Consider the following 55487-nt stretch of genomic DNA (forward strand, 5'->3'; position numbering starts at 1 on the left):
GTTGAAGCATAAATTGACTGTGCCAATATCATTCCTCTGCAGGAATCATACTGTTCGGTCACTCAGTTCATTGATAAATCTTTCGACTTAACTTTTTCACGAGTGCCCACACAGATTGCATGGTCAAATTGTTAAAGAACAAACTTAACTAGGAAGCTAATACAATTCAGTATCGCACTCCATCATTAAGTGGACGGTCATTCTAGCGAATTAAGTTAACGTGTCAAACACTTTTTAAAACTTAATTTTCACTGGACTTTCATCCTACCGAAGGCTTGCAAACTTCTTATAAGAAGAAGGCGCTATCCGTATCGGTGAGGCGGCATTATAGGGGGTCATTTGACATTGGCAAGGGAAAATATAAAAATAAACACCAAGTGACCGAATAGCAACCATATAACGACTTTTAGGCTACTTTAACAACAATAGCCTACAGAGATCATTACCTCCGTCTTTTACACGACGGTAAGAGTCAATTTCTACTGTGTGATAGTATTGATCATAATTGATCGTGTTACAGCAAAATAATGTAGGACGGTATAGCACACAAAGCGAAGGGCTCACCAAGTCTTCATACTCTAAATATGGTCTGATTAAACTTGCTGATTTCGTTTCTAAATGATCTGTATATTCTGAATATATACACGGACAGGTGGATATTTCCGCTCAATATTATGAATGGTTTCAATTGTTGGCCATTGGAAATAATATGTCAGGATATTCAGGAAAAAAAAAGCCGAGTCTAAGACTCGGCTTTTTTAATTTAACGCGCTTTTGCTTATTCAGCAGCAGCTTCTTCCTGTGCTTCAGGACGATCTACAAGCTCGATGAAAGCCATTGGGGCTTTATCGCCAGTACGGAAACCGCATTTCATAATGCGAGTGTAACCACCTGGACGCTTAGTGAAGCGTGGACCTAATTCGTTAAATAGTTTCGCTACCACTTCGTTATCACGAGTGCGTGCGAATGCAAGACGACGGTTAGCAACACTGTCTGTCTTAGCTAGGGTAATCAATGGCTCAATTACGCGACGTAGCTCTTTTGCTTTTGGCAAGGTAGTCTTGATAATTTCGTGACGTACCAGAGAGCTAGCCATGTTGCTGAACATCGCTTTACGATGACTGCTGTTGCGGTTGAGTTGACGACCACTCTTACGATGGCGCATGACCTAATCCTTCTAACTAGATATCAGTAACTATTAATCTTCAGCGATTGATGCTGGCGGCCAGTTTTCAAGGCGCATGCCCAGAGAAAGACCACGCGATGCCAGCACGTCTTTGATTTCAGTCAAAGACTTCTTACCAAGGTTTGGCGTTTTAAGAAGCTCAACCTCAGTACGCTGAACAAGATCACCGATGTAATGGATCGCTTCTGCTTTCAAACAGTTAGCAGAGCGAACAGTTAGTTCAAGATCGTCTACAGGACGCAGTAGGATCGGATCGAACTCTGGCTTCTCTTCTTTCTCTTCAGGAACTCGTACATCACGAAGATCTACGAATGCATCCAGTTGTTCAGCAAGAATAGTTGCTGCACGACGGATAGCTTCCTCAGGATCAAGCGTACCGTTAGTTTCCATATCTATCACAAGCTTATCAAGATCAGTACGCTGTTCAACACGTGCTGCCTCTACGGCGTATGAGATACGGTCCACAGGGCTGTAAGTTGCATCAACTAACAGACGACCAATTGGACGCTCGTCTTCTTCAGTGTGAATTCGAGCAGAAGCCGGTACATAGCCACGACCACGTTCTACCTTGATGCGCATGCTAATTTCAGCATTGTCATCAGTTAGGTGGCAGATTACGTGCTCTGGGTTCGCAATCTCAACATCACCATCATGGGTGATGTCACCTGCAACAACAGGGCCTGCACCAGATTTGTTCAGAGTAAGGATAACTTCATCTTTACCCTCAACCTTAACGGCTAGACCTTTAAGGTTTAAAAGGATTTCGAGAACATCTTCCTGAACTCCCTCTTTGGTGCTGTACTCATGTAACACACCGTCGATTTCAACTTCACTTACAGCACAACCTGGCATTGAAGATAATAAAATGCGACGAAGAGCGTTACCTAGAGTGTGGCCAAAACCACGCTCTAGTGGCTCTAGAGTTACTTTTGCATGCGTCGAGCTAACTTGTTCGATATCAACAAGACGCGGCTTAAGAAATTCTGTTACAGAACCCTGCATTGTGTCCTCTCTTAACTATAGCCTTACTTAGAGTAAAGCTCGACGATCAGGTGTTCGTTGATGTCGGCAGACAAATCAGAACGTTCTGGAAGACGTTTGAACGTACCTTCCAGTTTGCTGCTGTCTACTTCGACCCAAGTCGGTAGTTCACGCTGAGTAGCAACTTCAAGAGCTGCTTTAATGCGTGCTTGGTTCTTAGCTTTCTCACGAATGCTAACAACGTCGTTTGCCGCTACCTTGAAAGAAGGAACGTTTACGACTGTACCGTTAACTAGGATCGCTTTGTGGCTTACCAACTGACGTGATTCAGCGCGTGTAGCACCAAAACCCATGCGGTAAACAACATTATCAAGACGACCTTCAAGAAGCTGAAGCAGGTTTTCACCTGTGTTGCCTTTAAGGCGTGCAGCTGCTTTATAGTAGTTACGGAATTGTTTTTCTAATACGCCATATGTACGACGAACTTTCTGCTTCTCACGAAGCTGAACACCGTAGTCAGACAGACGACCACGACGAGCACCATGTTGGCCCGGCGCGTTATCAATTTTACACTTGGTATCAATCGCACGTACGCCTGACTTAAGGAATAAGTCAGTGCCTTCGCGACGGCTAAGCTTCAGCTTAGGACCCAAATATCTTGCCATGTTCTTTCTCCAATATTCCTAGAAACGTTATACGCGACGTTTCTTAGGTGGACGACAACCGTTATGAGGGATCGGAGTCGCATCAACAATGTTAGTGATACGGAAACCCGCTGCATTTAATGCACGGATTGTAGACTCACGACCAGGACCAGGTCCCTTAACCATAACTTCCAGGTTCTTAACGCCATATTCTTTGGCCATTTCACCACAACGCTCAGCAGCAACCTGTGCAGCGAACGGAGTAGATTTACGAGAACCGCGGAAACCTGAACCACCTGCAGTAGCCCAAGAAAGAGCATTACCTTGACGGTCTGTAATGGTTACGATTGTGTTATTAAAAGAAGCATGGATGTGCGCTACGCCATCAGCTACTTGCTTGCGTACGCGCTTACGAGCGCGAGTTGGTTGCTTTGCCATTGTACTCTACCTTATCCGATTATTTTTTGATCGGCTTGCGCGGACCTTTACGGGTACGTGCGTTGGTTTTAGTACGCTGTCCACGTAGAGGTAGACTGCGACGGTGACGGATTCCACGGTAACAACCAAGGTCCATAAGACGCTTGATGTTCATAGAAACTTCACGACGTAGATCACCTTCTACTGTGTATTTAGCTACACCATCACGCAGTAGATCGATCTGTTCTTCAGATAATTCGCTGATCTTAACATCTTCAGCAATACCCGCTTCAGCTAAAACAGCCTTCGAACGAGTTTTACCAATTCCGTAAATCGCAGTAAGTGCGATTACAGAGTGTTTCTGATCAGGAATGTTAATGCCTGCAATACGGGCCACTATTCACTCCTAGTACTTTACAAGAATAACCACTGCAGAGCCCGTTTAGGATACGCAGTGGTGGTACAATTCTTTTGCACACACAAAAGATTGGTTGGCTAATTTAGCCAACCTACCTTCAATTTGCAAGAAATATTTCTGCTAATTAGCCTTGGCGCTGTTTATGCTTAGGCTCAACGCAAATTACACGCACAACACCGTTGCGCTTGATAACTTTGCAGTTGCGGCAGATTTTCTTAACGGAAGCACGAACTTTCATTGCTAAACTCCGTAAATGGATGATCTTAACGGCCATAGCCTTTAAGATTAGCCTTTTTCAATACTGACTCATATTGTTGAGACATCATATGTGTCTGAACTTGAGCCATGAAGTCCATGATTACAACGACTACGATAAGTAGTGATGTACCGCCAAAATAGAAGCGGACATTCCATGCAATCATCATGAACTCGGGGATCAGACAAATAAAGGTAATATACAACGCACCCGCTAGGGTTAAACGTGTCATCACTTTATCAATATACTTCGAGGTCTGTTCACCCGGGCGAATACCAGGTACGAATGCACCAGACTTCTTCAAGTTATCAGCTGTCTCGCGAGGGTTAAACACCAACGCGGTATAGAAGAAACAGAAGAAAATAATCGCAGTCGCATAAAGCATTACATAAAGCGGCTGACCTGGGCTTAGTGCAAGTGAAATATCACTTAACCAACCTAGGTTTTCGTTCTGACCAAACCACTGAGCCAGTGTGCCTGGAAACAGAATAATGCTTGATGCAAAAATCGCTGGAATTACCCCTGCCATATTAATTTTCAATGGCAAGTGAGTGCTTTGCGCGGCAAAAACACGACGGCCTTGCTGACGCTTGGCATAGTTAACGACGATACGACGCTGACCACGCTCCATAAACACTACGAAATAAATCACAGCGAAAGAAATTACTGCAATTAACAGTAGAAGAAGTACGTGCAATTCACCTTGACGTGCTTGCTCTACGGTCTGTCCAATAGCCGGTGGCAAACCTGCAACGATACCAGTGAAAATAATCACCGATATACCATTACCAATGCCGCGTTCTGTAATTTGCTCACCTAACCACATTAAGAACATGGTACCAGTAACCAAACTCACAACTGCAACAAAGTAGAATCCAAGGCCCGGATTAATGACCAGGCCAGGGATCATACTTGGTAACCCCGTCGCAATACCAATTGCTTGGAAGGTTGCCAAAACAAGCGTGCCGTAGCGAGTGTACTGGCTGATCTTACGACGACCAGATTCACCCTCTTTCTTCAATTCGGCCAAGGCCGGATGAACTACCGTTAGCAGTTGGACAATAATAGAAGCCGAAATATACGGCATAATGCCCAACGCTAAGATAGAAGCACGCTCAAGTGCACCACCAGAGAACATGTTAAACAGTTCAATGACGGTACCCTTTTGCTGTTCGAACAGATCGGCAAGTACAGCAGCGTCAATACCAGGAATAGGCACAAAAGAGCCTGCTCGGAAAATCAAGATAGCACCTAATACGAATAAAAGGCGAGTCTTAAGCTCTGCTAGGCCACCTTGTGCGCTACGAAAATCTTGTCCTGGTTGTTTAGCCATCTGTACCTCATCCTCGAGTTAATTATTCCTCGATTTTACCGCCGGCAGCTTCGATTGCAGCTTTAGCGCCTTTAGTCACGCGAAGACCTTTAACTGTCACTGAACGTGCAATTTCACCAGAAAGAACAATTTTTACAAATTTAATGTTCTTAGTGATAATGTTTGCATCTTTCAATGTAGCTAGATCAATCACGTCACCTTCAAGTTTCGCTAGTTCTGCTAGACGAACTTCAGCTGTTACCAAGCTCTTACGAGAAGTAAAACCGAATTTTGGTAGACGCTGTTTCAAAGGCATTTGACCGCCTTCAAAGCCTGGACGCACAGAACCACCTGAACGTGATTTCTGACCTTTGTGACCACGGCCACAAGTTTTGCCCAGACCAGAACCGATACCACGACCTACGCGCTTCGCAGAAGGCTTAGAACCCGCAGCCGGTGATAGAGTATTCAAACGCATTCTGATTACTCCTCAATTTTAACCATGTAGTGAACTTTGTTGATCATGCCGCGTACGCAGGCAGTATCTTCAAGCTCAACAGTGTGGTTGATACGACGAAGGCCTAAGCCACGCAAAGATGCTTTATGCTTCGGTAAACGACCGATAGAGCTCTTTGTCTGTGTTACTTTAATTGTCTTAGCCATGTCTATCACTCCAGAATTTCTTTAACAGAAAGACCACGCTTCGCAGCGATCATTTCTGGAGAGTTCATACCACTCAAACCATCAATTGTTGCGCGAACAACGTTGATTGGGTTTGTAGAACCGTATGCTTTAGCTAGTACGTTACGGATACCCGCAACCTCTAGCACTGCACGCATAGCACCACCGGCGATGATACCTGTACCTTCTGATGCAGGTTGCATATACACTTTAGAACCAGTGTGGCGACCTTTAACAGCGTGGTGTAGAGTACCGTCGTTAAGCGCGACAGTAACCATGTTACGGCGTGCTTTTTCCATTGATTTTTGGATTGCAGCAGGTACTTCACGTGCCTTACCGTAACCAAAACCGATGCGACCGTTACCGTCACCAACTACTGTTAGTGCAGTAAAGCTGAAAATGCGTCCGCCTTTAACCGTCTTTGATACACGGTTAACAGCGATCAGCTTTTCATGCAAATCTGATTGTGTTTTTTCGTTAGCCATCTTCCGCCTACCTTAGAATTTCAGACCAGCTTCACGAGCAGCTTCTGCTAGTGCAGCTACACGGCCGTGGTATTGGAAACCAGAACGATCGAATGCAACGCTAGAGACGCCTTTTTCAATCGCGCGCTCAGCAATAGCTTTACCTACAGCTGAAGCAGCGTCTTTGTTACCGGTGCTCTTAACTTGCTCACGGATCGCTTTTTCTACGGTAGAAGCTGAAGCGATAACCTCAGAGCCATTCGGGGCGATTACCTGAGCATACACGTGACGTGGAGTACGGTGTATAACCAGACGAGTCGCGCCAAGTTCAGCAATCTTACGACGTGCACGGGTCGCACGACGGATACGAGAAACTTTCTTATCCATAGTGTTACCTTACTTCTTCTTAGCTTCTTTAGTACGCACGACTTCGTCGGCGTAACGAACACCTTTGCCTTTATAAGGCTCAGGGCTACGGTAAGCGCGAATTTCAGCCGCTACCTGACCAACAATCTGCTTATCGGTACCCGTAAGTACGATTTCAGTTTGTGAAGGACATTCAGCTTTCATACCGGCTGGCAATTCATGCGCAACTGGATGCGAGAAGCCCAAAGTAAGGTTAACAGTGCTACCAGCAACGTTCGCACGGTAACCGACACCTTTAAGGGTTAGCTTCTTAGTAAAGCCTTCAGTAACACCAACAACCATGTTGTTAACTAGTGCACGAGCAGTACCTGCTTGTGCCCAAGCGTTAGCAACACCTTCGCGTGGACCGAAAGTAAGTGTGTTTTCTTCCTGAGAAAAAACTACTGCCGGGTTAAAAGTGCGAACTAGTTCGCCCTTAGGACCTTTAACAGTAACTTCCTGGCCGTTGAGTTTAACTTCTACGCCGGCAGGAATAACTACAGGTGCTTTTGCAACACGAGACATGTCCTACTCCTATTAAGCTACGTAGCAGATAATCTCACCGCCAAGGCCGGCTTTACGAGCAGCACGGTCGGTCATAAGACCCTTGGAAGTGGAAACAACAGCAATACCCAAACCACCCATCACTGATGGTAACGCACCTTTTTTCTTGTAGATGCGCAGACCTGGACGTGATACACGTTGGATTTGCTCGATAACTGGGTTAGCTTCGAAGTACTTAAGAGTAACTTCTAGCTCAGGCTTAACTTCACCAGTAACAGTGTAGTCAGCCACAAAACCTTCTTCTTTCAAAAGAGTTGCAATAGCAACTTTCAGTTTAGAAGATGGCATTTTAACAGCAACTTTTTTCGCTGCCTGACCGTTACGAAGACGGGTCAGCATATCCGAGATCGGATCTTGCATGCTCATAAGTCAATACTCCGTGATTCTAAATTGGCAGCTGATTACCAGCTAGCCTTACGCAGACCCGGAATCTCGCCTTTCATGCAAGCTTCACGAACCTTGATACGGCTAAGACCAAACTTACGTAGGTAGCCGTGTGGACGTCCAGTCTGGTTACAGCGGTTACGCTGACGAGACGAACTAGAATCGCGTGGTAGAGACTGAAGCTTAAGCACTGCATTCCAGCGATCTTCTTCAGACGCATTCACGTCACTAATAATAGCTTTTAGCGCCGAACGCTTTTCAGCGAACTTAGCTACAAGCTTGGCACGTTTAACTTCACGCGCCTTCATTGATTCTTTAGCCATTAGTAACCCTTACTTTTACTTACGGAATGGGAAGTTAAAAGCAGATAACAGAGCTTGAGCTTCTTCATCAGAACTAGCAGAAGTTGTAATCGTGATATCAAGACCACGGATACGATCTACTTTATCGTAATCGATTTCTGGGAAGATGATCTGCTCACGAACGCCCATGCTATAGTTACCACGACCGTCAAATGATTTCGGGTTTAGACCACGGAAATCACGGATACGAGGAACAGCAATTGAAATTAGACGCTCGAAGAAATCCCACATGCGTTCGCCACGTAGAGTTACTTTACAGCCAATAGGGTAGCCCTCTCGGATCTTAAAGCCAGCAACAGACTTACGAGCTTTAGTGATTAGCGGCTTCTGACCTGCAATAGCAGTCATGTCAGCAGCAGCATTCTCTAAAAGCTTCTTGTCGTTGATCGCTTCACCCACACCCATGTTCAGTGTGATTTTTTCGATCCTTGGGACTTGCATGATACTCTTGTATTCGAACTTGTCAGCAAGCTCTTTTACAACAGTCTCTTTGTAGTAATCATGCAGTTTCGCCATAGTACTACTCCAAACTTACTTAATAGTTACGCTATTAGACTTAAAGAAACGAACTTTTTTGTCGTCTTCAAATCGGAAGCCTACACGGTCTGCTTTACCGGTTTCAGCATTGAAGATTGCAACGTTAGAAACATCAATAGCTGCTTCTTGTTCAACGATGCCACCTTGTACACCCATTGCCGGTACAGGCTTCTGGTGTTTTTTAACAAGGTTAATACCTTCAACGATAACTTTACCGGTTGCTAGAACCTTAGTTACTTTACCTTTCTTACCTTTATCTTTACCGGTAAGAACGATAACTTCGTCGTTGCGACGGATTTTAGCTGCCATTTTAGTTACTCCTTACAGCACTTCAGGCGCTAGTGAAACGATTTTCATGAATTTCGCATTGCGAAGTTCACGCGTCACTGGGCCAAAAATACGAGTACCGATTGGTTGCTCTGTAGTATCGTTCAACAATACACAAGCATTACGGTCGAAGCGAATGACAGAGCCGTCCGGGCGACGAACGCCTTTACGGGTGCGTACAACCACCGCCTTCAGAACATCACCTTTTTTAACTTTACCGCGAGGAATTGCTTCTTTCACAGTAATCTTGATGATATCACCGATGTGTGCGTAACGGCGGTGAGAACCACCCAGAACCTTAATACACATTACGCGACGAGCGCCGGAGTTATCGGCTGCGTCAAGCGTACTTTGCATTTGGATCATGTTAGTGCTCCGCTTATTTTAAACATCTAGACCCATCGCGGGTCGGAATGCCTTTACTTCAAAGGCGGCGAATAATAACACCATTTTCGACCGATGGGTAGACAAAAAATAAACGACCCTAAATTTATTCAGGGCCGCTTGATCATTTCGTTGTCAAATTCGCTTAAATGCGAGCTTTTTCAACGACGCGTACCAGAGTCCAAGACTTAGTCTTAGACAGTGGACGACATTCACGAACTTCAACTGTGTCGCCTAGGCCACATTCGTTGTTTTCATCGTGTGCATGAAGCTTAGTCGTACGTTTGATGAACTTACCATAAATCGGATGTTTCACCATGCGTTCGATAGCAACAACGATAGACTTGTCCATCTTGTCACTAACTACACGACCGAGCTGAATACGGGTTTCTTCGCTCATTATGCGCCAGCCTTTTCAGTCAGAACGGTTTTAACACGTGCGATATCACGGCGTACAGCTTTCAGATTGTGAGTCTGCTGTAACTGACCAGTTGCAGCTTGCATACGCAAGTTGAACTGTTCACGTAGTAGGCCCACAAGTTCAGCATTCAGTTCTTCAACGCTTTTTGCGCGTAGATCTACAGCGTTCATCACATTACCGCCTTAATTACAAATGTTGTCTTGATAGGTAGCTTACGTGCAGCAAGTTCAAATGCGTCACGTGCTAGTGCTTCAGGAACACCATCCATTTCATAAAGAACTTTACCTGGTTGGATTTGGGCTACCCAGTACTCAACGTTACCTTTACCCTTACCCTGACGAACTTCCAACGGCTTGCTTGTAATAGGCTTGTCGGGGAAAACTCGAATCCAGATTTGGCCTTGACGTTTAACATGACGAGTCATAGCACGACGTGCAGCTTCAATTTGGCGTGCAGTCAAACGACCACGGCCAACAGCTTTAAGACCAAAAGTACCGAAGCTTACATCAGTACCGTTCGCTAGACCGCGGTTACGACCTTTAAAAGTCTTGCGGAATTTAGTGCGTTTAGGTTGCAGCATCAATAAACTCCTTATTTACGGCCTTTGCGTTGCTTCTTAGGCTTGTCAGCCTTTGGCTCTGCAACTGGCATACCGCCTAGAACTTCACCTTTGAAGATCCAAACTTTAACGCCGATTACACCGTATTGGGTGTGAGCCGAAGAAGTTGCGTAATCAATGTCAGCACGAAGAGTGTGTAGAGGTACACGACCTTCACGGTACCACTCAGAACGTGCGATTTCAGCGCCGCCTAAACGACCACCTACTTGAACTTTGATACCCTTAGCGCCAAGACGCATTGCGTTCTGAACTGCACGCTTCATAGCGCGACGGAACATAACGCGACGCTCTAGCTGAGACGAAATGCTGTCTGCAACCAGTTGACCGTCTAACTCAGGCTTACGTACTTCTGCGATGTTGATCTGAGCTGGAACACCAGCGATCTTAGACACGCGAGCGCGTAGCTTTTCAACGTCTTCACCTTTCTTACCGATAACGATGCCTGGACGAGCAGTGTGAATAGTCACACGGATGCTCTTAGCAGGACGCTCGATAACGATACGTGATAAAGACGCTTTTTTCAGTTCTTTAGTAAGAAACTGACGTACCTTGAAGTCGCCGTCTAGGTTGTCAGCGAACTCTTGGCTATTAGCAAACCAAGTGGTATTCCAAGGCTTAACGATGCCTAGACGAATACCATTAGGATGTACTTTCTGACCCATTGCTTTCTCTCCTAGTCTCTTAGCGGTCTGCTACAACAACAGTGATGTGGCTAGAACGCTTCAAGATGCGATCGGCACGGCCTTTAGCACGAGGCATAATACGCTTCATGGTAGGACCTTCGTCAACGAAGATTTTAGCAACATTAAGATCATCAATGTCTGCGCCTTCGTTGTGTTCTGCGTTAGCGATAGCTGAATCTAGAACTTTCTTGATTAGTTCAGCAGCTTTTTTGTTGCTGAACTGAAGAATTTCTAGAGCTTGAGCAACTGGCTTACCGCGCAGTTGATCTGCAACCAAACGAGCTTTCTGCGGCGAAATGCGAGCAAAGCGATGTTTAGCGATAGCTTCCATTACCTACTCCTTAGCGCTTCTTAGCTTTCTTATCTGCAGCATGGCCGCGATAAGTACGTGTTGGTGCAAATTCGCCTAGCTTGTGACCGATCATTTCTTCAGAAACGAAAACAGGAACGTGCTGACGACCATTATGGACAGCGATGGTCAAATTGATCATCTGTGGGATGATCATTGAGCGACGGGACCAAGTCTTAACAGGCTTCTTGTCTCCGCTTTCCACCGCTTTCTCTACCTTCTTCAGCAAGTGCAGGTCAATGAAAGGACCTTTCTTGAGAGAACGTGGCATGGCTTATCCTCTGATAATTATTACTTATTACGACGACGTACGATGTACTTGTCGGTACGTTTGTTCTTACGAGTTTTGTAACCCTTCGTAGGAACACCCCAAGGTGTAACTGGGTGACGGCCACCAGATGTACGACCTTCACCACCACCGTGTGGGTGGTCAACTGGGTTCATTACAACACCACGTACAGTTGGACGAACACCGCGCCAGCGTGAAGCACCAGCTTTACCTAGCTCACGTAGCATGTGTTCTGCGTTACCAACTTCACCTAGGGTCGCACGACCTTCAGAAAGAACCTTACGCATTTCACCAGAACGCAGACGTAGAGTCACATATGTGCCTGAACGTGCAATGATCTGAGCGTATGCACCAGCTGAACGAGCCAGCTGAGCACCTTTACCAGGCTTAAGCTCAACACAGTGTACAGTTGAACCTACTGGGATGTTGCGCATTGGTAACGTGTTACCAACTTTGATCGCAGCATCAGCGCCAGACTGGATTGGATCACCAGCTTGGATGCCTTTTGGTGCAATGATGTAACGGCGTTCACCGTCAGCGTAAAGCACTAGCGCGATGTTCGCACTACGGTTTGGATCATATTCCAAACGCTCAACTTTCGCTGGGATACCATCTTTAGTACGTTTAAAGTCGATCATACGGTAGTGTTGCTTGTTACCACCACCGATGTGACGTACTGTGATACGACCGTTATTGTTACGACCACCAGACTTAGATTTTTTCTCTAGTAGTGGTGCGTACGGCTTACCCTTATGCAGGTCAGAGTTAACCACTTTAACTACGTGGCGACGACCCGGGGAAGTCGGCTTACATTTAACAATAGCCATTCTTCTTTGCTCCTAGCCTTACTCTGCACTACCAGCGAAGTCGATGTCTTGACCTTCTTTCAAGATAACATACGCTTTTTTCCAGTCATTACGACGGCCTTCACGTGCACCTTGACGTTTGGTCTTACCCTTAGCAACAAGAGTATTTACAGACTTAACTTCAACCTCGAACAGTTTTTCAACTGCCGCTTTGATCTCTTTCTTCGTTGCATTAATTGCTACTTTGAACACGATTGTATTCGCGTTTTCAGCAGCAGTCGTTGCTTTTTCAGAAATGTGCGGAGCACGGAGAACTTTTAAAATACGCTCTTCAGTGATCATGCTAGCATCTCCTCAACTTGTTTAACTGCTGCTGCAGTCATCACGATTTTGTCGAAAGCGATCAAGCTAACTGGGTCGATTGTCGCTGCATCACGAACGTCTACCTTGTAAAGGTTACGTGCTGCAAGGAATAGATTCTCATCTAATTCGCCAGTTACGATTAGAACATCAGTCAGATCAAGCTCTTTAAGCTTTGCTGCTAGTTCTTTTGTTTTTGGTGCTTCTACAGAGAAATTATCAACAACGATTAGACGCTCTTGACGAACTAGCTCAGAAAGAATGCTCTTCATAGCACCGCGGTACATTTTTTTGTTAACTTTCTGGCTGTGGTCCTGTGGACGAGCTGCGAAAGTTACACCACCTGTGCGCCATAGCGGACTACGAATAGTACCTGCACGTGCACGGCCTGTACCTTTCTGGCGCCATGGTTTAGCACCACCGCCAGAAACGTCAGAACGAGTTTTCTGAGCACGAGTACCTTGACGAGCACCTGCTGCATAAGCAACAACCACTTGATGTACTAGAGCTTCATTGAAATCACGTCCAAAAGTAGTTTCGGAGACAGTGAGCGCATCAGCGCCTTTGACTACCAATTCCATTACTAACTCCTCGACCTTACGCTTTAACAGCTGGTTTAACGATCACGTTGCCACCTGTTGAGCCCGGTACCGCACCTTTAATAAGAAGCAGATTGCGCTCAGCGTCAACACGTACGATCTCTAGGTTTTGAGTCGTTACACGCTCAGCACCCATGTGACCAGCCATTTTCTTGCCTTTAAATACACGACCTGGAGTTTGACATTGGCCAATTGAACCCGGAGCGCGGTGAGACAAGGAGTTACCGTGGGTCATATCTTGAGTACGGAAGTTCCAACGCTTAATTGCGCCTTGGAAGCCCTTACCTTTAGATGTGCCAGTAACGTCTACTTTTTTAACTTCGTTGAACAGTTCAACATTTAGCTCAGCGCCAACTGCAAACTCTTCACCATTATCTAGACGGAATTCCCAAAGACCGCGACCAGCTTCAACACCCGCTTTTGCGAAGTGACCTGCTTCTGGCTTAGATACACGGTTAGCTTTCTTAGCACCAGTAGTGATCTGAATTGCATTGTAACCGTCAGTTTCAAGTGTTTTAACTTGAGTTACACGGTTAGCTTCAACTTCAACCACTGTTACTGGGATAGAAACGCCATCTTCGGTAAAGATGCGGGTCATGCCCACTTTACGACCGATTAGACCAATCATTTCTTATCTCCCCTTAACCTAGGCTGATCTGGACGTCAACGCCAGCAGCTAGATCTAGACGCATTAGAGCATCAACAGTTTTATCTGTAGGCTCAACGATGTCGATAAGACGCTTGTGAGTACGGATTTCGTACTGATCACGTGCATCTTTATTGACGTGTGGAGAAATAAGAACAGTGAAGCGCTCTTTGCGAGTCGGTAGTGGAATAGGACCACGAACCTGCGCGCCAGTACGCTTAGCTGTTTCAACGATTTCCGCAGTAGACTGGTCGATCAAACGGTGATCGAACGCCTTTAGGCGGATACGAATACGTTGGTTCTGCATGAGACAGAGCTCCAGTAAAATTTACACAAACAATATCGCCATTCACGCTCAGTTAAACGAGGGAATGTCGATTGATTTATGTGAAACCGTAGTACCCCTTTTGGGTACGTTGTCAGTCAATTTAATGACTGCGAACATAAGTCAGAGTATACATTACCAAGTCGTTTATGAGCGACTTCTTCCTCAACGCTTATTGGTTCACAACTATCTTTAACGAGACAGTGGCGTGCATTATACAGATCACACTTTTAAGCGCAAGCCTTGATCGATAAATAATCGTTCGAGTTACGAAAACCGATCTGATCTGAAAGGAAGTCCATCATTAGGCTTCCCTATCTTATTTCATCAATACGTTGTTAGGGTATCGACACTGAACTTGTACGCTGGCTTTAACCTGAAATTTGTGTCTGGCTATAATTCGCATTCCCTATTTTTTCAATCAGGTCTAGCTGGGTTTCAAACCAATCAGCATGCTCTTTTTCTTTTTGCTGGATATCCCGAAACAAGTCACAGGTAACGTAATCATGAACTTTTTCAGCATAAGCAATAGCATCATTTAGATCGAGCATCGCAGCCATCTCCAACGCTAAATCGCACTCCAGCATATCCTGGGGATCTTCACCAATATTGAGCTTGCCTAAATCGGGCAGATCCGGCAATCCACCTAACAACAGGATGCGTTTAATCAAGTGCTCGGCATGCTTCCTGTCATCTCGCGATTCATGCGATTCCTTGTTGGCAAGACGCGTTAAGCCCCATTCCTTATATATTCTTGCATGCAGGGCGTATTGGTTGATGGCGACTAATTCATTGGCCAGCACTTCGTTGAGGTATTTAATGATTTTCGGGTCGGTTTTCATGAGAAGGGGGATACTTTTTTTTCAGGTCTTTTAATAGTAGAACCAATTTCAAGAGTGTCAAAAGAGAGAGAGCCAAGATTGACTCGATTTTTGTCGCTTATGATAAATACCGGCTCGATGACCTTCTGGACCATACCGATACAGTTCCCGAATTTCGATCTCAAAGTGGGTCGATATCAGTCAGGTTCGAGCAATTAACTCCTTACTACACAGTACTAATTTACAGGCATAAAAAAAGGGAGCCCTTAGGCTCCCTTTCTGTGTCGTTCAATTATTGCAAATTAAGCAACGATTGTAGCAACAACACCAGCACCAACTGTACGGCCACCTTCACGGATAGCAAAACGTAGACCTTCGTCCATCGCGATAGGCGCGATTAGAGTAACAGTCATAGAGATGTTATCACCAGGCATTACCATTTCAACGCCTTCTGGCAGTTCAATAGTACCCGTTACGTCAGTTGTACGGAAGTAGAACTGTGGACGGTAACCTTTGAAGAAAGGAGTGTGACGACCGCCTTCATCTTTAGAAAGAACATAGATTTCTGAAGTGAAAGTAGTGTGTGGAGTGATTGAACCTGGCTTAGCAAGAACCTGACCACGTTCAACTTCGTCACGCTTAGTACCACGTAGAAGAACACCAACGTTCTCACCAGCACGGCCTTCGTCAAGAAGCTTACGGAACATCTCAACACCAGTACATGTAGTAGTGATAGTGTCTTTGATACCGATGATTGCAACTTCGTCACCTACGCGAACGATACCTTGCTCAACACGACCCGTTACAACAGTACCACGGCCCTGGATTGAGAATACATCTTCGATAGGAAGGATGAATGGTAGATCGATTGCACGCTCTGGCTCTGGGATGTAGTTATCTAGAGCTTCAGCTAGTTCAATGATCTTCTCTTCCCACTGAGCTTCACCGTTAAGTGCGCCTAGTGCAGAACCCATGATTACTGGGCAGTCATCACCTGGGAAATCGTACTCAGAAAGAAGTTCACGAACTTCCATTTCTACTAGTTCTAGTAGCTCTTCATCATCAACCATGTCACATTTGTTCATGAATACGATGATGTAAGGGATACCAACCTGACGACCAAGAAGGATGTGCTCACGCGTCTGAGGCATAGGGCCATCAGTTGCAGCAACAACTAGGATACCACCATCCATTTGAGCAGCACCTGTGATCATGTTTTTAACATAATCGGCGTGTCCTGGGCAGTCAACGTGTGCGTAGTGACGGCTTGGAGTATCGTACTCTACGTGAGAAGTAGAGATTGTGATACCGCGCTCGCGCTCTTCTGGAGCGTTATCGATAGATGCGAAATCTTTAGCAACACCGCCGTAAACTTTTGCAAGAGTAGTACAGATAGCTGCAGTTAGAGTTGTTTTACCGTGATCGACGTGGCCAATGGTACCAACGTTAACGTGCGGTTTTACGCGTTCAAATTTTTCTTTAGACACAATCGTGTTCCTTCCTAGTTAAGATACGCCCCCTACTAGGTTAGGGGACGCGTCCGAAGTTTGTATTTTAATGCGCCAACCGCAGTTGACGCAAATAATTCAATTATGTGCGCTCTGCGATGATGCCATCTGCAATGTTCTTAGGAACTTCAAAGTACTCATGAAATTCCATCGAGTAAGACGCACGGCCTTGAGTTGCAGAACGTAAGTCAGTTGCATAACCAAACATTGAAGACAGAGGGACCTTAGCATGAATGATTTTAAGGCCCGCGAGGCCATCATCCATACCTTCGATCATGCCGCGGCGACGGTTAAGATCGCCAACCACATCACCCATCCAGTCTTCAGGAGTCGTTACTTCAACTTTCATCATGGGTTCAAGAATAACAGGGTTTGCTTCTAGCGCACCTTTCCTGAATGCCATTGAACCTGCGATTTTAAACGCCATTTCGCTGGAGTCAACATCGTGATAAGAGCCATCGAACAGCGTCGCTTTCACGTCAAGAACAGGGTAGCCCGCAAGCACACCATTCTTCATTTGCTCTTCGATACCCTTAGATACTGAACCAATAAACTCTTTTGGTACAGCACCGCCGACGATTTCATCAACGAAGACGAAACCTTCACCAGGTTCAGACGGTTCAATCTTAAGCCAAACATGACCAAACTGACCACGGCCACCGGATTGACGTACAAACTTGCCTTCAACTTCTGTTTTACCACGAATAGTTTCGCGATAAGCAACCTGAGGTTTACCCACGTTACAGTCAACGCTGAATTCACGCTTCATACGGTCAACGATGATATCAAGGTGAAGTTCACCCATACCAGAAATTAACGTCTGGCCTGATTCATCATCGGTTTCCACTCGGAAAGATGGGTCTTCTGCCGCCAGCTTACTCAGCGCGACACCCATCTTTTCTTGATCAGCTTGCGATCTTGGCTCAACCGCGATCTGAATTACTGGCTCAGGAAACTCCATCCGCTCAAGAATAACTTTGTCATTCAGGTCGCACAGAGTATCACCAGTAGTTACGCTTTTAAGACCAATTGCCGCAGCGATATCACCGGCACGGATTTCTTTGATCTCTTCGCGTTTGTTCGCGTGCATCTGAACGATACGACCAAAACGCTCACGTTTCTCTTTCACAGAGTTGAAGACGGTATCACCAGTGTTTACAACACCTGAATAAACACGCATGAACGTCAATGTACCAACGAACGGGTCGGTTGCGATTTTAAACGCAAGTGCTGAGAAAGGTTCGTCATCGCTTGAATGACGCTCAACAGCATTACCTCGTTCGTCTTCACCTTTGATAGCTTTCACTTCGGTTGGTGAAGGGAGGTAATCGATAACTGCATCCAGTACTGCCTGAACACCTTTGTTCTTAAAAGCAGAACCACACGTTGCCAGCACGATTTCATTGTTCAGGGTACGATGACGAAGACCTGCCTTAATTTCTTCTTCAGACAGCTCACCTTCTTCAAGGTATTTATCCATTAGTTCTTCAGTAGCTTCTGCCGCTGACTCAACTAAGTTCATGCGCCATTCATCAGCAAGGTCTTGCAGCTCTGCTGGGATGTCTTCATGGGTGAAAGTCATACCTTGATCTTCTTCCGACCAATTAATGGTCTTCATTTTGATCAGGTCGATTACACCTTTAAATTCTTCTTCAGCACCAATGTTAAGCTGGATTGGCACTGGGTTCGCACCAAGACGGTTCTTAATCTGGTCAACAACCCGAAGGAAGTCTGCACCAGCACGGTCCATCTTGTTGACGAAAACCATACGCGGCACTTCATACTTATCAGCTTGACGCCATACGGTCTCAGACTGCGGCTCAACACCGGAAGCACCACAGAAAACTACAACAGCACCATCGAGTACGCGCAAAGAACGTTCAACTTCAATAGTGAAGTCAACGTGTCCCGGGGTATCAATAATGTTTACGCGATGCTCTGGAAACTGACCGTCCATACCACGCCAGAACGTAGTAGTCGCAGCGGATGTGATAGTGATACCACGCTCCTGCTCCTGCTCCATCCAGTCCATAGTAGCAGCGCCGTCGTGTACTTCACCGATCTTGTGAGATAGGCCTGTATAAAACAGGATACGCTCGGTAGTCGTTGTTTTACCGGCGTCGACGTGAGCACAGATACCGATATTACGGTAGCGCTCGATAGGCGTTTTACGAGCCACGGTTGTATCCTCTTACTAAGGTTAACCTTAGAGTATGGTTTAGACACAGCAGGAATCGCCTGCTGTGTCCATTTGCTATTACCAGCGGTAATGTGCGAACGCTTTGTTCGCGTCTGCCATACGGTGAACGTCTTCACGTTTCTTAACAGCAGTACCTTTGTTGTCAGCCGCATCAAGCATTTCGCCTGCTAGACGCTGAGCCATAGATTTTTCACCACGCTTACGCGCAGCATCAACTAACCAGCGCATAGCCAGTGCGTTGCGACGTACTGGACGTACTTCTACAGGCACCTGGTAAGTTGAACCACCCACACGGCGAGATTTAACTTCTACCGATGGACGTACATTTTCAAGAGCTTTTTCGAATACAGATAAACATTCTTCACCAGAACGCTCAGCCATAGTATCTAGTGCAGTGTAAACGATTTTTTCTGCAGTAGATTTCTTTCCGTCAACCATAAGGATGTTAACGAATTTTGCCAGCAGATCAGATCCGAACTTAGGATCTGAAAGAATTTTACGCTGACCGATTACGCGACGACGTGGCATGGATATATCTCCGTTGTCTTCTTCAGGTTATCCAAAACTTTTCAGTTTTTTCAAAATAATTTAAATGTTTGGCCTTACTTAACGGAATCCATTAAGACTTAGGACGCTTAACACCGTACTTAGAACGACCTTTCTTACGGTCGTTAACGCCTGCACAGTCAAGTGCACCACGAACGGTGTGGTAACGCACACCTGGTAAATCTTTAACACGACCACCACGGATAAGAACAACTGAGTGCTCCTGAAGGTTGTGACCTTCACCGCCGATGTATGAAGTAACTTCAAAGCCGTTAGTCAGACGAACACGACATACTTTACGTAGTGCGGAGTTCGGTTTTTTAGGTGTAGTAGTGTAAACACGAGTACATACACCACGCTTTTGCGGGCACGCTGCTAGCGCAGGCACGTTGCTTTTTACAACTTGCTTTACACGTGGCTTGCGAACCAGCTGGTTAATAGTTGCCATTAAATAGCTCCTGAAATATTACTTTCGTAAAATGTGAAAAATCTGCCTCCCAACAACAGGAGGACGCGAAATTTTAGGCGTCGCACAATAGGGTGTCAAGATGTATACAACGATCAATGATGTGATCATTTCTTAAACAATCATAAAAATTGACAGGCCATGCCGTATAAAGCGCGATTTCAGGCCCAATTCATCTGTGTTTCATGCTTGACGGAAAGCGATACAAAACCTTTGTAATCAATAACTTCAAAACAACAATCTACTTTTTCAATAATTCCTCGCGCCGAGAGATCTTCTTTCAGTAAATAAATTTTTACACCTGAATTTTTTATTGCCTCACACCAGAAATTTTCTCTTAATCCGGCGATTACTGCATCTTGGAGCAATAAAATCTCATCATCTTGGCTTATATAGCGTAGACAGCTTTGCAAAGACTGGGTATGAAAAGGGGATGTTGTGATGGTATGTAGCATGTCGCCCTCAGAAGCTTAGTATGCGTTGGCAATGTTGCAATTTTATCGTTATTTCGGCTTCATCCAGGACGGCCGCATCAATGATCAATTCTTCTTTTGCCATCCTCCGCTCCGCCATTGAGCGCCGACACACATAAATATTCTCAATATCGTATAAATCGAGCATTTTGAATGTTGCGATATAATCGCGGGATAGAATGGCGGCAGGCTGCTGCTTGTTCAGGAGCTGAAAAACCCCGTCGTCAAGAAAGAACAAATGTAAATCTTCACTGTAGGCTGATGTGGCCAATACCGCATCAAGACCTTCCCGACCACAGCTCTTACCATGCGGGGCACTTCGGAATACAAAGCCTAACGGTTTCATGTTGCTCTCTTAAAATAGGGCACTTAAAATTGAATCACACGATCAGCAGTCAGCAGCGCTTCCGCCAAACCGCCCAGTCCTGCCGATTCAAATCCTGCCGCCAGATTATTGCCCGGCAGCTGATTCTGTTCAGCCTCTTGCGCACTCACAATGCCACGACGCAATGCCGCTGCAACGCAGGTTTGCAACTCAATATTATGTTCTGCGGACAGCTGTTGCCAGGCGGCAACCAGATCAAATTCATCCGACGCGGGAGCTGTCAGCGCAGAACCATTATAAACACCGTCTTGATAAAAAAAGATCCGGGACAGTCGATGCCCCTGATCGATTACCGCCAGCGCAAATTGATAGGCTGAACGAGCCGATTGGCGGCCATATGCCGGACCATCAACCACCAAGACATAATTCAAGGTCATTTTTCGCCATCCTCAGTTTTTCGCTGACGAATATAGAGGTACACGGTGTGTTTGGAGATATTCAAGCGGTCAGCAACCCGATTAATGGCATCTTTAATATCGAAAATGCCCTTATCGTACAACTCCATCACAATTTGCCGGTTTTTGGCGTTGTTCGATACGCCTTTATCAGCATTAATTTCTTCAATCGTACGTTCGACAGTCTGATCCACCAACTCATCAACATCGCTGGCAAAGTTGACCGTTGAAGCCGCATGCTTCGCCTCATCGGTAGGCATGAAAGATTGCAGAATTTGTGAGAAAGGAGCATCGAGGTTGATGTTAATACACAACAAACCGATGATCCGCTTTTCACCGTTACGAATGGCAATGGTGATTGACTTCATCAAATCACCGCCTTTTGCCCGCGTGAAATAAGCACGAGAAAAATTACGTTCTGACCCTTCAATATCCCGTAACATCCGCAGCGCCAAATCGGTAATTGGCGATCCGACCTTACGCCCGGTATTTTCACCGTTGGCAATCTTGATTGCCGACGTATTCAGATCCGCTAATGAATGCAATACGATCTCACAAAACGGACCGATCAATGCCGCCAGGCCATCAACCACTGCTTCATAAGAGTGTAAAACAATATAGTCGTGCTCAGTGAAAGCGCGACTTTCAACCAAGTCACTTTCAATCATGACATCAGAACCAAAGTTATCTGTAGAGACCACTGTTCACATCTTCCTTGCAAATACCCATTACATTCATTATCAGCTCAACTTAGCGTCAATAGATAATCAATAGAATGGACATAAATTCAAACTTTGTTGCAAGTTTATCAGAATATCGATAAAAAAAGACCCGACACAAGCCGGGTCTTATCAAACTATTTGCAAAATTTATCTGTGATAAACACGTAAATTACTGCGTTTTAGCTTCCGCAGCGGGTTGTTCCGCTTTTACGATGTCTAGCAACTCAACTTCAAACACTAGCGTTGAGTTGGCAGGAATGCTTGGGTTGGCCTGAGATCCGTACGCCAGCTCTGGCGGGATAACAAACTTAAATTTAGAACCTACCGGCATTAACTGTACACCTTCTGTCCAGCCAGGGATCACTTGATTTAGCGGGAATGTCGCAGGCTGGTCACGCTTGTAAGAGCTATCAAACTCAGTACCGTCAGTCAGCATGCCTTTGTAGTGTACTTTGACCGTATCTGTTGCCGCGGGCTTTTCGCCTTCACCTTGCTTTTCGACTTGGTACAAAAGACCTGACTCAGTCTTTGCTACGCCGTCCTGCTTTTCAAATTCAGTCCGGAAGTCTTCGCCTGCTTTGAGGTTTTTGTCAGATTCCACTTTCGATTTTTCTGCTGCGATATCAGAAATACGCTTATCAAGCTCCTGCAGCGCCTGCTGTGTTTCTTCAGGCGTCATGCGGCTCTTGTTCGCAAAGACGTCACTCACGCCTGCTAGTACGTCATCACGGTTCAGTTCCAGGCCGAGCTCTTTTTGCTGGTCCAGGTTCGCCGCAAGGTATTGCGCAAGAGAGGCACCGATTGCATAAGCTGATTTTTGATCTTCAGAGGCAAACGCTTCTTTTGCTTGTTCAGCGGTTGCTGTATCTGCTGCTACCTGCTCTACTTTTGCAGGCTCAGCGGATTGTGTTTCCGCCGCTTTTTCATCTTGGCAGCCAACGGCCAGTAGGATTGTTGCAGCCAGAACAGACATCTTTAGAACAGGTTTCATGTATTTCTCCATCAGTCGATGAGGTAATGCCTCATTTTTTAGCTTTGCTTTCCACTGTAGGTGTGAAAAACATGCCATATCAATATACTACTACCAGTTTTATTAAGTAACTGCCTAACAATTGTGTTTGTTCAGTTATTTAATACGATTGATAGCATTCTTTACTTAGCAAAACAAACCGGAACCAGACCTTAATGCGTAAGATATTCCACAGAATTAGCATCATTTTGGTACTGATATTACTCAGTGGCTGTTTTTTTTCTGGTTCGGAAATCAAACGCTGGGTTTTAGCTCCTGAAGGCGCAACCAGTTTCAGCCTGAGCAGAGACGGACGATTTGCCCTTTTCAATTCAGCCCAACAAGGTATCGTGCTATGGGACCTACAGCAAAACAAAAGGTTAGCAGATTTTGGTTCTCAAGATCCACATCACAATACCGTCCTTTCCAGCACAATTTCTGACAACAACCGCTACGCTATTACCGCCACAGCACAGAACTTTGCGGTGTGGGATTTGGCCTGGGGGCAATCAGACGGTTTATGGTCCATTTCTGATGGCGTTATTCGCGATGTCGCTATTGCCAATAACGGTCAGCATATTGTCCTGGCGCTCTCTAACAGCAAAGCACTTTATATCGACTTGGGCACTGGACGTCGTCTAGAGTTCCTTGCACACAGAGAAAAAGTTAATTCTGTTGCTATTTCTGCCAACGGACAGTATGCCTTGTCTGGCGGCAATGATTATTTTGCGTATTTATGGGAAACCCGAACAGGCCAGATCATTTATCGTTTCGAACACACTTCCCGGATCAGCCGGGTCGCTCTGCAGCGTCATGGAAAATTGGCGCTAACGGCCGATGGGACCAATGATGTGTTTGTCTGGGATCTGACCAGCGGCAAGAAACAGGCAGAGCTTGCCGTACGCTTACGCCAACAGAATTTATCCAGCGCCCGTTTCTCCGAAGATGGAACACAGTTAGTCACAGGCACCCCTTCGCGACGCGTAGAGCTCTGGGATAGCGCGACGGGCAAGAATCTGGGACGCTGGGAAGCAGCCCCCCTACAAGATGCTAGACCACCGTCAGCAGTGGTGTATGATGTGGCCATTACAGCTTCCGGACAGGTGATCTCTGGTACCTCTGCGGGTATTGCCCAGGCTTGGACAACAGAATAAAACCAATCAGAGTCAGCTCTGGTTAGTATAACGTTTATTGGTATATAACCTCATGACTGATATTAAAAAACTACAGGCTCAGATTGATGAGCTGGAAATGAAGCAGGCTTTTCAGGAACAAACTATTGACGAGCTGAACCAGGCGTTAACCGATCAGCAATTCCAGTTTGACAAGATGCAGGTTCAGCTTAAATTCCTGGTTGGGAAGGTGAAAGGCTTTGAGACATCAAACATGGCCGAAGAATCTGAAGAAACCCCGCCACCGCATTATTGATCATCAGCAGAAGCGCGGTTCAAGCAACGAGGAATAAGGCTATCTTCTCGTAAACTGAATCTGATCCATAAAAACGGGAAGCCAAGGCTTCCCGTTTTTTATATGTTCTTAATTAAGACCCGCTCTTAACAAGCGTGCTTGTTAGTGAGAGCAGCCACAGCCGCCTTTTTCTTCGCCGCCGCAACAACCACCTTCTTCACCGTGGTCGTGATCATGGTCGTGGTCGCCGCAGCCACCGCCACCACAACAGCCGCCATCCTGATGGATGTGACCATGCTCGATCTCTTCTTCTGTCGCAGCACGCAATGCAACAACTTCCGCCGTGAACGTCAGCGTCTGACCGGCAAGCATGTGGTTACCGTCAACCACCACTTCATCGCCGTCGACTTCAGTGACTTCGACCGGGATTGGACCCTGATCAGTATCTGCCAGGAAACGCATCCCAACCGTAATTTCATCAACACCCTGGAATACGTCGGCTGGTACGCGCTGAACCATTTCCTCAACGTGCTCACCGTATGCATCTTCAGGAGCCACAGTCACTTCAAACTTGTCGCCGGCTTCACGACCTTCTAGCGCTTTCTCTAGGCCAACAATCAGATTGTTGTGACCGTGCAGATAATCAAGTGGTGCATCAGTAGTTGATTGATCGACTACGATGCCTTCTTCAGTTTTCACTTGATATGCCAAACTTACTACGATGTCTTTAACGACTTTCATGTTTACTCCGAAATTTGAGCCAGGTGTTGAGTTTGGTGTTAAGACGCTATAATACCTATCTTGGCACCATGATACTAGAGCCTGTTTATTCAGGTTTGAAAATGCCAATCACTTGCTGTTTTTTGTCTTTTCCATGCTGTTCGCTTTGCTCTACCGACTGGGGAAGACGACGGTCTGTATGCTGGCATTCAACACACTCGACGGTCTCAATATCATTTTCTCTCCACCAGCGTAAGGTGTCTTGTTTTTGACAAGCAGGACACTCCGCTCCAGCAATAAATCGTTTTTTCATAACCACTTCCATTTGCAAATCCAAACCACACAGTCTGAATTAATCCCAACCATTATGCCGATCACGCTCACCGCGCATCTCGCGATCAAAAATATCTTCCAGCTCTTTACGGGCCTCTTTCGACCGTGATGCCAGGTGAACATCTTCCGAGTGCTGTGGCAATAAATCCCGCAGCGCTGTAGTGTCAAGTTTACGGAAGTGTGCTTCTGCCCGTTTAGCTTTGTACGGGTGCATACCTAAAGATATGAGGGTTTGACGGCCTAAATCAAGCGCGCTGGCAAATGTTTCACGTGAAAAATTCTCGACCCCGAGGCTCAGTAACTGGTGTGCCTCGACCCGGCTCCGTGCACGCGCCAGCACTTTCAAGTTCGGAAAATAACGCTGGCACAGGGTGACGATCTCCATCACCTCGTCAGGTCCATCGGCGCAGATAATAATGGCTTCGGCTTTATCGGCCCCGGCCGCACGTAATAAATCCAGCTGTGTCGCATCGCCGTAATACACCTGGTAGCCGAATTTACGCAAAAACTGTATCTGGCTGGGATCCCGCTCCAGTACTGTCACCCTGATTTTATTGGCAAACAATAACCGCCCTACCACCTGGCCAAAACGACCGAAGCCGGTAATGATCACTCGCGGATCACGGTCAATAACATCGCTTTCCAGCGTCTCTGCGTCGGCTTTAAAAGTATGAATGAACCACTTCTTTTGCAGCAGCAGTATCAACGGAGTGGTCATCATGGAAATACTGACGACCACCAGAAGAAATGCGGTTAACGATTCACCCAGCAATCCATCCCCTTTCGCGGCGGTAAACAAGACAAACGCAAATTCACCGCCCTGGCTGAGTATTGCGGCCATCTGACTCCGTGACTTAGCTCGGATACCAAACAGTCGTGCCAGGCCATAAAGCAACAGTCCCTTGACGGTGACCAGCGCCACCACCGCCACTAAAATCAGCAGCGGAAATTCCAGTAACAAACCAAGGTTGACCGCCATCCCGACGGAAATAAAGAACAGCCCCAGCAACAAGCCCTTGAACGGTTCAATGGCAATTTCTAGCTCATGGCGATATTCACTCTCGGCCAGCAGCACACCTGCCAGGAATGTGCCCAGTGCCATTGACAGTCCGAGCGACTGCATCCCCAAACCAATGCCAATCACAAGCAGCAGGGCCGCAACATTAAACAGTTCGCGCACCCCGCTAAGAACCACCCAGCGAAACAACGGCCGTAGTAAATAGTGGCCGCCGACTAATAAGGCACCGATCCCACCGATCATCCAGGCAAAATCAAGCCAACTGCCGCCGCCGCCGCCAGCCAGCACCGGCAGGATAGCCAGCATAGGGATCACCGCGATATCCTGAAACAGCAATACCGCAAAACCGGATTGTCCGCTTTCACTGCCATCAAGATTTTGCTCTTCAATCACCCGCAATGCGATGGCCGTCGATGACAGCGCCAGCCCCATACCGACCACCAGCGCATCACGCCAGCTGATCTCAGGCAAAAACAGGCTGCCGGCCATGACAATCGCGGTGATCACAACGCTGGTCAGCACCACCTGACTACCGCCAAGACCGAGGATAGGCTTGCGCATCTGCCACAGTTTTTTGGGGTTTAGCTCTAAACCAATGAGAAACAACAGCAGCACAACACCAAACTCAGAAAAATGAAGGATGGCATCAACATCGGTGATCAGGCTCAGCCCCCACGGACCAATTGCGATTCCCGCCAGCAGGTAACCCAGAACCGATCCCAGGCCAAGGCGCTGGGCAATTGGCACCGCTACGACTGCCGCCGCAAGAAAAACCACACTGACGGATAACACATCATTCACCATTCGAATTCCCCTTATCCACGGTATAGGCATGTGTTCCTTGCTCGCTGTCAGCAAAAGGATCTGCCAACCAGGATCGGTAGGCCTGTGCATGTTGCTGACGTTCGCTAACGGGGATCCGCCGTGCCCAGTGCAGTACCAATGGCTCGATCCAGTTCATTTGGCACAAATCAGCGGTCAGCTCAAAGGGCTTAAGAATCTCAGCAATACTGCACCGGTTATAGCCATCCGGGGTATACGCCTCTGCCGCCCCTCCCGTTGTGACAACCGAACGCCAGTACTTACCTTTGGTAGATACCCCTTCGCCGTGGGCATAACCTTTGCTCAGTACCACATCAATCCATTCTTTGAGCAACGCCGGGCATGAATACATATAGAGGGGGTGTTGAAAAACGATGATGTCGTACTGTTCAATGAGTCGCTGCTCTTGCCCGACATCAATAAAAAAGTCAGGATAAGCACCATAAAGATCATGAATGGTAACATGAGGCAAGTCGGCAATACTTGCCAGCATCTCCCGGCTAGCAACCGATTCTTGCGGATCCGGGTGAGCAAATATTACCAGAATGTTAAGCTGGTCTTGTGTGGTCATATCTTTCCTTACCCCCTGCTTCCGGCGATCCTTTCAGGTATAACATTACCTTTATATACACATCATACATAATTGTTACTCGTGCAGATCGGATGAATCCAAATTCATAACCGCTTCTTTCTCATCATGCCGCATAATTACCACTGGGTTAGCAGTCATTGGCGGTTTGGTATAGACTGCCGCTCATTTCGTGCACTTTTTTTTGCGGAGCGGGCTACCCCCGACACTATCGATGATTACCTTTTCGGACATGCAACTTTTACGAGGCGGTAAAGTCCTTCTCGATAACGCCACTGCTACTATTCACCCCGGCGACAAAGTCGGGCTCGTTGGTAAGAACGGCTGTGGTAAATCTACCTTATTTGCTTTATTAAAAAATGAATTGAGTCTAGATGCCGGAAATTGCCAATTTCCGTCTAACTGGGAATTAGCATGGGTAGCACAGGAAACACCAGCACTTGAACGCAACGCCATTGAATATGTCATTGATGGCGACCGTGAATATCGTCAACTCGAACGTGATTTAGCAGCCGCAGAAGAGAGCAACGATGGAACGAAAGTCGCCGAACTTCATGGCAAGCTAGAGACCATTGGCGGCTACACGATCAATGCACGCGCCGCTGAATTGCTCGACGGTCTTGGTTTTTCCCAAGACCAAATGCAATGGCACCTAACCCAGTTTTCGGGTGGCTGGCGTATGCGTTTGAACCTGGCTCAAGCACTGTTATGCCGCTCCGATCTACTTCTGCTCGATGAACCGACTAACCACTTAGATCTCGATGCCGTTATGTGGCTGGAAAAATGGTTACAGAGCTACCGTGGTACCTTAGTACTGATTTCTCATGACCGCGACTTTCTTGATCCTGTGGTTAACCGCATCATTCATGTCGAGAACCAGACACTCAACAGCTACACCGGTAACTATTCATCGTTTGAAGTGCAACGCGCTGAAAAGTTAGTGCTGCAACAAGCGATGTATCAGAAACAGCAGAAGCAAGTTTCTCACATGCAATCGTATATTGACCGCTTCCGTTATAAAGCGAGCAAAGCACGCCAGGCACAAAGCCGAATTAAAGCACTCGACCGAATGGAAAAAGTGCTGCCAGCACAGCTTGATAACCCGTTTCTTTTTGAGTTCCGAGAGCCGCAAGCATTACCGAATCCGATCATGATGATGGATCAGGTAGCGGCGGGTTATAGCAATAATCTCATATTAGAAAAGATCCGCCTTAACCTGGTACCTGGTAGCCGGATTGGTTTGCTGGGTCGTAACGGGGCCGGTAAATCGACACTGATCAAGCTGTTATCTGGTGAGCTTCCAGCACAAGCCGGCGATTTAACCTACTCGCAAGGGGTGAAAATTGGTTACTTTGCCCAGCATCAGTTGGAAACATTGCGCCTTGACGATACGCCACTGCAGCATTTAGCACGGCTTGCCCCACAATCAACCGAGCAGCAGCTTCGCGATTACCTTGGTAGCTTTGGTTTCAACGGTGAAAAAGCCCTTGATAAAGTCGGGCCATTTTCTGGCGGCGAGAAAGCCCGATTAGTATTAGCACTGCTGGTATGGCAACGTCCTAACTTATTGTTGCTCGATGAACCGACTAACCACCTTGATTTGGATATGCGCCAGGCATTAACCTTTGCGCTGCAATCTTATGAAGGCGCCATGGTTATCGTGAGTCACGACCGTTATCTCTTAAGAGCAACGACGGATGACCTGTATCTGGTTCATGATCGTCAAGTTACCCCATTTGATGGCGACCTGACGGACTATCATAAATGGCTCGCCGAGCAGCAGCGTAATGAGCGTCGGGAGTTACAGGCCGCCAAACCTGACGTAACCAAAGAAAACAGCGCCGCATCACGTAAAGAACAAAAACGGCTGGAAGCAGAATTTCGCAAACAGACCGCGCCGTTGCGCAAGAAAATCACCAAGCTTGATCAGCAGATGGAAAAGCTGGGTGCTGATATTGCTGAGGCCGAAAACCAGCTCGCGGATCAGGCGATCTATGAAGCCGACAACAAGGCCCGGCTCCATGAGCAGCTAAGACGCCAGAGCGATGCTAAATCAGCGCTGGAAGAGGTCGAGATGGAGTGGATGGATCTGCAAGAGCAGGTGGAATCGATGGAGCAGGAATTTAACATTGGCGATCTTTAAGCCCGGCTATCTAACGCCATGACCTCGGAGTCATTACGCTTTTATCACCAGGATTTCTGGCAGTTCAGCCTGAGCCATTATGCTCAGGCTGGCGTCCAGTCAGCCTGTCTCTGCCTGCAAAATTGCTATCAGGGCAATGTTAACCTGGCCCTGCTGTTACACTGGCTCGACTGTCAGCATCAAAGCCTGTCGGACTATTGCCGACAACAACTCATCACCTGTCTAGGCCCCAGTGACAATCTACTGCAGCAGTATCGCACTATGCGTGATCAGTTAAAGCCACAACTGGGTGAAGCGGGATACAAGCAGCTACTGGCGTTCGAGCTGAAGCTGGAAAAAGGCCAGCAGCAGGCGCTTATCGCTCAGCTCAACCTCTGCATATTGCACTCTATGCCTCACCATGGCACCACCGATAACTTAAAAAGATATTGCAAACAGCTCGGTGCAAGCCAGTTATTCCCTCAGCTGACGGCAGTCACTCGCACCTAGGGCCAAGAACTGGAGTTTACCGCTCGATTCAGTCGCTATAAACTGGGGCCAGGCTTGCAGATACTGGCGAAAGTGTTAGAGAAAAGTCCAATAAATGATTTTCCCCTATAATGCCGGTGTAGTGCCAGACTAAAGTAACCAGCATAAGTTGAAAACATCACTTCAAACATGAGTGGAGCCATGATGCCTTTTAAGCCAGCGAACGGGCTGCGCAACGCCCATTTACAAACCCTGATCCCGCGATTCATCCGCCGCAAGCCTCTGTTTACCCCGGTGATTCAGCGCATTGAGACGCCTGACGGCGATTTCCTCGATCTGGCCTGGACAGCCCCTCCTGCTGAGCATCCCCGGAATAAACCGCTGATGATTCTGTTCCACGGCTTAGAAGGCAGTTTTAGCAGCCCCTATGCCAATGGCTTGCTCCATGCCGCCAGGCAACAAGGCTGGCTGGGGGTGATAATGCATTTTCGCGGTTGCAGCGGTGAGATCAACCGTCAGGCCCGCGGTTACCATTCGGGAGAAACCAGTGATGCCCGATTTTTTATTGACTGGCTGAAACAACAGTTCCCCGATGCCCCCTTATATGCTGTCGGGGTCTCGCTGGGCGGTAACATGCTGGTTAACTACCTGGCAGAAACAGGGGATGAATCTGGATTAACCGCTGCGCAGGTAATCTCCCCCCCGTTGGATTTAGAAGCTTGCTCAGAGCGAATCCAACAAGGTTTTTCCAGGATCTATCAACAGTACCTGCTTCACTCACTGAAAAGCACCTTAGCCAAGAAAATTATTGCCCTGCCTAATGCCATGCCCGTGGCAGCCGAGCAAGTACAGCATATTCAGTCATTGTGGCAATTTGACGATCAGGTTACAGCCCCCCTGCATGGCTTTAAAGATGCCGCAGACTACTACCAACAATGTAGCGGACTCAGTAAACTCCATCAGGTCAAAATTCCATTACGGATCATTCATGCGAAAGACGACCCTTTTATGACGCAGCGCGTTATTCCCCTGCAACCCTTGCCGGCGAATATTGACTATCACTTAACGGCAAATGGCGGTCATGTGGGATTTGTCTCCGGTTCCTGGCGCAATCCTGATTTCTGGTTGGAAAAGACGGTACCGGCATGGTTTAAGACGTTACCAGATCCCAGAGACTAGACTCGAGTCACGAATGTTGAGTACCGCTCTACAATCGATGAAATTAACAATATAATCAGCAGTCCAGTCAAGAACAGATGCAGTAACTATGATTATTCCCTGGCAAGATATCGACTCTGACACCCTAAATAATATGATTGAACACTTTGTGCTGCGCGAAGGCACTGACTACGGTGAGACCGAGCTCAACATGGAACACAAGGTGCAATATGTCCGAAAGCAGCTTGAATCCGGTGATGCGGTGATCGTCTTTTCTGAACTGCATGAATCTGTTGATATTAAACTCCGCAGAGATCTCAATTAGCGGATATCCTGCCCGCTTAAGGCCAACTTCTCCTTGACCCTGGCGCAACACCCTGTTAATAACTTTCATCGTAAACATTAACGACAGGGTATGTCATGTCTGCAAAACATCCGATTATTGCAGTAACAGGGTCTTCTGGTGCTGGCACCTCCACCACCTCAGAAGCATTTCGCAAAATGTTCAATATGATGAACTTCAATGCCGCCTTGCTGGAGGGAGACAGTTTCCATCGCTTCAGCCGTCCGGAAATGGATGTCGAAATTCGTAAAGCCAAAGAGCAAGGCCGCCATGTCAGTTATTTTGGCCCGCAAGCTAACGACTTCGCCCAACTTGAAGCCTTTTTCCGCCAGTATGGTGACGATGGCAGTGGTCAATTCCGTCGCTACCTGCATACTTTTGATGAAGCGGTTCCCTATAACCAGATGCCGGGATCCTTCACTCCCTGGCAGGAGCTGCCTGAAAATACGGATGTGCTCTTTTACGAAGGTTTACATGGCGGTGTTGTTGACGGTGAGATCAATGCTGCACAACATGTCGATTTGCTGATTGGGATGGTACCGATTGTCAATTTGGAATGGATTCAGAAGATCGTCCGCGACACACGTGACCGCGGCCATTCCCGAGAAGCTGTCATGGAGTCTATCGTCCGCTCGATGGACGATTACCTCAATTATATTACGCCGCAGTTTTCGCGCACCCATATCAACTTCCAGCGGGTGCCGACCATCGATACATCCAACCCATTCAGTGCCAAAGGCATTCCGAGTCTGGATGAAAGCTTTGTGGTCATTCGCTTTCGCGGCATTAAAAATGTCGATTTCCCCTATCTGCTCTCAATGATCCAGGGCTCGTTTATGTCAAGCCATAACACCCTGGTGGTACCGGGCGGGAAAATGAGCTTTGCGATGGAGTTGATCATGCGCCCGTTGATCCAGATGTTAATCGAAACCGGAAAGATCGGGTAAACCTGAGGCGAGTGGCGAGTAACGAGATGTGGGCTTCCCGTTACCCGACAGATATCTCCTGTGGTCCTGTGGTCCTGTGGTCCTGTGGTCCTGTGGTCCTGTGGTCCTGTGGTCCTGTGGTCCTGTGGTCCTGTGGTCCTGCAAGCAGGCTCTCCGAGCCATAGTTGGGGTCAAGTTGTGGTTCTTTCTCGAAACTCGAACCTAATGACTCGAAACTGTTTATTCGAAACTTAGCCCTTAACTATTTCATACGAATGCGTCATCTCTACCCCTTCGCCCAGCATCAGGCACACAGAGCAGTATTTCTGCAGTGAATCTGCGACGACGCTGGCAACCTTGGCCTCGTCCAGATCATAGCCAGTAACCACGAAATGCAGGTTAGCCGAGGTGAAAATACGCGGTGCCTGTTCACGGCGAACAGAAGAGATCTGCGCCTCACAGCCGGTGATTTTTTGCCCGGCAGACTGCAAACCGTCGACAACATCAACGGAACTACAGCCACCAGCAGCCATCAACACCATTTCCATCGGACTGGGGGCTTTTTCGCCCCCATTGCCATCCATAACGACACTGTGACCAGAATCTGTCTGGCCCAGAAAGGTCATCCCTTCTACCCATTTCACTCGTGATTGCATTGCTTTCTCCTTACTTTAAACAGGGTAATTATGCATTAACTAACAACTGTGTGATCATGTGCACACTTATGAGTACCAAATGGCCATATCTGATAGATCAATATCAAGAAAAAGGCGCCGAAAAAAGATAAACTCTCAAGTAAATATTCAAGTGAACTTGCAGCCTAGCGGCTGAATGAATATCCTAATCAGCGAACAATTCTATTGTTAGGCCCAGCCTTGAATTATATGGATGTCGTTGTTGGGCAACAAACGCAGAGGAAGTTAGAAATATGGTTCCAGGTAAACCTCAAACAGATCCAACTCTAGAGTGGTTTCTTTCCCATTGCCACATTCACAAATATCCGTCAAAGAGTACTTTGATCCATGCGGGAGAGAAAGCAGAAACTCTCTACTACATTGTGAAAGGTTCTGTTGCCGTATTGATCAAGGATGAAGAAGGCAAAGAAATGATCCTGTCTTACCTTAACCAGGGTGACTTCATCGGTGAGCTAGGCTTATTTGAAGAAGAGCAGGAACGTACCGCATGGGTACGTGCCAAGAGCCCTTGTGAAGTGGCAGAGATTTCTTTCAAAAAATTCCGCCAGCTTATTCAGGTCAACCCAGATATTCTGATGCGCCTTTCTGCACAGATGGCCAGCCGTTTGCAAATCACCAGCCAGAAAGTCGGCGATCTTGCATTCCTTGACGTCACAGGCCGTATTGCACAGACATTGCTAAATCTTGCAAAACAACCTGATGCAATGACTCACCCAGACGGTATGCAAATCAAGATCACCCGTCAGGAAATTGGTCAGATTGTGGGCTGCTCGCGTGAAACGGTAGGTCGTATCCTTAAGATGCTGGAAGAGCAGAATCTGATTTCTGCCCACGGCAAAACTATCGTGGTTTACGGCACTCGCTAACCGGCCTGCGAATAGGTTGATAAAAAGCCGCTGAATGCGGCTTTTTTTGTAACTGCGAAATATATAATTATCACCACAAGGCATAAAGAGATCGCAAAACGTATATTCTTTCGTACCCTTCACTGTTTATTCACTTGCCAATAATAACACCAGTGCTACATTGTGCATATTGACTACTTCAGAGGTGTCTTGATATGGATATCGAACGCTTTTCTCCACACACTCAGGTTCCTGCCCAGGCTGTCATTGCAGCCTTACCCGCGACTATTGAAATGACTGGCTTTAGCGGTCCTCGTCATTATCTTGAACAGCAAACCCTGTTCAGCCAGCGTCAACGCACCGTGCACGGTAAGGAGTTGTGGAGCCCTCCTTTAGATTGCCATCAAGCTAACCAATAACGGCAACAAAAAACAGCGGCCAAGACCGCTGTTTTCCCCTCGGTTTACTTTTACTGTCGCAATGCCTTACTCACTCGTACTTTCAAAGATCTTATCCGCCGACGCTTCAACAAACCCGCGGAACAGTTCACCATTCGCCTGAGGATAGCGCTTAGCAAACTCATAGAAGCCGCCCGGGATTATTTTTTCACCGTCAAGAAAATCGACCGCGACCTTGTCAGCCATCGTGGCCGACTGTTCCAGCATCACCTCTGGCCCCCCTTTCACTTCACCGCCCGCCTCATTAATTGCAAAACCATTGTGGCGCAGCAGATGGTTCACTTCACGGATCTCAGTGAACTGCTCAAGCTGGTTAATGCTGACGGTAAAATGATTGGCCCCGAAGCCATGTGCGGCGACCCAGCCCGCATACTCGCTTTCAGCCGATAACATCTCATACGTCGCCGAATCGATATCCCACAAACGGCCACAGCAAACAAACTCAGGATCATGAATTGCCAGCTCCGGTATTTGGTCAACCAGTCCGCGTACCGTCTCCTGCAACAGAGAAGAACACTGTCCCAGCAGCAGCTCGCTGATAAAGACTTTTGGTGCTAATGGGTTCGGATGCTCAAAATGCTCCGCATACAACTTTTTGGCTTCAAAATGATACTTACCACATGGCTTATAGCCAATGGCTATGAAAGGGGCGGCCAGCTTATCCAACCCCACTTTCGGCAGATTAAAGGTCCGCAGTGCGATGTGATCATTGAGCAGGGGTTCATCTTCGGTTAACAGATCATGTACCTTTGCTGCCGAAGGGCACAGACGTTGCGTATAGTCTTGCCACAGGGCATTAAACAATTGCTCCACTCTTTCCATGATGAATATCTCCCCTTGCTGATAATAATTGCCGTCATAAACGGGTATCGGTGATTACAGCTGAACCCCGGGTGACAGCTGTGCCGGCAGCTCTGTTTGTTCACCTTCCATCGATGCCATAGGGTAAGCACAATAGTCGGCGGCGTAATAAGCACTCGGACGCAGGTTGCCTGATGCACCTGGGCCACCAAACGGCGCATCACCGCTGGCTCCTGTCAACTGACGGTTGCGGTTTACAATACCGGCACGGATATGATCAATAAAATACTGCCATTCTGCATCATCGGTAGAAACCAGGCCGGCAGACAAGCCATAGCGAGTATCATTCGCCATCGCGACGGCCTGCGGCAGATCCTGATAACGGGCAACCTGAAGTAATGGGCCAAAGTATTCTTCATCTGGCAGCTCAGCAATCTGGCTCACTTCAATAATAGCAGGTGTGACTATCGCTCCCTGACCACGTTTCGCTTCAAGTAATAGCTTCCCGCCTAAACTTACCAGATTTGCTTGTGCGGCAATGATCCCGTCAGCCGCTCGCTCTGAAATTTGCGGCCCCATAAACGGTTGCGGTTCGGCAAATGGCCCATCAATTTTCAGCTGACCTGTCGCTTGAACCAGACGGTTCAGAATCGCGTCGCCTTCCGATCCTTGCGGCAGGTACAACCGGCGAGCACAAGTACAGCGCTGGCCGGCACTGATAAAGGCTGACTGGATAATCGTGTAGACCGTCGCATCAAGCTCGCCATAGGCTTTCGAGATCACCATCGGGTTATTGCCGCCCATTTCCAGCGCCAGCATCTTGCCGGGCTGTCCGGCAAACTGACGGTGCAGGATGTGGCCGGTATTGGCACTCCCGGTAAACAGCAAGCCATCAATCCCTTTCGAGTTCGCTAACGCCTCGCCCGTTGCACGTGCTCCCTGAACCATATTCATCACCCCTGCTGGCAAGCCCGCCTGTTGCCACAGCTTCATGGTTTCTTCTGCCACTTTTGGCGTCAGCTCTGAAGGCTTAAAGACCACAGTATTACCTGATATCAGGGCCGGCACGATATGACCGTTGGGTAGATGGCCGGGGAAATTATACGGGCCAAATACAGCCATCACGCCAAGCGGACGATGACGCAAAACTGCCGCCGTACCGGCGATATCTTTTTGCCTTTCACCGGTTCGCTCATGGTAAGCCCGCAGTGAAATGGCTATTTTACCGACCATGGCAGCAGCTTCCGTACGGGTTTCCCACAATGGCTTACCGGTCTCTTCAGCTATCGTACGGGCAATATGCTCACTGTGTTCTTTTACCAGCTCAGCAAATTTTTCCACAATAGCCTGGCGGTCAGCTAAACCTGTTTTACGCCAGCTCACCAGCGCTTCACGGGCACAGGTTACAGCCTGTTCAACCTGTTCCGGGGTTGCAGCCTGCCCTTGCCAAATCACTTCGCCACTAAAAGGGTTCAGTGACTGCATCGGCTCACCCAGCCCTGCCACCCATTTTCCCGCAATCCATTGAGTCATTATGTTCTCCTTTCTCTGCCCGTTATTTACTGGGCGATCAACCGCACCGGATCGCCGTTCTTAACCTGTAATGCTGCCGCCATTTCCGGGGTGACCAGCGCTACATTACGCTCACCATCGACCGCGATTTTGCCGACAGCAGCCCGGAAATTCGCAAACGAGGTATTACTCACCAGATAGTCATGCGAACTGCTGTGTGTACCGATTTCGACAGTACAACGCTGCGAATGGCGTACCGTTTCAATGTTGCGCACATCACACTCAACCGTCGGCCCGGCATCAAAAATATCGACATAACCACGGCAGCAGAATCCTTCGTTTTCAAGCAAACGCAGAGCCGGCCGGGTTTTCTCATGTACCTGACCAATCACCGCTTGTGCTTCCGGACTCAGCAGATTGACGTAAATAGGCAGTTTAGGCATCAAGTCGGCGATAAAGCCTTTTGCACCAATGCCGGTAAGGTAATCAGCATGGGTGAAATCGATCGAGAAAAAATGCTCTCTAAGCCATTCCCAGAAAGGCGAATGCCCCTCTTCATCTGACACCCCGCGCATTTCCGCCAGCACAGTTTCAGAAAAACGGTGCTTGTGCTCAGCCAACATTAAGAACCGGCACTTGGATAACAGGCGGCCATTCAAACCATGGCGCCATTCCGGCCGTAAAAACAACGTACAAAGCTCACTATTACCCGTGTAATTATTACCAAAAGTCAGTACTTTAACTACATTATGGACGCCAAGACGGCGTGAGGCATGTACGACCGTGCTGATGTGGTAGGTATAGAAAGGGATATCTAAGCCAATGGCGGCTTCTATTCCCGTCGTCCCTGCGATTTCTCCTGTTTCTGTGTCTTCAGCAACCATCAGGTAGCCTTCTGTGCCCGGCTCGGTAACGTCTTTGGCAAAGCTCTCGACTGAGTGGGAAATCCTGTTACGCAGAATTTCTTCGTTAACAGGCAGTGAAGTAAAACCATGACCTGACTCTTCTGCGCAGCGCATCAGCGCCGGATAGTCAGCTTCGGTAATAGGACGAATAACCAGCATCAAATTCCCTCCAGATGCAGGTGGCGGCAGGTGCCGCCAACCATAAATTATTGTAACGACATGCCTTGTTCTAACCACATGAATTGTTGTTACGACAGAATGTACTGTCTTCCTTCCCTTAATTTATGGGAAAGCGCATGGGAAAGGGGCAGTGCCAGGCTTTCCTGCCCATCACTGCCTGAGCAAATATCTTGACGATGTTACTGTGTATGAAGTTTAGCAATTGCGCGCTCTAAACGCGCCATTCCTTCATCTACGTCGGCTTTGTCTATCACCAGTGATGGCGTAAAGCGCACCACATTGGCACCAGCGACCAGCACCATCAAACCTTCTTCACCCGCGGCAAGCAGAATATCGCGAGCCCGGCCCTGCCATTTTTCATTCAGAGCGGCACCTAATAGCAGGCCTTTACCACGGATCTCCTCAAAGGTTGGGTACTTGGCATTTATTTTCGCCAGTCCATCACGAAACCATTGTTCGCGCTCTTTCACACCGGCCAGTACTTCCGGTTTGGTCACTTCATCAATCACGGCTTCTGCAACCGCACACGCCAATGGATTACCGCCATAGGTTGAACCATGCGTGCCGACTTTCATGTGTGACGCAAGCTCTGAGGTAGTCAGCATTGCACCAATAGGGAACCCCCCACCCAGCGATTTAGCAGTACTCAGAATATCCGGTGTGACACCCAACCCCTGGTAAGCATAAAAATCCCCGGTACGGCCGTTACCGGTTTGCACTTCATCAAAAATCAACAGTGCATTGTGTTTATCACACAACTCTCTGACCCCCTGAATAAACTCGGGGGTCGGGGAAATAATCCCCCCTTCTCCTTGCAACGGCTCCATCATCACCGCACAGGTGCGATCAGACATCAGCCCAGCTAAGGCTGCTAAGTCATTATAAGGGATGTGGGAGACGGCCTGTGGTTTAGGGCCGAAGCCGTCAGAGTAGGCCGCCTGCCCCCCCACCGTTACCGTAAAGAACGTACGGCCATGGAAACCCTGCTCGAAGGCAATAATTTCTGATTTCTCAGGGCCAAATTTATCCGCGGCGTAACGACGAGCCAGTTTCAGTGCCGCCTCATTGGCTTCAGCACCAGAGTTCGCAAAGAACACCTTTTCAGCAAAGCTGTGCTCTGTGAGCTTTTTCGCCAGACGTAAAGCCGGTTCGTTGGTCATCACATTGCTGAGGTGCCATAACTTATCGGCTTGCGATTTTAGAGCATTCACCATAGCAGGATGACAATGCCCCAGGCAGCTCACCGCAATACCACCGGCAAAGTCGATATATTCGCGATCGTCCTGATCCCAGACACGTGACCCCTGCCCCTTCACCGGAATAATCTGCATCGGGGAATAACAAGGAACCATGACCTCATCAAATAATTTACGTTCTACTTTTTGATCCGTTGCCATCACATTATCCTTCTGTGCACGCCGTCTTAAGCATAGTATTTACATTTTATTAACCAATTCCAATAGCAGAATATATTTTTTGTCTGACAAAGAAATTGCTTACACCCAGTTTATGTACATATTTATGCGGGATAAAGGAAAAGTTATTAAGTGGGGATTAGATAAAGCTGTTTTTCCACCTAGGAAACAAAGCGTGACGGAAAATAGGCGAGTGAATAAGATTGCTCGCAGTATTCAGCAAGAAAAGATAATAAAATGTTACAAATAGTGATAAAGATCGCGATTGTGAGGCCGATAAAAAACAGAAAAATGGCCATTCCTGCCTAAATCAAGTTATTTCACGCTGGAGAAAGTTCGCTAATAGCTGATGACCTTGCTCGGTCAGAATACTTTCAGGATGAAATTGCACACCTTCAATCGGCAATGTTTTATGGGCAATACCCATGATCTCATCAAACTGGCCGTCTTTTTCCGTCCAGGCCGTCACATCGAAACACTCAGGCAGGGTATCGGCTTTCACCACCAGAGAGTGATAGCGAGTGACCGTCAACGGGTTATTGAGCGAGTGGAAGACACTGCGGTCGGTATGGATCACCGGTGATGTCTTACCGTGCATAACCTGACGGGCACGTACCACTTCGGCGCCGAATACCTGAGCAATAGCCTGATGGCCTAAACAAACCCCGAGGATAGGTAGCCGGCCCGAAAAATGTTCAACCGCCTGGAGCGAAATACCCGCATCATCAGGGGTACAAGGCCCGGGGGAGATCACCAAATGAGTCGGATTGAGCGCAGCAATGCCGGCAATATCGATTTCATCATTACGCACCACTTTCACCGTCGCACCTAACTCGCAAAAGTACTGGTACAGGTTGTAGGTAAAAGAGTCGTAGTTGTCGATAATTAGCAGCATTGATCCATCAGCCCCGGGTGATTTGGCGGTCTATTTTGCTATAGGAAATAAGAAAGGCAAGCTTTACCAGACAACAGCGCTAAAAAAGGCCAGCATATGCTGGCCCCAATAATTACAGAATGCCCGTTATTACGGACGGGGAACGAACCCTACCGCTTCATACACTTTTTTCAGGACAACAGATGCGCGTGCTGACGCTTTCTCAGCACCTGCACTCATCACCTGATCTAAGAATGCGCGGTCTTCACGGTACTCTTTGTAACGGGCTTGCAGAGGCTCAACCATCGCCACAACGGCTTCTGCCGTATCTTTTTTCAGGTGACCGTACATCTTGTCTGCGTATTCTGCCTCGATCTGATCCAGACTCTTGCCTGTCACACCCGACATAATACCCATGAGGTTAGACACGCCCGGCTTGTTAGCAATATCAAACACGATACGCGCGGGATCTTCAGAATCGGTAACTGCACGTTTGATTTTCTTGGTGATCGATTTCGGGTCTTCAAGCAGGCCAATAACATTATTGCGGTTATCGTCTGACTTGGACATTTTCTTCAGCGGATCTTGCAGGCTCATGACGCGCGCACCAACCGGTGGAATATACGGTTCCGGAACCACAAACGTGTCGCCATACAGGTTGTTAAAACGGTTCGCAATGTCACGAGCCAGCTCTAGGTGCTGTTTCTGATCGTCACCCACAGGCACCTGGTTTGCACCGTAAAGCAGAATGTCTCCCGCCATTAATACCGGGTAGCTAAACAGCCCGCAATTGATATTATCAGCGTTACGCTGCGATTTATCTTTAAACTGGGTCATACGATTAAGCTCACCCATCTGGGTGTAGCAGCTTAGAATCCAGCCAAGCTGAGCATGCTCAGGCACATGGGACTGTACGAACAACGTGCTCTTTTCCGGGGTAACACCTACCGCAAGGCAAAGTGCCAGTGCGTCAAGTGTCGCTTCATAAAGTGCGGCCGGATCCTGACGTACGGTGATGGCATGAAGGTCAACCACACAGTATTGGCAATTGTAATCATCCTGCATCTGTTCCCACTGACGCAGCGCACCCATGTAGTTACCAATACTCAATTCGCCGGAAGGCTGCACGCCACTTAAAACAATGGGTTTACTCATGATGGGATTTTCCTATCTAACCTGACTAAGCCGCGACTCTATCGCCGCTGGCAGACATATCAAAAAAAGGCTTATTTCTAGAATCTAGATTCTAACCACTTCAGTCAGCTGGCTAAAGTGATCTAACACAATATCTGGCTCACTGGCACTGATTGGCTGGCCATAATTGTAACCATATGTGAGACCTACAACATAACATGTTGCTGCTTTAGCTGCCAAAATATCATTGCGGGAATCACCGACCATCAGCATCTCCGAGGCGGTCAGCTGATGTTTTTCCATCAACCAGTGCAACGCATAAGGATCCGGTTTCTTCAACGGAAAAGTATCGCCACCGACAACATCCGAAAAGTAATCACTGATACCATGTTGTTCCAGCAGGTGAGGAACAAACTGAGCAGGTTTGTTCGTCACAATTGCCATCGGGATCTTAGCCTGGTGGAAGGCAGACAATGTCTCTTTCACTCCGGGGTACAGGGCACTTTTGTGGTGGCCGCCCTCATCATAGAAGCGATCAAATAAAGCCCGGGCTTGTTGATGCAAGGCGGGATCAAGATCCGGCGCGACCTCATGGCTCAAGCTTAACGCCCTGCCAATCAGAATATCGGCACCGTTGCCGATCCAGAGGGTAACCTGCTCGACCGAGACGCCGGGACGGCCTAACGCTTGCATGGCCTTATCTGCCGCATCCGCCAGATCGGGAACGCTGTCGAGCAGCGTTCCGTCCAGATCAAAAGCAATAAATTTTATGCCTTCAAACAATTTCATTATCACTCAACCTTAGCCAGCTCTTCACGCATTGCATCGATCGCCGCTTTATAATCAGGTTGATTAAAAATGGCAGAGCCGGCAACAAACATATCGGCGCCCGCTTCTGCAATTTCGCGAATATTATCTACTTTTACACCGCCATCAATTTCTAGACGAATATTTCGACCTGATTCATCTATACGCTTACGTACTTCACGTAATTTATCCAGCGTGTTCGGAATAAAAGACTGACCACCAAAGCCAGGATTCACTGACATCAGTAGGATCATATCGACTTTATCCATGATGTGATCAAGAGAATGAAGTGGCGTGGCGGGGTTTAATACCACGCCGGCCTGACAGCCGTGTTCTTTAATTAGCTGCAGGGTACGATCCAGGTGTTCAGTTGCTTCGACATGGAAGGTGATCATCGTAGCGCCTGCCTTAGCGAAATCCGGAATAATTCGGTCAACCGGTTTCACCATCAGGTGCACATCGATCGGGGCTGTTATGCCATAATCACGCAATGCCTGACAGATTGGCGCACCAAACGTCAGGTTTGGTACATAGTGATTATCCATCACATCAAAGTGCACCACATCCGCACCCGCAGCCAATACTTTCTCAACATCTTCACCAAGACGTGCGAAATCTGCAGACAAGATAGATGGTGCAATCAAAAAATCCTTCATGTTCAGCCTCTATACGATACCAATGGTCACGGTTAAAATCGCCGCAATTCTACCCGATCCGGTTAACAATGTCTTAATAGATATATTCAAACGACGGTGATTCAGCATTAAGTGATGGTTTAGGTAGTAAGCTAAAAAGACCAGAACGAACGACTGGAAGGGAGAGAAAAATGCCGGAACAGAATGAAAACTCACCACCACAGAAAAGAAAAACAAAAAGAAGGCTGGCACTTAGCGTAGCTGCGGCTTTATTTGGTGTACAGTCAGATAAAAACCGCCAGCAGGACTTTAATCAGCGAAGTCCCTGGCCGTTTATTATTGGCGGTGTCATCGCCATTGTGGTTTTTGTCGCCTTGTTAATCGCGGTTACCCTCTCGGTCACCGCAATCCATTAATCGTTGTGCTGACAGTCTGTCGGTTTGAACAGGGCCAGTAACTCATCAACCTTATTACGCCCCGCACCATTACGACTGATCGTTCGCTTTACCTTCACCACCGACAAATCGGCGCCATGGTATAAACGCCGGGTCAGGGTGGTATCATGATTGGAAATCAATACCGGAATATCACGCTCGGTTGCCGCTTTTTCTGCCGCATCTGCCAGTGCAGCCTGATCATCCAGACTAAAGCCATTGCCCGCATACGACGTGAAATTAGCGGTAGTCGACAGCGGCGCATAAGGTGGATCGCAGTAAACCACACTGCCTTTGCGCGCTCGCGAAAATGTCTGGTGGTAACCCTCACAGACAAACGTGGCACGTTTCGCTTTATTGGCGAAATAATACATTTCATCTTCAGGGAAGTAAGGCTTTTTATAGGAACCAAACGGCACATTAAAGCCGCCTTTTTTGTTATAACGGCATAATCCATTAAAACCATGGCGGTTCATATAGAGAAAATACAGCGACCGCTGATAGGGATCCTGAGTCTGATTGAAAACATCACGAATTTCCAGGTATGCCCCTTTCTGGTTGTATTCAGGGGTGAACAGGGTTCTGACATCTTTAACATACTGATCTGGATTTTCTTTGAGGATATTATAGAGATTGATCAAATCCGGGTTTATGTCCGCCAGTAAATACTGTTCAAAGTCAGTATTCAGAAACACCGAACCCGCCCCGACAAAAGGCTCAATTAACTTACGCGCGGGTGGCAGGTGGCGTTGGATTTCCTCAACCAGAGAATACTTACCCCCAGCCCATTTCAGAAATGCACGATGCTTTTTCATTCAGCTAAACCTACCACCAATACCAAGACCCCTCGAAAGGTGGCGGATTGTACCTTATTTATCACCTTGTCTGATACCAATTACCGGAAATATCTACCACCAAACCGCAAGGATATTAAGATTATTTTACCCGTTCAATTTCGCGATGGATCTGGGCATAAGATTTTACCCAAGGCTGTACGGCCTGAACGCTTGTGGGCAGCTTGGTTTCAGCCCGGCGTGCGGTCACGATATCCAGGTAATCTCCGGTGATCACGATAAACCACGACTCACCATTACGGCGGGTTTCATACAGTGTGGTTATTTCACTGATATCATGTTCCGTGACAAACTTTTTTGCCGCCGCTAACGACTTCAATGCCGCCAACTGCAGCGTATAGTGACGACTGTCAATCGCCTTTAGCTCGCTGCCAAGCACGCTTACCGGCCGAAAGCCAGTTTCAGTCGCTGAAACCGCCGCAGGCTCTACCGTTTCAACCAGAGGCTCTGCTAACGTCGTCATTGCGGTTTCATTCGGTCGCTCTTGCTGATCGATGGTTTGCTGAGTAATGGCCTGTTCTCCACTGCCGCCGAGCGCTTGCTCCGATATCATGGCATCAACAACCTGTGATGGCACCACCACACGTTTGCTCTCATCATTACGCCCAACAGTTAAGCCTTCAAGCGACAGTTCAGGTGGCAATACATGAGAATCATTATTGATCCCATCTTGCGGTGACACAGGCTTAACGGTCGCCGGATCGCGTTTATCAGCTTCGACCAGTTCGGGTTCATCAAAACGGCCGGTGTTCAGGCTCGCAGATGATTCTTCTACCGCTGCCACATTGTCCGTATTAACGGCTGTTCTCATGCTTGTATTGGCTGTTGTCTCGTCATCGGCCGGGAACAGCCAAAAGACGAGACCCGCAGCAACAACCGCAAGCAGTACAATAAATAATGCGGCGGGTGAAAGAATACGCGATGACGAGTGGGTCATGTCTTTACTCTCTGTATGATCTAATTGCATTAAAGCACCCGGGCGAGCAGCCATGGTGGCGGCCTTTTCTCTGAGTACACGTCTTCCATTTGCATCCAGCTGATCGCCAGAAAGCATAACTTCGACAAAGCTTTGTACTTCTTGTTCAGTTAAATCAGAAATTTCTAACTCTAGCGGCAATTGCCCCTGACCATGAGAGACCTGATCTAAATATTTATTGAGCCGCCCGGGCTGACTCAACAGCAATACATTGATCTGCCACAGAGGTTCATTTTGCGCTTTTAGCACTAAAGCCCATAATTCAGCGATCATGGTAGGGCTGAGTAACTGGGCGTCATCAATCACTAGCAACACATGGCAGCGATTACCTTCCAGCATGCGTTCAAGGCTTTGCTCCAGGGGATCCTGGTCGTTAAACAATGGCTTGGCTACTAGCTGCTTCAATAAAATTGAGCGGTGCTGGCTATCTGTCTGGGTCGGATAACACGTCAGCAGTGCCTGATTGGTGTCGGCGGCACAATGCTCCAGATAGCGTTGTGCCAGCCAGGTTTTTCCTGCACCGTCACCACCAGTGACCTGAATGAGATTAGAACTAAAACGGGTTAAGAATTGAATTCGGGAAAGCAATTGGATCTGGCTGTCCAGATCCAATGTTCTAGCATTACTGTCGCTTGTCATTTCGGTTACAACTTAAGCATCAATCACACGACGCAGAACGTCGTGTGATACATCCGATACCACCTCTGCTGTACCAATTGATGTTGGTAATACCAGCCTCAACTGCCCTGATAATACTTTTTTATCTCGCATCATATGCTTGATAAAACTGTCAAAGTTCATCGAGTCCGGCGCATGAACAGGCAACTGTGCACGCTCATGCAGGCGGATAATACGGGCCACGTCACCTTGGCTCAGCAACCCTTGCTCGCAAGCAGTCTTTGCAGCTAACACGGTACCGGCCGATACAGCCTCACCATGCAACCACTGACCATAGCCCATTTCCGCTTCAATCGCGTGACCGAACGTATGGCCTAAATTGAGTAAAGCGCGGACGCCAGACTCTTTTTCATCGGCGGCAACCACATCGGCCTTGATCTGACAACAACGACCAATGGCATAACACAGCGCATCGTTATCCAATGCCTGTAGTTTTTCAATGTTCTGCTCTAACCAGACAAAAAATTCATAATCGGCAATAATGCCATATTTAATGACTTCAGCCATGCCTGCCGCAAATTCGCGTGAGGGTAAGGTTTGCAGGCAATAATTATCAATCACTACCGCTTTAGGTTGATAAAAAGCCCCGACCATATTTTTGCCCAGCGGATGATTCACGGCGGTTTTACCACCAACCGATGAATCGACCTGAGACAATAATGTTGTCGGTACCTGAATAAAATCTACCCCTCGCTGATAACTTGCCGCAGCAAAACCGACCACATCACCAACCACCCCTCCACCTAGCGCGACAATCACCACATCACGGCCATAATTACCTTCCAGTAAGAAGGTCATGATTTGGTTAAACGTATCTAACGTCTTGTATTGCTCGCCATCGGGTAACTCTAGCAGCGCAACCTCACACTCTAATGAGCGGATGGTTGTCATCACCTGTTCAGCATAAAGCGGCGCGACTGTCTCGTTACTAACCACGACGACACGTCGACCTGCACTGATTACAGGCGAAAACAACGCCGGGTTATTAAATAACTCGGCGCCGATAGAGATAGGATAGCTTCTGTCACCTAAATTGACGTTGATCCGTTCCATGGTCAGCTTCTCTTGTGTTATTAACGCTCTTCAATCATTTTGATGATTTGGTTAGCGACCACTTTCGCACTTTGATCGTCAGTGCGAACAACATAGTCAGCTACCTCTTCATACATCGGGTTTCGTTCCGCCGCAAGTGCCTCCAGCACTTCGCGTGGCTTGTCAGTCTGCAGCAGTGGGCGTTTTTTATCACGTTGTGTACGTGCTAACTGTTTTTCAATAGTAGTTTCCAGATAAACCACCACACCACGTGCAGATAAGCGATTACGGTTCTCTTTACTTGTTACAGAGCCACCGCCTGTCGCTAACACAATACCTTGCTCTTGTGTCAGATCATCAATGACAGCTTCTTCGCGAACGCGGAAACCAGCTTCGCCTTCAACATCGAAGACCCAACTGATATCAGCACCGGTACGTTCTTCAATGACTGTATCAGAGTCAAAGAATTCCATATGCAGTTGCTGTGCAAGATGTCTACCAATAGTACTTTTGCCGGCACCCATTGGGCCGACTAGGAAAATATTTCGTTTTTCAGCCATTTTTAGCAATTTTACGCGCGGTTAAGAAAACGACACCGCCCGCAGGCTATGAATAAAAGCCCGAGGCGCCAACTTCCTCACATATAATTCGTGATAAGACCGAAAATTATCTCAGGACTCACGACCATTTGGCAATAGCTAGAGCCCATCAAAAGCGAAGTTTACTGAAAAACGATCGTTGGAGTGACAAAAATCAATAACTCACGCTTACCCATTTCTTCCAAACTATGACGGAAAAGGGCCCCTAAAACCGGCAAATCACCCAATAATGGTACTTTTTCGACGGAGTTATTGATTTGCTGTTCATAGATCCCGCCCAGAACAACCGTCTCTCCATTTTCAACCAATATCTGGGTGCTGATGCGCTGAGTATTGATTGCGACGGCCTCTCCGGTGCCAGTACTGATTGTAGCACCCGGCTTATCCTGGGTAACAACCAGATCAAGCACCAGCTTATTATCCGGTGTTATTTGCGGAGTAACCATTAAGCTCAGCACGGCCTTTTTGAAAGAAACCGAGACCGCGCCACTGGATGCAGCCTCCAGATAAGGTATTTCCGTTCCCTGCTCGATATAGGCTGTTTGCTTGTTGGTCGTCACTAAACGCGGACTGGAAATAATTTCTGCCTTAGATTCAGCCTGCAGCGCTGACAACTCCAAATCGAGCAAGATATCGCCAATTTTGGCAACCTGAAAAGCAATACTCGATGCCCCGGTTTTCACCGCCGCTAAATTAACATTAAGAAAGTTATCAACGGTTGAGTCACCATCCAATAATCCGACGGAATCAAGATTATGTTCAATGGATCCCCCAAGCGTGAAGTCACCCTTTCGCTTCGAAAGCCCCCAGCGAACCCCGATCTCATCGACATCACCTTCATCCACCGTCACAATACGCGCTTCAATCTGGACCTGTTTTACCGGCCTATCCAGGGCGGCAACAATCGCTTTGATACCGTCAACACTGTCATTAATATCTTTGATTATTAATGCGTTGGTTCTCTCATCCACATGCAGGGAACCACGCGGGGACAACATGCTGATCCCCCCTTCACTACCTTGCAATAAGCTGGCTAAATCCGAGGCTTTGGCATAGCTCACCTGAATAAGCTCCGAACGCAGTGACGCCAACTCTTCTTCTTTGCGCTTTGCCTCCAGCGCTTTCTGTTCATTCTGTGCCAGCTCAGCCTTTGGCGCGATCAGCACCACCGATCCCTGAACTCGCTTATCCAGCCCTTTGGCCTGCAGAATAATATCCAGTACTTGTGGCCACGGCACATCATCGAGGCGCAGAGTCACATTACCCTGTACGGTGTCAGAGACGACCAGGTTAAAATCATTATATTCAGCAATAAGCTGCAGCACATTACGTACCGGCACATCCTGAAAGTTAATCGATATTGGCTTGCCTTTATAAGCCAGCTTCTGCTGTTGTACTTCGTCTTCCCTTTTTTGTCTGGCGCTGACCAACACGTCAAGCCTGGTGCCCTTCAAGGTATAATCATAGTTAAAAGCCGAGGTCATCTTAAGCACCAGCTTGACACCTTTGCCCGTCCGGAAGGTCTCTATCGAACTCACTGCCGTGGCAAAATCAGCGACATCCAGCACATAGATCATCTCATCCGCAATGCTGGTATCGACTATTTCAACGTGCAACTGGTTACCCGATTTCCGTATATCCACCAAAGTCTGCACTTTTTCCAACTGCACACTTAAACGCCCCCGCCCCTCCTTGTCGCGTTTAAAATCAATCTTGGTAACCTGATTATCCATTTTGCTGGCTGCGGCAACTGTCCATGCCATAGGAGCAATGCACAAACAGAGAACAAGCAGACGCACAATTTTTGCTGTCATGACTGTCGGAACATTTATTTTCATTCGTTTTTGAGCCTCTTCCTTGTCTTTAGGGCTGAGTCAGAGTCAGCTTCATTGGCCTTGTCAGCCAACAACCAACGCCATCGGGCAACGTTTCTTCAATCTCAATACTACGGGAACTAACACGCTGGACCTTGCCATGGTTTAAGCCGAGATAATGCCCTTCCCGAATTTTTACCAGCTTTCCTTCCGGGGTATAAATTAATGCCCAGAGCAAGCTGTCATCGCCAAGCACACCTTTCATCGTCAGTTGGCCGAGCGGATAGTTTTCCAGGGATGTTCGGGTTCGTTGTAAGTCCGGCTGCCAGCAGTCTTTGTTACTGCCCTCTTCGCGATCCTGCTGCTCAGGCCGAGGACGAACAAAGGGGATCCGGTGGCTGGTCATCACAAATTCGTCAGCAACAAACACAAACGGTTCGGGTAGCGGCTCAACGTTAGCTTTCGCCTCGGTATAAGCTTGTGAGATAAACGCCTGGATCGGTTCTTCATTGGCTTGGCACCCCAAAAGCAATAACGTCAGCGGTACAGTAAGCCATAATTTATTCATGGTGATCCCTGATAATTACTCGGAAGCTTTAAAGCGATAGGTACTGGCAGAGACTTTCAGCGACAACGTCTCTTGCTGCCCAGTTTGTTCGACCACTTTTAAATCAAAGTCTTTCAGCGTGACAATACGGGATAGCTTGGCAATCGATGCTGCAAACTGACCGATTTCCTCATAACTGCCGGTTAATTGCATATTCAGCGGCAGCTCGTAATACCATTGCAGTTCAATGCGCGGCGCCCATTGAATACGCTGGAACTCCAGCCCGTTTCTGATCCCGATATCATTGATGCCTGACAATAAGCTCGCCAGCTCTTTTTCTACCGGCAGCTGGTTGATCACGGTGTGGTAACGCTGCTCCAGCTCCTCAATCTGTTTTTTCAGTGTCGGCAACTCAGCGACCTGGGCGGCTCGGTCAATCAGCTTGACCCGTAACGCCATCTCTTGCTGCTTAAGGCTTACCAGCTCATGTTGCAACGGGGTCAGCCAGTACCAGTAACCAACTGCGGCGACAACGAGTGCCAGAAAGAGTACGACAACCGACTGCGGAATAATCGGCCAATCCGTGATTTCATCTAAATCTAAATCATGCCAGTCACTCACCCTTTTTCTCCTTGCGGGCGCTTCGGTTTAGGTTGCTCTTGCGCGGCAGCCGGATCCTCATCCGTGGCCCTGACCATGTTGAAAGACGCTTTGAAACGAGTGAGCTCCTCTGCATTTTTTCCTTTGGTTGCAATAATCGAATGCATCGCCACATTTTCCAGCCAGACTGAATGCTCTGCATTCGATAGCAGCGATGCCAACCGGCCATTCGACTCACCCACGCCATTGAGCGATACGTTTCCCGCTTTTAACGTTAAATCTTCCAGATAAACACCGGGAGGCACTAGTGCCGGTAACAGACTGAAAAGTTGAGTCACCCGATTCCGCTCTTGCTGAATATCAACAATCACCTGCAAACGCTTGTTTAACGCATCACGCTGTTTATCGAGCTCGGGTAAAAATGCCCGTCGCCGCTCCAAAACCGCAATCTCTTGCTGTAACCGCTGATTTCGTGACTGCTGTAATGCCTTTTGCTCAACGATATAACTGGCAGCCAACCAATGAACCGCCACAACCGTGGCGACGGCAACCACCAGCAGGGCGACAAAACGTTGCTTGTGTTTTTTCCGCTTATCTTCACGCCATGGCAGCAGGTTTAATTTATCGATCATTCGGCAAGTCCGCGAAGTGCTAATCCCGCCGCAACGGCATACTGGCTGTACCTTCCCGTAGAGATAACATCAAGTTTTCGACTGCTGGAAAAGCAACTCAACGGATTCATCCATACCGCCTCAATGCCCAGCCAGCGGCTGAGTAACTCATCAGAGACCACATCCTGGCCCCCACCACACAGCCAGAGACCTTTCAGTGCTGCTCGTGGATGGGTGGAGTTATACAGCTGAAATTGACGTTTCAGGTGATTGGCCAGTTGCTTGGTAAAACTTTCCATCACATCTGACGGTAATGAAGAAGGTTGTTCTGGCAATGAGAGCATCCGCATGTTGTCACCCCCCCCGACACTGGTGTCCGGGATCTGGCTGGTACCAAAGGCGATTTCTCGATGATAGGCCGCCGCGCCAGTGGGTTTAATACAGAATCCGGTCTGGCGCTTACCTATATCAACGACGCACCAATGATCATTCATTCCCGACGTTGTCCTGTAATGGTCGGCCAGCCACAGCAAAGCATGGGTTTGTAGCTCCATCACTTTCGGGCTTAGACCGGCTTTTTTAATCGCGGCAATACGACTATCGATGGTGTCTTTGCGTGAGGCAAAAACCTGATACGGTACCGTCATTGCCGGTGAGGCAAACGAATCGGAGACCAAGGGAAAGAAATCCATCCAGAGTTCTTCGACCGGAAAGGGTGACGAGGCTCCAAGTGCCTGAGAAACGGCAAACTCGGCCTCTTCGTCACTCAGATCAGCATCGAGCTGAATGACTTTACTGATCACTGCGCTATCGGGTAGGGCCAGCGTCACTTTTCTTGCGCCAAAAGGTAAGCGCTTTTTTAATTTACGCATCACTGACAATAAGGCGGTGGTGTTCACGCTATGCTGATCATTAATAATTCCAGAAGTCAGAATGATTTCAGCAAAGCCAGATAATTTCAGTTGGTCTTTTTTTTGATTCAGCACAACCGCTTTAACGCTGTGGTTGCCAATATCTATTCCGACACTTAATGGGTTACGAAACATACCGTGTTATGCTCCCTGATAACGGAAAAGCAAACTATTTCTAATAAACACCATCCAGTGGCATTAATTTTATTTCTGTTTATCTTTATACTATTGGTTGAAAGATAATGGATAATGACCGGTTGGACGATGGCGTAACGGGAAATCTCAAGTGAAGTTCATAAAGCGATTACTTATACTTGCAATGATTTGCATAACTCTTGGAGTCAGTACAATCTTTGGCTTTTACTTCTATGTAAAACCAGAGCTCCCAGATGTTGCAACACTAAAAAATATCGAGCTGCAAACCCCCATGCAGGTATTTAGTGCTGATGGACAGCTGATCTCACAATTCGGTGAGAAGCGGCGTATCCCATTAGAACTGAAAGACATTCCACCTCAAATGCTAAACGCATTTATTGCTACCGAAGACAGCCGTTATTACGAGCATCCGGGAATTGACCCGATAGGTATTGCCCGTGCCGCATTTGTCGTTGCCACTTCTGGTTCAGCCAAGCAGGGAGCGAGTACGATTACCCAGCAGCTCGCGCGCAACTTCTTTCTCTCTAACGAGAAGAAAATCATGCGTAAGATCAAAGAGATCTTTATCGCTATTCATATCGAGCAGTTGCTGAGTAAAGATGAAATTCTGGAACTCTACCTCAATAAAATATATCTCGGTTATCGTTCTTATGGGGTCGGGGCGGCGGCACAAGTATATTTCGGCAAGGAGGTCGGTCAACTGACGCTCAGTGAAATTGCGGTGATTTCCGGCTTACCCAAAGCCCCGTCAACCATGAACCCAATTTACTCGCTGGATCGTGCAACAACACGCCGCAATGTCGTCTTGGGCCGGATGTTTGATGAAGGCTACATTACTCAAAACGAACTGAATCAGGCGCGCTCTGAACCTATCACTGCTCGTTACCATGGCGCAGAAATTGAGTTGAATGCACCGTATTTTGCTGAACGCGCCCGTGCCTGGATGCTTGAACGCTATGGTGAGGATGCATATGTCTCCGGGATGCGTATCTACACCACCGTGAATGCAACCTTACAAAGGGCGGCGGAACGTGCCGCCATCAGCAACTTGCTAAATTATGATCAGCGCCACGGCTATCGTGGTGCCGTGGCGACACTGTGGCAACCCGGCCAAGCCGCATGGGGTACCACTTCAATCACCGAGCACCTGAATAAACAGCCTGCCTACGGTGACTTAGTCGCAGCCGTTGTCACCAAAGTAAATAGCCAGTCTGCCGAGGTTGTGATCAAAAGCGGTGAACACGTTAGCATCGAATGGGATGGCATGAAGTGGGCTCGTCAATTTATCACCGATACCCGTCAGGGTCCCGCGCCAAAATCTGCCACCGAGATCCTGACAACCGGTGAGCAAATCTGGGTACAGCAACAAACTCGCACCAGTGAAGACAATACCGAAAGTCAAGCCTGGATACTGAGTCAGGTTCCCGATGCCAATACCGCTTTTGTGGCCGTTTCACCGCACAATGGCGCAGTCTCGGCAATGGTCGGCGGCTTTAATTTTGTCCACAGTAAGTTTAACCGTGCTACCCAGTCAGTGCGCCAGGTCGGCTCGAGTATCAAGCCCTTTATTTATTCTGCTGCTTTAGATAACGGTATGACACTGGCGACCTTAGTCAATGATGCCCCCGTTAACCGCTGGGATCAGAGTCAGGGAACCGCGTGGCGTCCGAAAAACTCACCGCCAACCTATAATGGTCCGACACGTCTGCGCCTGGGCTTAGCCCAATCGAAGAACGTAATGGCCGTTCGGGTATTGCGGAGTGTCGGCCTAGATCAAACCATCAGTTACCTGACCCGCTTTGGCTTTAAACGTGAAGACTTACCTCGCGCCGAGGCCATCGCTCTGGGCGCCGGTAACTTAACACCGATAGAAATGGCACAAGGTTTTTCTGTTTTCGCTAACGGTGGTTACTATGTTGAGCCTTACTTTATTGAACGAGTTGAAGATCCCTATGGCAACCTGATCTATCAGGCCAACCCAAACATTGTGTGCAATAGTAAATGTCAGCAGGAACAACAGCAAGCAGGGGATCCTGTCGCGACCAGCCGAGCGGTGCTGAACGATATTGCCATTAGTGAGCAGGAACTGAGTACTGCCGGCAGTGATCAGGAACTCGATCAGCAGCAGGTTAACTACGCGCCTCAAGTAATTTCAGAGCAAAATGCATTTCTGGTGCGTGAGATGATGGAAAGTAATATCTGGGGCGGTGGTGACTGGCGCTATGGTTCTGGCTGGAATGGCACCGGCTGGCGGGGTCAGGTACTGAAGCGACGCGATATCGGCGGCAAGACCGGTACCACTAACGGATCGAAAGATGCGTGGTACTCGGGTTTCGGACCGAACATTGTCGCGACGGCCTGGGTCGGCTTTGACAGCCATAGCCGCGAGCTTGGCAGAGCGTCCTGGAACAATAATCTGGACAAAGAGCAGATTTCCGGCGGTGAGGCGGGGGCAAAAACAGCTCAACCGGCATGGGTCGAGTTCATGAAGGCCGCGCTGGAAGATGTCCCGGTTCAACGTAAGCAACTGCCGAATGATATCGTGACGGTGCGTATTGACCGTGAAACCGGCAAATTATCCAACCGTGATGATTTTAGCTCAATGTTTGAATACTTCACCAAAGGCTCAGAGCCAACCGAGATGGTGACTGAGGGCGGATCATACGGCGTGTTTGAATCAGAGAGCTCTGATGAACTGTTCTGAGTAACATCGGCTAATCAAGACCCACACAAAAAGAGCGCCGGAATGGCGCTTTTTTTGTACCTACTCCGCCAGCGCCGCAGGTATCTGCTCTTTGATCAACCACGCTATTTTTTCATAACGCTCCCGCAGCGGTGAGCCTGGCCGGTAAGCTAAGGTGATCAATCGGGTCGGTGCCGGATCATAAGCCCTAATATAACTGACACCATCACGACTGTGCGCTTTTGGTGTCGCCAGCTTCGGCAACAACGTAATCCCACTGCCTGCCGCTACCATGTTACGCAGCGTCTCTAAACTGGTCGCTTTAAATTGGCCGTCTTCTTTGGCGCCGGCAGCAAAGCAAAATCCCATCGCCTGATCACGCAAGCAGTGGCCATCCCCTAACATCAGCAAAGTTTCACCACTGAGGCTGGCCATATCCAGCGACGTTTTCTCTGCCCAG

The 55487-nt window shown here is 47.8% G+C and carries 72 protein-coding genes (1 of these 72 running past the window's edge); 11 read left to right on the top strand and 61 right to left on the bottom strand.

The window, feature by feature from the left end; translation table 11 throughout:
• Positions 1-778 precede the first annotated feature (778 nt).
• The 38 genes from rplQ to fkpA form a co-directional block, all read right to left on the bottom strand.
• A complete protein-coding gene (gene rplQ / locus AC2204_RS09400) occupies positions 779-1165 on the bottom strand; it encodes a 50S ribosomal protein L17 (RefSeq protein WP_107283383.1) in 387 nt (128 codons plus the stop codon).
• Between the two features lie 33 nt (positions 1166-1198).
• A complete protein-coding gene (locus AC2204_RS09405) occupies positions 1199-2188 on the bottom strand; it encodes a DNA-directed RNA polymerase subunit alpha (protein ID WP_318925261.1) in 990 nt (329 codons plus the stop codon).
• Between the two features lie 23 nt (positions 2189-2211).
• On the bottom strand, positions 2212-2832 hold the full coding sequence (rpsD, locus tag AC2204_RS09410) for a 30S ribosomal protein S4 (protein ID WP_107283385.1): 621 nt from the start codon (positions 2830-2832) through the stop codon (positions 2212-2214).
• Positions 2833-2859: 27 nt separating this feature from the next.
• A complete protein-coding gene (rpsK, locus tag AC2204_RS09415) occupies positions 2860-3249 on the bottom strand; it encodes a 30S ribosomal protein S11 (RefSeq protein ID WP_005370963.1) in 390 nt (129 codons plus the stop codon).
• A 19-nt stretch (positions 3250-3268) separates the two neighbouring features.
• Positions 3269-3625: a 30S ribosomal protein S13 gene (gene rpsM / locus AC2204_RS09420; RefSeq protein ID WP_107283386.1), complete on the bottom strand. Its 357-nt coding sequence runs from the start codon at positions 3623-3625 to the stop codon at positions 3269-3271.
• Positions 3626-3770: 145 nt separating this feature from the next.
• Entirely contained in the window at positions 3771-3884 is a 114-nt protein-coding gene (gene rpmJ / locus AC2204_RS09425; protein WP_005417265.1) for a 50S ribosomal protein L36, read from the bottom strand.
• 25 nt (positions 3885-3909) lie between these two features.
• A complete protein-coding gene (gene secY / locus AC2204_RS09430) occupies positions 3910-5235 on the bottom strand; it encodes a preprotein translocase subunit SecY (protein ID WP_107283387.1) in 1326 nt (441 codons plus the stop codon).
• A 22-nt stretch (positions 5236-5257) separates the two neighbouring features.
• On the bottom strand, positions 5258-5692 hold the full coding sequence (gene rplO, locus AC2204_RS09435; protein ID WP_107283388.1) for a 50S ribosomal protein L15: 435 nt from the start codon (positions 5690-5692) through the stop codon (positions 5258-5260).
• A gap of 5 nt (positions 5693-5697) precedes the next feature.
• Entirely contained in the window at positions 5698-5877 is a 180-nt protein-coding gene (rpmD, locus tag AC2204_RS09440; protein ID WP_107283389.1) for a 50S ribosomal protein L30, read from the bottom strand.
• Positions 5878-5882: 5 nt separating this feature from the next.
• Entirely contained in the window at positions 5883-6380 is a 498-nt protein-coding gene (gene rpsE / locus AC2204_RS09445; protein ID WP_318925262.1) for a 30S ribosomal protein S5, read from the bottom strand.
• A 12-nt stretch (positions 6381-6392) separates the two neighbouring features.
• Positions 6393-6746, bottom strand: a complete 354-nt coding sequence (gene rplR / locus AC2204_RS09450; RefSeq protein WP_318925263.1) for a 50S ribosomal protein L18 — start codon at positions 6744-6746, stop codon at positions 6393-6395.
• 9 nt (positions 6747-6755) lie between these two features.
• Positions 6756-7289: a 50S ribosomal protein L6 gene (rplF, locus tag AC2204_RS09455; RefSeq protein WP_318925264.1), complete on the bottom strand. Its 534-nt coding sequence runs from the start codon at positions 7287-7289 to the stop codon at positions 6756-6758.
• A gap of 12 nt (positions 7290-7301) precedes the next feature.
• Positions 7302-7694, bottom strand: coding sequence for a 30S ribosomal protein S8 (rpsH, locus tag AC2204_RS09460; RefSeq protein ID WP_107283393.1), 393 nt, complete (start codon positions 7692-7694; stop codon positions 7302-7304).
• Between the two features lie 35 nt (positions 7695-7729).
• Entirely contained in the window at positions 7730-8035 is a 306-nt protein-coding gene (gene rpsN, locus AC2204_RS09465) for a 30S ribosomal protein S14 (RefSeq protein ID WP_107283394.1), read from the bottom strand.
• Positions 8036-8050: 15 nt separating this feature from the next.
• Positions 8051-8590: a 50S ribosomal protein L5 gene (gene rplE / locus AC2204_RS09470; protein ID WP_107283395.1), complete on the bottom strand. Its 540-nt coding sequence runs from the start codon at positions 8588-8590 to the stop codon at positions 8051-8053.
• 15 nt (positions 8591-8605) lie between these two features.
• On the bottom strand, positions 8606-8920 hold the full coding sequence (gene rplX, locus AC2204_RS09475; protein WP_107283396.1) for a 50S ribosomal protein L24: 315 nt from the start codon (positions 8918-8920) through the stop codon (positions 8606-8608).
• Between the two features lie 12 nt (positions 8921-8932).
• Positions 8933-9304 carry a 50S ribosomal protein L14 gene (gene rplN, locus AC2204_RS09480; protein ID WP_075762918.1) on the bottom strand — a complete coding sequence of 124 codons (372 nt, stop codon included), beginning with the start codon at positions 9302-9304 and terminating at the stop codon, positions 8933-8935.
• 163 nt (positions 9305-9467) lie between these two features.
• Positions 9468-9722, bottom strand: coding sequence for a 30S ribosomal protein S17 (gene rpsQ, locus AC2204_RS09485; RefSeq protein WP_318925265.1), 255 nt, complete (start codon positions 9720-9722; stop codon positions 9468-9470).
• On the bottom strand, positions 9722-9913 hold the full coding sequence (rpmC, locus tag AC2204_RS09490) for a 50S ribosomal protein L29 (RefSeq protein WP_107283398.1): 192 nt from the start codon (positions 9911-9913) through the stop codon (positions 9722-9724). Before rpmC ends, rpsQ begins: the two co-directional genes overlap by 1 nt.
• Entirely contained in the window at positions 9913-10323 is a 411-nt protein-coding gene (gene rplP / locus AC2204_RS09495; RefSeq protein WP_318925266.1) for a 50S ribosomal protein L16, read from the bottom strand. Before rplP ends, rpmC begins: the two co-directional genes overlap by 1 nt.
• Before the next feature lie 11 nt (positions 10324-10334).
• The gene (gene rpsC, locus AC2204_RS09500; protein ID WP_107283400.1) at positions 10335-11024 is read right to left on the bottom strand and encodes a 30S ribosomal protein S3; all 690 of its coding nucleotides are present in this window, start codon (positions 11022-11024) and stop codon (positions 10335-10337) included.
• Positions 11025-11043: 19 nt separating this feature from the next.
• Complete coding sequence (gene rplV, locus AC2204_RS09505; protein WP_107283401.1) at positions 11044-11376, bottom strand: 50S ribosomal protein L22; 333 nt, start codon at positions 11374-11376, stop codon at positions 11044-11046.
• A gap of 10 nt (positions 11377-11386) precedes the next feature.
• A complete protein-coding gene (gene rpsS / locus AC2204_RS09510) occupies positions 11387-11665 on the bottom strand; it encodes a 30S ribosomal protein S19 (RefSeq protein ID WP_107283402.1) in 279 nt (92 codons plus the stop codon).
• 20 nt (positions 11666-11685) lie between these two features.
• Entirely contained in the window at positions 11686-12510 is an 825-nt protein-coding gene (gene rplB / locus AC2204_RS09515; RefSeq protein WP_318925267.1) for a 50S ribosomal protein L2, read from the bottom strand.
• A gap of 18 nt (positions 12511-12528) precedes the next feature.
• A complete protein-coding gene (rplW, locus tag AC2204_RS09520) occupies positions 12529-12831 on the bottom strand; it encodes a 50S ribosomal protein L23 (RefSeq protein ID WP_107283404.1) in 303 nt (100 codons plus the stop codon).
• Positions 12828-13430, bottom strand: a complete 603-nt coding sequence (gene rplD / locus AC2204_RS09525; protein WP_107283405.1) for a 50S ribosomal protein L4 — start codon at positions 13428-13430, stop codon at positions 12828-12830. The genes rplW and rplD overlap by 4 nt, the downstream gene beginning before the upstream one ends.
• 16 nt (positions 13431-13446) lie before the next feature.
• Positions 13447-14076 carry a 50S ribosomal protein L3 gene (gene rplC / locus AC2204_RS09530; protein ID WP_107283406.1) on the bottom strand — a complete coding sequence of 210 codons (630 nt, stop codon included), beginning with the start codon at positions 14074-14076 and terminating at the stop codon, positions 13447-13449.
• Between the two features lie 13 nt (positions 14077-14089).
• Complete coding sequence (gene rpsJ, locus AC2204_RS09535; protein ID WP_005501283.1) at positions 14090-14401, bottom strand: 30S ribosomal protein S10; 312 nt, start codon at positions 14399-14401, stop codon at positions 14090-14092.
• Positions 14402-14790: 389 nt separating this feature from the next.
• Positions 14791-15261, bottom strand: coding sequence for a bacterioferritin (bfr, locus tag AC2204_RS09540; protein WP_318925268.1), 471 nt, complete (start codon positions 15259-15261; stop codon positions 14791-14793).
• A 281-nt stretch (positions 15262-15542) separates the two neighbouring features.
• Positions 15543-16727: an elongation factor Tu gene (gene tuf / locus AC2204_RS09545; protein WP_318925269.1), complete on the bottom strand. Its 1185-nt coding sequence runs from the start codon at positions 16725-16727 to the stop codon at positions 15543-15545.
• A 103-nt stretch (positions 16728-16830) separates the two neighbouring features.
• Positions 16831-18927 (bottom strand): elongation factor G, encoded by a 2097-nt coding sequence (gene fusA / locus AC2204_RS09550; RefSeq protein WP_318925270.1) that lies wholly within the window; start codon positions 18925-18927, stop codon positions 16831-16833.
• 78 nt (positions 18928-19005) lie between these two features.
• Positions 19006-19476 (bottom strand): 30S ribosomal protein S7, encoded by a 471-nt coding sequence (gene rpsG, locus AC2204_RS09555; protein ID WP_318925271.1) that lies wholly within the window; start codon positions 19474-19476, stop codon positions 19006-19008.
• A gap of 91 nt (positions 19477-19567) precedes the next feature.
• Complete coding sequence (rpsL, locus tag AC2204_RS09560; protein WP_107283411.1) at positions 19568-19942, bottom strand: 30S ribosomal protein S12; 375 nt, start codon at positions 19940-19942, stop codon at positions 19568-19570.
• Between the two features lie 179 nt (positions 19943-20121).
• Entirely contained in the window at positions 20122-20415 is a 294-nt protein-coding gene (tusB, locus tag AC2204_RS09565; protein WP_318925272.1) for a sulfurtransferase complex subunit TusB, read from the bottom strand.
• A 7-nt stretch (positions 20416-20422) separates the two neighbouring features.
• Positions 20423-20779 (bottom strand): sulfurtransferase complex subunit TusC, encoded by a 357-nt coding sequence (gene tusC / locus AC2204_RS09570; RefSeq protein WP_318925273.1) that lies wholly within the window; start codon positions 20777-20779, stop codon positions 20423-20425.
• Positions 20780-20802: 23 nt separating this feature from the next.
• Entirely contained in the window at positions 20803-21195 is a 393-nt protein-coding gene (gene tusD, locus AC2204_RS09575) for a sulfurtransferase complex subunit TusD (protein WP_318925274.1), read from the bottom strand.
• Positions 21192-21881 carry a helix-turn-helix transcriptional regulator gene (locus tag AC2204_RS09580; RefSeq protein ID WP_413466693.1) on the bottom strand — a complete coding sequence of 230 codons (690 nt, stop codon included), beginning with the start codon at positions 21879-21881 and terminating at the stop codon, positions 21192-21194. The genes tusD and AC2204_RS09580 overlap by 4 nt, the downstream gene beginning before the upstream one ends.
• Before the next feature lie 223 nt (positions 21882-22104).
• Complete coding sequence (gene fkpA / locus AC2204_RS09585) at positions 22105-22926, bottom strand: FKBP-type peptidyl-prolyl cis-trans isomerase (protein ID WP_318925276.1); 822 nt, start codon at positions 22924-22926, stop codon at positions 22105-22107.
• Between the two features lie 194 nt (positions 22927-23120).
• On the opposite strand from fkpA, the gene AC2204_RS09590 reads away from it, so the two are divergent.
• Complete coding sequence (locus AC2204_RS09590; RefSeq protein ID WP_318925277.1) at positions 23121-24098, top strand: WD40 repeat domain-containing protein; 978 nt, start codon at positions 23121-23123, stop codon at positions 24096-24098.
• Between the two features lie 52 nt (positions 24099-24150).
• Positions 24151-24372 carry a SlyX family protein gene (locus AC2204_RS09595; protein WP_318925278.1) on the top strand — a complete coding sequence of 74 codons (222 nt, stop codon included), beginning with the start codon at positions 24151-24153 and terminating at the stop codon, positions 24370-24372.
• A gap of 141 nt (positions 24373-24513) precedes the next feature.
• Here the strand turns inward: AC2204_RS09595 and slyD are convergent, their stop codons facing one another.
• The 4 genes from slyD to kefG all read right to left on the bottom strand — a co-directional run bounded on the left by slyD (position 24514) and on the right by kefG (position 27815).
• A complete protein-coding gene (gene slyD / locus AC2204_RS09600; protein ID WP_318925279.1) occupies positions 24514-25092 on the bottom strand; it encodes a peptidylprolyl isomerase in 579 nt (192 codons plus the stop codon).
• A gap of 85 nt (positions 25093-25177) precedes the next feature.
• Positions 25178-25384: a YheV family putative zinc ribbon protein gene (locus AC2204_RS09605; RefSeq protein ID WP_318925280.1), complete on the bottom strand. Its 207-nt coding sequence runs from the start codon at positions 25382-25384 to the stop codon at positions 25178-25180.
• Between the two features lie 39 nt (positions 25385-25423).
• Positions 25424-27226, bottom strand: a complete 1803-nt coding sequence (gene kefB, locus AC2204_RS09610) for a glutathione-regulated potassium-efflux system protein KefB (protein WP_318925281.1) — start codon at positions 27224-27226, stop codon at positions 25424-25426.
• On the bottom strand, positions 27216-27815 hold the full coding sequence (kefG, locus tag AC2204_RS09615; RefSeq protein WP_318925282.1) for a glutathione-regulated potassium-efflux system ancillary protein KefG: 600 nt from the start codon (positions 27813-27815) through the stop codon (positions 27216-27218). The genes kefB and kefG overlap by 11 nt, the downstream gene beginning before the upstream one ends.
• Positions 27816-28047: 232 nt before the next feature.
• Between kefG and AC2204_RS09620 the strand changes: the two genes are divergently transcribed.
• From AC2204_RS09620 to AC2204_RS09640, 5 genes are all read left to right on the top strand, one after another.
• A complete protein-coding gene (locus tag AC2204_RS09620; protein WP_318925283.1) occupies positions 28048-29976 on the top strand; it encodes an ABC transporter ATP-binding protein in 1929 nt (642 codons plus the stop codon).
• 18 nt (positions 29977-29994) lie between these two features.
• Positions 29995-30465: a TIGR02444 family protein gene (locus AC2204_RS09625; protein ID WP_318925284.1), complete on the top strand. Its 471-nt coding sequence runs from the start codon at positions 29995-29997 to the stop codon at positions 30463-30465.
• A gap of 180 nt (positions 30466-30645) precedes the next feature.
• Positions 30646-31623 carry a hydrolase gene (locus tag AC2204_RS09630; RefSeq protein WP_318925285.1) on the top strand — a complete coding sequence of 326 codons (978 nt, stop codon included), beginning with the start codon at positions 30646-30648 and terminating at the stop codon, positions 31621-31623.
• A gap of 88 nt (positions 31624-31711) precedes the next feature.
• Positions 31712-31927: a YheU family protein gene (locus AC2204_RS09635; protein WP_318925286.1), complete on the top strand. Its 216-nt coding sequence runs from the start codon at positions 31712-31714 to the stop codon at positions 31925-31927.
• A gap of 95 nt (positions 31928-32022) precedes the next feature.
• Entirely contained in the window at positions 32023-32892 is an 870-nt protein-coding gene (locus AC2204_RS09640) for a phosphoribulokinase (RefSeq protein ID WP_318925287.1), read from the top strand.
• A gap of 230 nt (positions 32893-33122) precedes the next feature.
• Here the strand turns inward: AC2204_RS09640 and AC2204_RS09645 are convergent, their stop codons facing one another.
• Positions 33123-33527, bottom strand: a complete 405-nt coding sequence (locus AC2204_RS09645) for an OsmC family protein (protein ID WP_318925288.1) — start codon at positions 33525-33527, stop codon at positions 33123-33125.
• A 272-nt stretch (positions 33528-33799) separates the two neighbouring features.
• Here AC2204_RS09645 and crp point away from each other — a divergent pair, with 272 nt between their 5' ends.
• A complete protein-coding gene (gene crp / locus AC2204_RS09650) occupies positions 33800-34432 on the top strand; it encodes a cAMP-activated global transcriptional regulator CRP (protein WP_107283429.1) in 633 nt (210 codons plus the stop codon).
• Between the two features lie 194 nt (positions 34433-34626).
• Positions 34627-34830, top strand: coding sequence for a hypothetical protein (locus tag AC2204_RS09655; RefSeq protein WP_318925289.1), 204 nt, complete (start codon positions 34627-34629; stop codon positions 34828-34830).
• A gap of 66 nt (positions 34831-34896) precedes the next feature.
• Here the strand turns inward: AC2204_RS09655 and AC2204_RS09660 are convergent, their stop codons facing one another.
• From AC2204_RS09660 to rpe, 8 genes are all read right to left on the bottom strand, one after another.
• Positions 34897-35691, bottom strand: coding sequence for a DUF1338 domain-containing protein (locus AC2204_RS09660; protein WP_318925290.1), 795 nt, complete (start codon positions 35689-35691; stop codon positions 34897-34899).
• Positions 35692-35745: 54 nt separating this feature from the next.
• Positions 35746-37203: a succinylglutamate-semialdehyde dehydrogenase gene (gene astD, locus AC2204_RS09665; protein WP_318925291.1), complete on the bottom strand. Its 1458-nt coding sequence runs from the start codon at positions 37201-37203 to the stop codon at positions 35746-35748.
• A 26-nt stretch (positions 37204-37229) separates the two neighbouring features.
• Entirely contained in the window at positions 37230-38246 is a 1017-nt protein-coding gene (gene astA / locus AC2204_RS09670; protein ID WP_318925292.1) for an arginine N-succinyltransferase, read from the bottom strand.
• A 200-nt stretch (positions 38247-38446) separates the two neighbouring features.
• Entirely contained in the window at positions 38447-39664 is a 1218-nt protein-coding gene (locus AC2204_RS09675; RefSeq protein WP_318925293.1) for an aspartate aminotransferase family protein, read from the bottom strand.
• Positions 39665-39992: 328 nt separating this feature from the next.
• A complete protein-coding gene (locus AC2204_RS09680; protein WP_318925294.1) occupies positions 39993-40577 on the bottom strand; it encodes an aminodeoxychorismate/anthranilate synthase component II in 585 nt (194 codons plus the stop codon).
• A 129-nt stretch (positions 40578-40706) separates the two neighbouring features.
• Complete coding sequence (gene trpS, locus AC2204_RS09685) at positions 40707-41711, bottom strand: tryptophan--tRNA ligase (protein ID WP_318925295.1); 1005 nt, start codon at positions 41709-41711, stop codon at positions 40707-40709.
• 84 nt (positions 41712-41795) lie between these two features.
• Positions 41796-42479: a phosphoglycolate phosphatase gene (locus AC2204_RS09690; protein WP_318925296.1), complete on the bottom strand. Its 684-nt coding sequence runs from the start codon at positions 42477-42479 to the stop codon at positions 41796-41798.
• A 2-nt stretch (positions 42480-42481) separates the two neighbouring features.
• Positions 42482-43153: a ribulose-phosphate 3-epimerase gene (gene rpe / locus AC2204_RS09695; RefSeq protein WP_318925297.1), complete on the bottom strand. Its 672-nt coding sequence runs from the start codon at positions 43151-43153 to the stop codon at positions 42482-42484.
• Between the two features lie 170 nt (positions 43154-43323).
• Here rpe and AC2204_RS09700 point away from each other — a divergent pair, with 170 nt between their 5' ends.
• The gene (locus AC2204_RS09700) at positions 43324-43548 is read left to right on the top strand and encodes a DUF2970 domain-containing protein (RefSeq protein ID WP_318925298.1); all 225 of its coding nucleotides are present in this window, start codon (positions 43324-43326) and stop codon (positions 43546-43548) included.
• On the opposite strand, the gene dam is transcribed toward AC2204_RS09700, so the two are convergent.
• From dam to pilM, 9 genes are all read right to left on the bottom strand, one after another.
• Complete coding sequence (gene dam, locus AC2204_RS09705; protein ID WP_318925299.1) at positions 43545-44381, bottom strand: adenine-specific DNA-methyltransferase; 837 nt, start codon at positions 44379-44381, stop codon at positions 43545-43547. The two genes, AC2204_RS09700 and dam, sit on opposite strands and share 4 nt — an antisense overlap.
• A gap of 121 nt (positions 44382-44502) precedes the next feature.
• Positions 44503-46035 carry an SPOR domain-containing protein gene (locus tag AC2204_RS09710; protein WP_318925300.1) on the bottom strand — a complete coding sequence of 511 codons (1533 nt, stop codon included), beginning with the start codon at positions 46033-46035 and terminating at the stop codon, positions 44503-44505.
• Between the two features lie 12 nt (positions 46036-46047).
• Positions 46048-47127, bottom strand: a complete 1080-nt coding sequence (gene aroB / locus AC2204_RS09715) for a 3-dehydroquinate synthase (RefSeq protein WP_318925301.1) — start codon at positions 47125-47127, stop codon at positions 46048-46050.
• Between the two features lie 20 nt (positions 47128-47147).
• Positions 47148-47666: a shikimate kinase AroK gene (aroK, locus tag AC2204_RS09720; RefSeq protein WP_107283445.1), complete on the bottom strand. Its 519-nt coding sequence runs from the start codon at positions 47664-47666 to the stop codon at positions 47148-47150.
• Between the two features lie 161 nt (positions 47667-47827).
• On the bottom strand, positions 47828-49543 hold the full coding sequence (locus AC2204_RS09725) for a type IV pilus secretin PilQ (RefSeq protein WP_413466692.1): 1716 nt from the start codon (positions 49541-49543) through the stop codon (positions 47828-47830).
• A gap of 25 nt (positions 49544-49568) precedes the next feature.
• Entirely contained in the window at positions 49569-50087 is a 519-nt protein-coding gene (locus AC2204_RS09730; protein ID WP_318925302.1) for a pilus assembly protein PilP, read from the bottom strand.
• A gap of 15 nt (positions 50088-50102) precedes the next feature.
• Complete coding sequence (locus AC2204_RS09735) at positions 50103-50687, bottom strand: type IV pilus inner membrane component PilO (RefSeq protein ID WP_318925303.1); 585 nt, start codon at positions 50685-50687, stop codon at positions 50103-50105.
• Positions 50684-51298 carry a PilN domain-containing protein gene (locus tag AC2204_RS09740; RefSeq protein WP_318925304.1) on the bottom strand — a complete coding sequence of 205 codons (615 nt, stop codon included), beginning with the start codon at positions 51296-51298 and terminating at the stop codon, positions 50684-50686. Before AC2204_RS09740 ends, AC2204_RS09735 begins: the two co-directional genes overlap by 4 nt.
• Positions 51295-52323 carry a type IV pilus biogenesis protein PilM gene (gene pilM / locus AC2204_RS09745; protein ID WP_318925305.1) on the bottom strand — a complete coding sequence of 343 codons (1029 nt, stop codon included), beginning with the start codon at positions 52321-52323 and terminating at the stop codon, positions 51295-51297. Before pilM ends, AC2204_RS09740 begins: the two co-directional genes overlap by 4 nt.
• A gap of 151 nt (positions 52324-52474) precedes the next feature.
• Between pilM and AC2204_RS09750 the strand changes: the two genes are divergently transcribed.
• On the top strand, positions 52475-55048 hold the full coding sequence (locus AC2204_RS09750) for a penicillin-binding protein 1A (protein ID WP_318925306.1): 2574 nt from the start codon (positions 52475-52477) through the stop codon (positions 55046-55048).
• 60 nt (positions 55049-55108) lie between these two features.
• Here the strand turns inward: AC2204_RS09750 and oxyR are convergent, their stop codons facing one another.
• Positions 55109-55487, bottom strand: partial view of a DNA-binding transcriptional regulator OxyR gene (gene oxyR, locus AC2204_RS09755; protein WP_318925307.1) — the 3' end only. The gene runs 521 nt beyond the window's last position; 379 of the gene's 900 nt are visible here — the last part of the coding sequence; its start codon lies off the right edge, out of view; it ends in the stop codon at positions 55109-55111.

The organism is Photobacterium sp. (assembly GCF_057456235.1).

Coding starts and splice junctions, on each gene's coding strand:
- aroK (WP_107283445.1), bottom strand. CDS start 47,666: ATGGCTGAAAAACGAAATATTTTCCTAGTCGGCCCAATGGGTGCCGGC.
- aroB (WP_318925301.1), bottom strand. CDS start 47,127: ATGGAACGGATCAACGTCAATTTAGGTGACAGAAGCTATCCTATCTCT.
- AC2204_RS09405 (WP_318925261.1), bottom strand. CDS start 2,188: ATGCAGGGTTCTGTAACAGAATTTCTTAAGCCGCGTCTTGTTGATATC.
- AC2204_RS09635 (WP_318925286.1), top strand. CDS start 31,712: ATGATTATTCCCTGGCAAGATATCGACTCTGACACCCTAAATAATATG.
- rpsN (WP_107283394.1), bottom strand. CDS start 8,035: ATGGCTAAAGAATCAATGAAGGCGCGTGAAGTTAAACGTGCCAAGCTT.
- AC2204_RS09625 (WP_318925284.1), top strand. CDS start 29,995: ATGACCTCGGAGTCATTACGCTTTTATCACCAGGATTTCTGGCAGTTC.
- rplN (WP_075762918.1), bottom strand. CDS start 9,304: ATGATCCAAATGCAAAGTACGCTTGACGCAGCCGATAACTCCGGCGCT.
- AC2204_RS09660 (WP_318925290.1), bottom strand. CDS start 35,691: ATGGAAAGAGTGGAGCAATTGTTTAATGCCCTGTGGCAAGACTATACG.
- secY (WP_107283387.1), bottom strand. CDS start 5,235: ATGGCTAAACAACCAGGACAAGATTTTCGTAGCGCACAAGGTGGCCTA.
- rpsH (WP_107283393.1), bottom strand. CDS start 7,694: ATGAGCATGCAAGATCCGATCTCGGATATGCTGACCCGTCTTCGTAAC.
- AC2204_RS09595 (WP_318925278.1), top strand. CDS start 24,151: ATGACTGATATTAAAAAACTACAGGCTCAGATTGATGAGCTGGAAATG.
- rpsQ (WP_318925265.1), bottom strand. CDS start 9,722: ATGAGCGAAGAAACCCGTATTCAGCTCGGTCGTGTAGTTAGTGACAAG.
- kefB (WP_318925281.1), bottom strand. CDS start 27,226: ATGGTGAATGATGTGTTATCCGTCAGTGTGGTTTTTCTTGCGGCGGCA.
- rpsK (WP_005370963.1), bottom strand. CDS start 3,249: ATGGCAAAGCAACCAACTCGCGCTCGTAAGCGCGTACGCAAGCAAGTA.
- rpsL (WP_107283411.1), bottom strand. CDS start 19,942: ATGGCAACTATTAACCAGCTGGTTCGCAAGCCACGTGTAAAGCAAGTT.
- AC2204_RS09675 (WP_318925293.1), bottom strand. CDS start 39,664: ATGGCAACGGATCAAAAAGTAGAACGTAAATTATTTGATGAGGTCATG.
- rpmD (WP_107283389.1), bottom strand. CDS start 5,877: ATGGCTAAGACAATTAAAGTAACACAGACAAAGAGCTCTATCGGTCGT.
- rplX (WP_107283396.1), bottom strand. CDS start 8,920: ATGGCAGCTAAAATCCGTCGCAACGACGAAGTTATCGTTCTTACCGGT.
- astA (WP_318925292.1), bottom strand. CDS start 38,246: ATGCTGGTTATTCGTCCTATTACCGAAGCTGACTATCCGGCGCTGATG.
- AC2204_RS09690 (WP_318925296.1), bottom strand. CDS start 42,479: ATGAAATTGTTTGAAGGCATAAAATTTATTGCTTTTGATCTGGACGGA.
- rplP (WP_318925266.1), bottom strand. CDS start 10,323: ATGCTGCAACCTAAACGCACTAAATTCCGCAAGACTTTTAAAGGTCGT.
- AC2204_RS09730 (WP_318925302.1), bottom strand. CDS start 50,087: ATGAATAAATTATGGCTTACTGTACCGCTGACGTTATTGCTTTTGGGG.
- AC2204_RS09590 (WP_318925277.1), top strand. CDS start 23,121: ATGCGTAAGATATTCCACAGAATTAGCATCATTTTGGTACTGATATTA.
- tusC (WP_318925273.1), bottom strand. CDS start 20,779: ATGAAACCGTTAGGCTTTGTATTCCGAAGTGCCCCGCATGGTAAGAGC.
- pilM (WP_318925305.1), bottom strand. CDS start 52,323: ATGTTTCGTAACCCATTAAGTGTCGGAATAGATATTGGCAACCACAGC.
- fkpA (WP_318925276.1), bottom strand. CDS start 22,926: ATGAAACCTGTTCTAAAGATGTCTGTTCTGGCTGCAACAATCCTACTG.
- rplW (WP_107283404.1), bottom strand. CDS start 12,831: ATGATCACTGAAGAGCGTATTTTAAAAGTTCTCCGTGCTCCGCACATT.
- AC2204_RS09605 (WP_318925280.1), bottom strand. CDS start 25,384: ATGAAAAAACGATTTATTGCTGGAGCGGAGTGTCCTGCTTGTCAAAAA.
- AC2204_RS09740 (WP_318925304.1), bottom strand. CDS start 51,298: ATGATCGATAAATTAAACCTGCTGCCATGGCGTGAAGATAAGCGGAAA.
- crp (WP_107283429.1), top strand. CDS start 33,800: ATGGTTCCAGGTAAACCTCAAACAGATCCAACTCTAGAGTGGTTTCTT.
- AC2204_RS09630 (WP_318925285.1), top strand. CDS start 30,646: ATGATGCCTTTTAAGCCAGCGAACGGGCTGCGCAACGCCCATTTACAA.
- rplF (WP_318925264.1), bottom strand. CDS start 7,289: ATGTCTCGTGTTGCAAAAGCACCTGTAGTTATTCCTGCCGGCGTAGAA.
- rpe (WP_318925297.1), bottom strand. CDS start 43,153: ATGAAGGATTTTTTGATTGCACCATCTATCTTGTCTGCAGATTTCGCA.
- rplE (WP_107283395.1), bottom strand. CDS start 8,590: ATGGCGAAACTGCATGATTACTACAAAGAGACTGTTGTAAAAGAGCTT.
- rpsD (WP_107283385.1), bottom strand. CDS start 2,832: ATGGCAAGATATTTGGGTCCTAAGCTGAAGCTTAGCCGTCGCGAAGGC.
- AC2204_RS09700 (WP_318925298.1), top strand. CDS start 43,324: ATGCCGGAACAGAATGAAAACTCACCACCACAGAAAAGAAAAACAAAA.
- rpsE (WP_318925262.1), bottom strand. CDS start 6,380: ATGGCTAACGAAAAAACACAATCAGATTTGCATGAAAAGCTGATCGCT.
- rplQ (WP_107283383.1), bottom strand. CDS start 1,165: ATGCGCCATCGTAAGAGTGGTCGTCAACTCAACCGCAACAGCAGTCAT.
- rplD (WP_107283405.1), bottom strand. CDS start 13,430: ATGGAATTGGTAGTCAAAGGCGCTGATGCGCTCACTGTCTCCGAAACT.
- tusB (WP_318925272.1), bottom strand. CDS start 20,415: ATGCTACATACCATCACAACATCCCCTTTTCATACCCAGTCTTTGCAA.
- rpsC (WP_107283400.1), bottom strand. CDS start 11,024: ATGGGTCAGAAAGTACATCCTAATGGTATTCGTCTAGGCATCGTTAAG.
- AC2204_RS09680 (WP_318925294.1), bottom strand. CDS start 40,577: ATGCTGCTAATTATCGACAACTACGACTCTTTTACCTACAACCTGTAC.
- rpsS (WP_107283402.1), bottom strand. CDS start 11,665: ATGCCACGTTCTCTCAAGAAAGGTCCTTTCATTGACCTGCACTTGCTG.
- rplV (WP_107283401.1), bottom strand. CDS start 11,376: ATGGAAGCTATCGCTAAACATCGCTTTGCTCGCATTTCGCCGCAGAAA.
- AC2204_RS09655 (WP_318925289.1), top strand. CDS start 34,627: ATGGATATCGAACGCTTTTCTCCACACACTCAGGTTCCTGCCCAGGCT.
- kefG (WP_318925282.1), bottom strand. CDS start 27,815: ATGACCACACAAGACCAGCTTAACATTCTGGTAATATTTGCTCACCCG.
- AC2204_RS09725 (WP_413466692.1), bottom strand. CDS start 49,543: ATGAAAATAAATGTTCCGACAGTCATGACAGCAAAAATTGTGCGTCTG.
- trpS (WP_318925295.1), bottom strand. CDS start 41,711: ATGAGTAAACCCATTGTTTTAAGTGGCGTGCAGCCTTCCGGCGAATTG.
- AC2204_RS09640 (WP_318925287.1), top strand. CDS start 32,023: ATGTCTGCAAAACATCCGATTATTGCAGTAACAGGGTCTTCTGGTGCT.
- bfr (WP_318925268.1), bottom strand. CDS start 15,261: ATGAAAACCGACCCGAAAATCATTAAATACCTCAACGAAGTGCTGGCC.
- rpsG (WP_318925271.1), bottom strand. CDS start 19,476: ATGCCACGTCGTCGCGTAATCGGTCAGCGTAAAATTCTTTCAGATCCT.
- rpmC (WP_107283398.1), bottom strand. CDS start 9,913: ATGAACGCTGTAGATCTACGCGCAAAAAGCGTTGAAGAACTGAATGCT.
- rplO (WP_107283388.1), bottom strand. CDS start 5,692: ATGCGTTTGAATACTCTATCACCGGCTGCGGGTTCTAAGCCTTCTGCG.
- AC2204_RS09710 (WP_318925300.1), bottom strand. CDS start 46,035: ATGACAAGCGACAGTAATGCTAGAACATTGGATCTGGACAGCCAGATC.
- tusD (WP_318925274.1), bottom strand. CDS start 21,195: ATGACCTTGAATTATGTCTTGGTGGTTGATGGTCCGGCATATGGCCGC.
- slyD (WP_318925279.1), bottom strand. CDS start 25,092: ATGAAAGTCGTTAAAGACATCGTAGTAAGTTTGGCATATCAAGTGAAA.
- astD (WP_318925291.1), bottom strand. CDS start 37,203: ATGACTCAATGGATTGCGGGAAAATGGGTGGCAGGGCTGGGTGAGCCG.
- rplB (WP_318925267.1), bottom strand. CDS start 12,510: ATGGCTATTGTTAAATGTAAGCCGACTTCCCCGGGTCGTCGCCACGTA.
- AC2204_RS09620 (WP_318925283.1), top strand. CDS start 28,048: ATGATTACCTTTTCGGACATGCAACTTTTACGAGGCGGTAAAGTCCTT.
- rplR (WP_318925263.1), bottom strand. CDS start 6,746: ATGGATAAGAAAGTTTCTCGTATCCGTCGTGCGACCCGTGCACGTCGT.
- AC2204_RS09645 (WP_318925288.1), bottom strand. CDS start 33,527: ATGCAATCACGAGTGAAATGGGTAGAAGGGATGACCTTTCTGGGCCAG.
- rplC (WP_107283406.1), bottom strand. CDS start 14,076: ATGATTGGTCTAATCGGTCGTAAAGTGGGCATGACCCGCATCTTTACC.
- AC2204_RS09580 (WP_413466693.1), bottom strand. CDS start 21,881: ATGATTGAAAGTGACTTGGTTGAAAGTCGCGCTTTCACTGAGCACGAC.
- rpsJ (WP_005501283.1), bottom strand. CDS start 14,401: ATGCAGAACCAACGTATTCGTATCCGCCTAAAGGCGTTCGATCACCGT.
- rpmJ (WP_005417265.1), bottom strand. CDS start 3,884: ATGAAAGTTCGTGCTTCCGTTAAGAAAATCTGCCGCAACTGCAAAGTT.
- dam (WP_318925299.1), bottom strand. CDS start 44,381: ATGAAAAAGCATCGTGCATTTCTGAAATGGGCTGGGGGTAAGTATTCT.